Origin of the sequence: Pseudoalteromonas sp. 78C3, assembly GCF_002836695.1 — a bacterium.
Lineage (GTDB): Bacteria > Pseudomonadota > Gammaproteobacteria > Enterobacterales > Alteromonadaceae > Pseudoalteromonas > Pseudoalteromonas arctica.
This window is the reverse complement of the sequence record NZ_PJAV01000171.1, coordinates 1-57,671: the sequence shown is the minus strand read 5'-3', so window position 1 is coordinate 57,671 and position 57,671 is coordinate 1. Positions and strand designations below refer to the sequence as shown.

The following is a 57,671-nucleotide window of genomic DNA, read 5'->3' as shown; positions in this document are numbered from 1 at the left end:
TAATTTGTGTATTAATAGAATTGATACTATTAAAACCTTGTGATTTTAAGAAGCTAATAATTTTTCCTATTCTTGAATCTACTTTTTTGTCATAAGACAACATTATTAATTGCGCTAAAGAGCGATAATACATATGTTGAAATTCATTATTTTCTGGATCTTGCTTTAAAGCCTCATTTATATTTTCATTCGCAAAGCGAGCTTTTAAATAGGCCATTTTTTTATCAGGTAAATAGCTTAGTAAATAGCCTTGTTGCATATATATATTTGCTGACATATAAAAAAGACTCGCGTCATCAGGGTAGTGATTAGCCACCTTTTTGACCACAGCAACTGCATTGTCCAATATATACACTGCAGTGTTGAAGTTACCAAGCATACCTTCAGTTTTTGCAAGCCAACTAAGGGTATCTGCTTTATCACGCAATAAGTTTTTATTGTTGGGCTTTAGCACAAGCGCTTCGTTTTTAAGAGTAAGTGATTCGGTAAAGCTCTGTTTTGCCGCTTTATAATTAAATTGTTTTAAATACAAAGATCCCAGCGAATTATGTGAATACGACAACTCCATAATGGAATTAAAATCATTCGCTGCTAATGAATACATGGTTTCGCTATACATATGGTACTTTTTAAATAATGGCTCAGTGGCAGCGTAATCACTTTTATCATAATGAAGCTGGCCTAACCAAAAGGCATTGGCACCCGCAAGCGTTAGTAATTCTATATTGTTAGGCTGTATTTTTAATAATGCCTCAAGGCGGGTGCGGGCGTTTTCAAAGGCGGTAAAGGCTTCATCGGTTTTACCCCGTGAATAAGCTACTTCACCCATTGCTTCGAGGGTTTGTGCGTACTGGAAACGGTTGTTAAATTGTGCTTTATCATCGCTAAAGCTAAAGAGTGAACCTGATTCGTCTGTTTGATTTGTAAAATATTCAAGTGCTTTATTACTAATACCATCAAGTAAGTCCATACGCTTTACGCTACGCAGTTTGTCGGCAAAGTCACCCACCATAAACCCCAGTAAGCTTTCGGCCTCAAGCTGTTTTTTTTGCGCATGTTGCTGGGCCTTAAAACTAGTAAAGCTCATTAATAACGCGGTGAATGTAAGTAAGCACAATAAAGCAACGGTCACTCGTTTTACTCTTATTTTTGCTTTTGTTTTTTTAATAGAGCTTTTGATAAGAGCGTGCTCGTTATCATCTAATTTAAACAGTTTGTCGTTAAGTAATAGCTGCGCTTCTTGTAGCGGTTTACCTGGCGCTAGGAGGTAGGCACTACTTTTACCTTCATCTATCCAATTTTGCGCTTGGTGTTGTAAGCGGCTTTTTATTGCTAAGGCATCTTTATGGTCATTAATCCATCGTTTTGCGCGCGGCCATTGACGTAATAATGCCTCGTGAGCAAGGCTAAAACAGGCTTCTTGATTTTGTAAATGCGATACAAATAAACGGCTATCGACCATGGCTTGCACAAGCTCTTTTTGGCTTGTGTTCGTTAATGTTTGCCAGCGGGCAGCGCGGCTCGTAATGGTTTTACCATCTGGATTTAAAGTGATCAGCTGTGATAATACGCTTTTTAGTTGCTGTTGTTGCTCGTTGCTGAGGTCAATAAATATATCTTCTGCTTTTTTGCCTATGGCTCCCTCAATACCCCCGAGTTTTGTGTAAACACTGTGCAGTAGCTCGTTATTATCACTGCGCTGTAAGTACAGCTCTTGCAATGTGTATTGCAGCATGGGCAGTGCGTCAGGGTTATTGGCTGTATCGGCGCACAATATTTCATCCAGTGGTGTTTGGGTTTGTGGGTCATTGGAGAACGTTAAATTAGCGGTTAGCGCTGGCAGGCGAATAATTTGTTGAAGCTCTTGGCGATTTGGCGGTGTTAAATCGTAGTGCGCGCCATGAGCTTTGCCTGCCATTAGACTTGGTTGTTCAACCACTAAAGGGTAAAAGTCGTTACGACACGCACTAAATACAATCACAGTTTTAGAGGTTGCTAAGCGCTCAATAACTGATAAAAAATGGCTGCGTGTTTCGCTACTAAATAAAGGAGAAGAAAGCAGTACTTCTAAGCGGTCAATAAATAAAAATAACTGTGGTGTTTTAAGTTGTGTAGAGGCTTTGCTAAGTGCAATTTGTATGGCGTTGATTACGCCATCGATTGCCAATTCTAGTTGCTCTGCCAGTGTTTGCGCGCTTAATCCTTCAAATACAGGAAGGCCATTTATATCCCAATCAAGCAATGCAGAAGCTAAATCTAAAAAAAGTCTATTTTTATGAACATCTGCAAAGTCGAGTTGGCTATAAGAAATAACCCCAATGCCGTTATAGCCTCGCTCATCTAGCAGTTTTGGTAAAATCCCAGCATTAACAAGCGAAGATTTACCCGTACCGCTAGGGCCAAGTATTAAGCAAAAAGCACGACCAAATTTAACTTGGCTCGATATTCTATTGAGTAACGTTTCTATAGATTGATTGCGGCCAAAAAATAGGTGTGTATCGCTTGGGTTGTAGGCGCTTAATCCTAAAAAAGGAGAGCCACCTTGCCATGTGTTTTCACTTTTTTTTATATCTTCAGCCAGAGGAAACTCAAGTTTTGCAATAACGCGGTAACCACGTTTGCGAATAGTTTCTATGTAGGTGGGTTCACTTGCTTTATCACCGAGGGCTTTTCGTAACTGGGTAATTGTTTTATGCAGCGGGTTATCGCCTACCTCAACATTTTTCCAGCATTGATCTAATAGCTCGTCAGTAGTAACAATTTCGCCTTTTTGGAAGCAAAGATGAACTAACACATCCATGGCTTTTGGTTCTAACTGTTTATTTTTTTCTGCACGCTGAAGAGTATTTGACTGGGGATTGACTTGCCAATCACCTAAATAAAAAGGGCTGCGATTCATAATGGCTCATTATTGTTATTATGTAATTAAAGCGAGTGATTAGCCGACTTTTTTAACCAAGTCTTTATATTACAGATAAAATAACAAACAGATAAGGAGTTTTTACGCAGTAAAAGAAGTTTATTGATGTGGGTAATTCAATATTGAATTACCCACTGGATTTTATGACTATATATCGCTTTTATTTATAGTAATGACGCGTTGAGGGAATGGGATTTCAATATCAGCGTTATTAATTGCTTTATAAACACCGCCATTAATAGCCAGCTTGGTTTCGATAATTTTAGTAGTAGGTACCCAATATCGGTAGCTTATTGTAACACCGCTATCGGCAAAGCGTTCAATACCCACTTGTGATAACGGATTTTGTGCGACTAATTCGTGTGCTTTAAGTACGTCTTCAATAAGGCTAATCGCGTTATCAGAGCAAGCACTATAGGCTATATCTATTTCACCTTTGACCAATGAGTAACTAAATGAGTTATGAAGTATTTCACCTACTATGTGCTTATTTGGAATGGTGATTTCTACTTTTTCTTCATTGATTAAAATAGTGTAGCCAAGCTCAATTGTTTTAACTTGGCCGCTTACATTTTTAACTTCAATAGTATCACCAACAACAAAAGGTCGAGTGGCTATAATGGCAAGGCCCGCACCATAGTTAGAGAGCATTCCTTGCAGCGCTAAACCAGCACCTAAAGATGCAGCACCAATGGCTGCTACAAATGGCGTAACGCTGATACCTATTTTGCCAAGTGCAATAATTATAACCATTACAATTAGCAGTACTTTTACCACGCTACTGACAAAGTTAGTGAGCGTAATGTCAACGTTATGACGGGTCATTAAGGCTGCTACAAATTTGGCAAGCTTTTGTGCTATCCACAAACCAATGAGGACGATAAAAATAGCGCCAACAATTTGCATACTGTAGGTAACCATATACTCAGTAAGCATGGTGTAATATTTTTCAAACTGTTCGATTTCAGAACTGATCATAAAGCGCTCTATGTTAGGGCTATGTTGTATTTTTTCAACTATAGCAAAATGTTGACTAAAAATGGATATAACAGCGGCACTATAATCGCTGTTAATAAAGCACTTAGCGCCATTGCAACTGAGGAGTAAGCGCCTACTTTTGGATGCTCAGCAATAGCAGCAGCAGTCCCAATTGCATGACAAGCTGTGCCCATTGCAACACCTTGAGATTCGTGATTAAAAATATTAATGAGTTTAAAAAGCATAAAGCCAAATAAAGCGCCTAGTAAACCAATAAAAATAACTAAAGCCGCAGCAAGAGAGCTAATTCCCCCTAATGAATCAGTGACAATTAAAGATATTGGGGTTGTGACACTGAGTGCGGCAACAGATGCACTTAGCTGCGCAGGCGCATTAAATAATATGCTTAGCAAAAATGCCACAACGGTTGCGTTAACAATACCTAAGCTACATGTTGCGACTATGAGTAATAGGTTTTTTCGTACGTGTGTAAACTGCTGATATAAAGGAAGTGCTAAAGCTACAATCGCGGGCTCTAATAACCAGCTTAGTAATTTGCTGTGCGAGGCAAATTGCGTATAAGGCAGATTTAGGTTAATTAGTAATAAAGCGATAATACTAATACTTAAAAATACGGGGTTAGTGAGCGATTTAAATACGCTGTTTTTTATACTTTGGTTTACGGCCCTTAGTGCTAAAAACAATACAATAATAAAAGGAATACTTAGCCACCATAAATTAGGCTGTAGCTCTGAAATAGCGGAAAAAGTAAAATCAGTCATTATTTTCTCTTCCCTTAAAGTTCGCAATTACACTGCTAACAAGCAACAAGGTAGTTATAGGGACTAGCACCACAACTGAGGCTAAAAATGCCCAGTGCGATTTTATAAGGCCGAGATGTTCAATAAATCCCACACCCGCAGGAATGAAAAAGATAGGCATAATATTTAAAATAGGGGAGGCGCATGGTTTTACATGTTGCTCTTTTACAATACCCGATAAGAGTAAAACTAATAAAATAACCATAGCAAGTAACGGTGCAGGAAAGCTTCCACCAATAAAGTGCATAATGAGTTTAGCGCAGGCTAAACAGAGTAAAATAATAGCGCTACTGAGCAGATATTTCATCAAAGTGGCTCACAGAAAAGATAAGAGCTTAACTTTAACAAATCAAACTCTTTTATGCATTGTGCAATAGTCTACCAGTGCTTTGTATTTGCGTAGGTTGTATCTGCTTTTCCTTTTGCTTTAGCAATTGCTTTTTTAGTGTTTGGGTTTAGCAATAAGCGAATTTGGCTGAAGGTTTCTTTAGCGAGTATTTTTCGTTGGTTTGGTTTATAGCTAAGTTGTGTAACACGTTTAATAGCAGCAAGCGTATCGGGTGAGCGCTCAAGTAATGTATTGAGCATGTTTTGCGTGGCTTGCTGAGTATCATCGGTAAGCTGAGTAACCAAACCTAGCTCATTTGCTTGGTGTGCTGTGATTGGGTTTGCGTGGCTCGCAAGCCAAAGTGCTTGGTCACGCTTAACTAAACCGCTCATCATTACATTCGCTCCCATATCGGGGCACAATCCCCAACGCGCTTCCATAATGGCAAGTTTGGCATCAATATGAACAACCCTGTAATCTGCCCCCAAAGCTATTTGCAAACCACCCCCTAAACAGTTGCCATCAATTTGTGCAATAACGGGCACACTCAGTGACTGCCAGCCTAATACTACTTTTTGCGCTAAATTTTGATTGCCAGGTAACCATTTAAGCAATAATTTCACTATGTTCATTGGTGTAGCCATTACTGCAGATATATCAAGGCCTGCACAAAAATGCTCGCCATCGCCTTTGATTACCACAGCACGAATACTGCGATCTCTTTTTATATTTTTAATGACTTTGTTTAGCTCTACAAACATTTCAAAGCTTAATGCATTTTGTTTTTTTGCTCTGCTAAGCGTGACGGTTGCAATGCCATTTTGTTTTTCTAGTTTTATCATTACACACTCCTCTGACCTGTTGCTTGAGCTTATGTTGTTATAGGAATTAAGTAAAGTGACGGTATTTTTTAAATAAATGGAATTTATTGCTAAAGCCGTAGTCTTAAAGGATTGGTTTTAGATGAGAAAAAGCTAAACAATTCGAACCTAAGATAATAAAAATATTTTACGTTGTTATTTTAACTAAAATAATAAAAGTAATCTTTATATTCAATAGGTTAGGTAAGTTGTTATTTATCGTTTTAGTTGTATGATGAATAAAGCATGACTCGGTTACAAAAAAGTCAGTGTTTTACGCTTTTTTTTATCAAAATGATGATGAGATTTGATAATATAGCGCAACTTAAAAGCTTAAGGTTAAGCACATATGTCGGGTCCACGTTTATATACGGTAGAAGAAGCTACTCACCAAGCTTATGATATTTTTTTAGAGTTAGCGCCAAATAACTTGAGTGAAAAAGATGTTGAAGACTTTAATGAGTTTAGAGAAGACCTAGGCTTTATTGAAGAAGACGAGCCAGATGACCAGTGGCAAGACTTTGTAGCCCTTGAAATAGAGCCAGAGCACTTTATTCAGGTGTTGGTTGGTTTAGAATTTGAAAATGATGATGTTTTGTTTGCTAAAATTTTGATTAGTCGTGATAAAGATGCTCCGTTTTGTCATATTTTATGGAAAGAAACTGAATAAGCAATACTGCTTATTTTTATAATTGTGTGCAGAGAGAGTATTGTGCGTAAGTATTTATTTTTAATTTTTTTAATAATTAGCTGCCCAAGTTGGGCCGTTGATCCATTTGAAGATTTTCATGAATATGGCAAGCTCTCTGATGAAGAAATTCATGAGTTACACAAAGGTGACATGTTCTACGGTGATACTGAATTTGGCTTTATTCTAAGTAAAGGTAACACCAATTCGACCAGTTTTAAGCTCAAAGGTAATTTATACCAAGACTTTGAAAAGTGGCGTAACCAATTTAAAATAGACTCTCTTTATAAGCGTGATGAGAACGATGAAAGCGGTGGCACTGATGTTACAGCTAATCGTGTTTTTGTATCAGCGCAAGGTAACTATAAAGTAGGTGTTAAAAACTCCTCATTTTTTATTTACGGTGATTACGAAGAAGATGAGTTTAGTGGACTTGATTTTAAAAGTACGGTGGCGACAGGCTATGGTGCGCGTGTATATCAAGGCTCTAAAAACAAAGTAGATATTGATATAGGACCTGGCTTATACCGTTCAGTAGCCGATGAAGATTCGGATGTGAGCGAAGATGAAATTAATAAAACTGGTTATTTAGTACGTGTTGCAATGCAGTGGGAACGTTTGGTTTCTAAGCGTACTCGTTTTAATCAAGATGTGAGTATAGAGCAGTCGCTTTCAGGTCTTAATTCTCGCTTAAAATCGGAAACCGCACTGATAAGCCAAGTGATTGGTGCGGTATCACTCAAATTTACCTACATGTATCGTTATAATTCAAAACCCGAAGATGATAAACTCAAGTTTGACTCAGAGCTGAGTGCTACATTGGTATACAGCTTTTAAGTATTTATTTAATTTAGAGAATATTATGTATCAGCATAAACAGTATGCGGTGTTTATCTTTTTTGTATTAGCGTGGATAGGCGGTTTTGTAGCGCTTGCATGGAACTTGTTAGGCGCTGATGGTCCTTTAATGATATTTGCTGGGATTTTAGTGCTGGTGGGCTTTTTGTTCCATGGTCTAACAGTAAAAGTAGATGATAAAAAAATTAGCTGGGCGTTTGGCCCAGGCGTTGCAGGGCAAAGCATTGAGCTTGGCGAAGTAGTAGAAGCTAAGGCAGTTCAAAACTCTTACAGACACGGTATTGGTATGCGAATTACTCACGATGGTTGGGTGTATACAGTATCTGGCTTTAGTGCAATACAGCTAACGCTTAAAGATGGCACTTTGTATCGAGTTGGCACAAACGATCAAAAAGGTTTACTAGCCGCTCTAAAAGAAAAGAATGTATCAATCGCGCTGCCTAGTAAGGCAAAAACTGAAACGGTTAAGCGCAACAATATGATATAAAAAAAGCGCCCTAGGCGCTTTTTTTCTTGGTTTAACAGTATATTAGTGGTCGTGACCACATCCACCTTCACCATGTACATGACCATGAGTGAGTTCTTCTTCGGTTGCATCACGTACTTCTAGTATCTCTACATCAAAGTTAAGTGTTATGCCTGCAAGTGGGTTATTACCATCTACAATAACTTCTTCATCTTGGATATCGATGATCATTACTGATTGGTCACCATCATCTGTTGATGCACGAAATTGCATGCCGACTTCAATTTCCATACCTTCAAACATCGACTTAGGTACAGCTTGCATTAGGTTATCGTGGCGTTCGCCATAACCTTCATCAGGTTCAACTTTTACGCTAAGTGTGTCGCCTGGTTGCTTGCCTTGCAAAGCATTTTCTAGGCCTGAAATTAAGTAGCCTGTGCCAATGATAAAGTGTAGTGGCTCACCACCGAACGAATTATCAATGCTATTGCCATCATTATCCATTACCGAATAATGCATTTTTACCACTTTGTTTGCCGCAACGATCATAGTCATTCCTATTTATTCATCTTCAAGAGAGTAGGGTAGAGGCAGAATGCTTAGCTCCACCTGAGGTGTGTGTTTTGCACGAAGTACCTGAGTTACATCAGTATCGTTTGGCAACACAACGAGGCCTGTTAATTTATTTGTTTGTTCATTAAAACTTTGTGCAATTAGTTTACCCGCACGGCGCCAATTTTCGCCTAATTGGGTTTCTAAATCGGGCTCTGAAAGTATCCCTTCGCTTTGACCTGAGACTATATACATTGCACGCTTATTTTTACCTAGGTACTTCATGCGAGCCACAGTTTCTTGACCGGTATAACACCCTTTTTTAAAGCTTATACCGCCAATAGCATGTAGGTTTACCATTTGAGGAACATACTCGCCAATTGCATCTGCACTTAACTGAGGTTCACCTGCAAGCATAGATGCTTGTTGCCAAGGAGCTTCGTTATCAAGTGTAGATACGTCATCAGGCATACTAAACTGGCTATCGACCATTAATAAAACACGGTTATCAGCTAATTTTAGTGCTTTACCGCTTTCAAAGTCACACGCGCTCGCATCACCTTCAAAGTTAATATCAAGTTGTGCGAGTACACCCGATAAATCATCACCAATGAGACCAATTAATCGCTTTGAACATGCACTAATGTCAACTTTTGCAAATACGGCATACTTTTTTAGCTCAGCTAACGATTTTTCTACTTCGTTTTCGCTGCCTGTAAGGTAGTAGCTGTCTTGATAAGTAAATAATTTAAATACGCCCCAAAGTTTACCTTTAGCGCTGCAATGGCCAGCCCACAAATAATTACTGCTGGTTAATTTATTTAGATCTTGAGTGATTTGCCCGTGTAAATAAGATAATTTATCAGCACCGCAGAGGCTAATAAGTTGATGAGATAACGGACATGCATAAACGCTCGACATAAAAACCTTCTTTGCAATATAAATGAAGTGACATAATAACGCAGTTGTTACGTATGGTACAGACAAGCGCTTATTCGTGCGGGTTTATTCTTTAATGAGAGATTAATAGCTGCTAAATAGGCTTGTGTTTGTTAAACTCGAGTCAATTAAGTATGAGGTTTAAAATGGTTGAAATTCATAGTAAAGCACGTATTCGTTGGGCTTGCCGTCGTGGCATGTTAGAGCTTGATGTTTTGTTTATGCCGTTTGTTGAAGAAGCATACGACTCTTTAAGCGCAGAGCAACAGGCTATTTTTCAGCGTTTGCTAACAGAAGAAGACCCTGACTTATTTGCATGGTTTATGGGTCATCAAGAATGTAAAGATGAGCAGTTAAACGGTATGGTTTCGCTGATCTTAGACCGAGTTCGTGTATAGGTTTACAGTTACTAATAATAACGCTGACCACAAACCTATTGTGGTCTTTTTTTGCATGCTCATTTTAATATTATGTTTATTTTTAGATTCGCTACTAGCTATGCTTTTTTGTTTGATAATTAATATATTAGCTGGCTTTTTAGTGTGGCAAAAAGTGTTGGCAATTCATCCAAATCACGGCGTTATAATACTAGAACCCAAGCTATTTAGGTTTGAGGGTGAGGGTTTGAAAATTCAGGGTGAAATTAGTAAAAAAAGCCGTTTTTATGGCAATAATATATGGCTACATATTAAAGGTTTTAGTAACAACCATTGGCTTATAATTTCAGCCAATGGTGTTAATGAACAAAGCTATGCGCGTCTAAAACGTGCTACTTTAAGCGCGATTAATTGCGTTTTGGAGTCAAAATAGTCGGTGTTGGATTTTCATTTTGTTCAGGGTAATCAATAGTATAATGCAGGCCTCTGCTTTCTTTTCGTTCCATTGCACTTCTAATAATGAGTTCTGACACTTGTACTAAGTTACGAAGCTCAAGCAAGTTATTACTTACTCTAAAGTTTGCATAATAATCGTGTATTTCTTGCTGCAGCAACTCAACCCTATGCAGTGCACGTTCTAAGCGTTTAGTAGAGCGTACAATACCTACATAATCCCACATAAATAAACGTAGTTCATGCCAGTTATGGGTAATAACAATTTCTTCATCAGAGTTACTAACACGGCTTTCATCCCAATGAGGTAGAGCCATTGGCTCTGGTGCATGTTCAATTTTACTTAAAATATCTTTAGCTGCAGCGTGGGCAAATACAATACATTCTAATAATGAATTACTTGCCATACGGTTTGCACCATGTAGGCCTGTGTAAGCGACTTCGCCAACAGCATACAAGTTATCGAGATCTGTTTTACCGTTAAAGTCGGTCATTACGCCACCACAAGTGTAATGCGCAGCAGGTACAACTGGGATTGCTTCTTTTGTTATATCAAGCCCTACACTTAGGCATTTTGCGTAAATAGTAGGAAAGTGCTCAATAATAAAGTCTTTATCTTTGTGGCTAATATCTAAATAAACACAATTAGCACCTAAACGCTTCATTTCAAAATCGATTGCGCGTGCCACTATATCGCGTGGAGCAAGTTCTTCACGACTGTCAAAATCTTTCATAAAACGAGTGCCATCAGGTCGTTTTAAATAAGCCCCTTCACCGCGCATAGCTTCTGTAATTAAAAAGTTTTGTAGCTCTGGATGATAAAGGCTCGTTGGATGAAATTGATTAAATTCCATATTGGCAACTTTACAGCCTGCGCGCCATGCCATTGCAATGCCATCACCACTTGATACATCTGGATTAGATGTATACAAATACACTTTGCTTGCGCCACCAGTAGCAAGAGCAACAAATTTAGCTGAAATGGTTTCTACCTTTTTAGCTTTTTTGTTCCACACATACATACCTTCAATGTGTGAGCCTGTTTTTCCGGCGCTTTTATCTGTGATTAAATCAATAGCATTGTATTGCTCTAAGAGCGTTATATTCTTATGAATTTTAACTTGGCTAATAAGCGTGGTTTGCACAGCTTTGCCAGTAGCATCGGCTGCATGCAAAATACGACGATGGCTGTGACCGCCTTCACGTGTTAAATGAAAACGCTCTTTTCCTTTGCTATCAAACTCCATATCAAAGGGAACACCTTGGTCGATTAACCACTGTAGGCAATCGTGAGCATTGCTGGCAGTATAATGAACAGCGTCTCTGTCGCATAAACCGCCGCCCGCATCGAGTGTATCTTCAACATGAGATTCTATGCTGTCGTTTTGTTTATCAAATACAGCTGCTATACCACCTTGAGCATATAAAGTAGAACCTTCTGTAAGCGCTCCTTTACTGATCACGGTAACGTTACAATAATTAGCTAGAGATAATGCAAGTGATAAGCCTGCTGCGCCGCTACCTATAATAGCGACATCTGCAATGTGATGTTTATTTTGGTTCATGTCAGAGGTACTTTGCGGTTACAATGCTCGTATAGAGCAATATTTGTTTTTAATATCTGTAGTTGTACCATATTTGTCATACTACTACGTAGTGATTTTAAAGGCTTAGCGCCGTTATTTATCATCTATTTTATAAAAAAATAATATTAAGCAGAACTTTTTATTCATAAAGAGGTCAGAGTATTTGTGAACAATGACGACAATATGAATAACAAGCAAAAATCAGACATAGGAGTACCGGCTCGAATGAGCGAGCAGGAATTAGATTTAGTGCTAGTAAAAAGGGTCCAGCAAGGAGATAAAAACGCCTTCAACCTATTAGTAAAGAAGTATCAAAACAAAATTGCAGGTTTGATCTCACGTTATGTATCAAACCAAGGCGATATTGCTGATGTAGCACAAGAGGCTTTTATTAAAGCTTACCGTGCACTTCCTAACTTTAGAGGTGACAGCGCCTTTTACACGTGGTTATACCGTATTGCCGTTAATTGTGCTAAAAATTACTTAGTAGCCCAGGGGCGTAAGCCGCCAGCAAATGATATAGACGCTGAAGATGCCGAGTTTTATGATTGTGCAGATTCAATGCGATCTAATGCATCTCCTGAAAACCTACTTTTAAGCGAAGAAGTACGCGCTGTTATTTTTAATACGATTGATAGTTTGCCTGAAGATCTTAAAACCGCAATCACCCTTAGAGAAATCGAAGGGATGAGCTATGAAGAAATAGCAGTGGTAATGGATTGCCCGGTCGGGACTGTGCGTTCGCGTATATTTCGTGCCCGTGAAGCAATAGATAACAAATTAAACCCATTAATAGGCGAGTATTAGTATGACAAAAGCACACCTTAACAAGTTAGATAACGAAGCGTTATCGGCATTACTTGATGGCGAGCAACATCTGACTGATGCAAAAATTGCAGAGCAAGATGTAACTACGTTTGGCCGTTATGCGTTAATTGGTGATGCGATGCGTGCTCAAAAAAATAATAACGACATACATATTGATATTAGCGATCGCGTTGCATTAGCACTTGAAAGCGAGCCTGTTTATGCTGACTTTAGTCAGTCAAAAACACAGCCTCAAGCAATCACTGAGACGGTACAAGATAATAAAGTAGTGGCTTTTAATTGGCGCAAGCCAGTTGCTCAACTAGCAATTGCAGCCAGTGTGGCAATGTTTGCTATTGTGGGCGTTAATACGCTTCCTCAAAGTAACAACGAGCAACAAAGCGAAATTCCATTACTACAAACCACACCGCTGACAGGTATGGCGTCGCCAGTAAGTTACTCATCTGAGCCTGCGCTTGAAAATGCAGAGCAAGGTTTACGTGAATTACAGCAACAACGTATTGGTGCATTAGTTCTTGAGCATCAACGCCAAGCACGAGTTGCGAATTCTTTAGAAACAGCGCAAACTAATACCAAAGCGTCTGAGGAAAAAAACTAATTAAATGAAAGTAATCACTTTTGTTCTGTCGTTGGTAGTAAGCTTTAATGCATTTGCCAACGACACAAATCCTGCCAAAGATTTATTACTAAAAATGGCTAATGCCGTTCACACCCGTAATTTTGACGCTTCGTTTGTGGTTGTCAAAGGTAAAACAATGGAACCCTACCGATGGGTGCATGCTTTACAAGGTGATACAGAACTTGAGCATTTAAGTTTACTTAATGGTGCTGGGCTTGAAATGGTCCGTATTGACAACCAAGTTACTTATTTTGAACCTCAGTCAGAACCATACTCCCTAAAAACAGATTCAATAGCGGGTCCAATCCCTGAAGTGCTTTTTAAAGACATAGATCGCTTAAGCGCGCACTATGATTTTGTACTAGGCGGGAAAGGTCGTATTGCAGGGCGTGCTGCACAACTAGTTCGCATAGAATCTAAAGACGAGTATAAATATAATTATTGGATTTGGCTGGATATGGAATCGTCGTTATTACTAAAAGCCGCGTACGTTAACCATGAAGGTGAGGCCTTAGAGCAGTTACAGCTTACTCACATTAGTGTGACAGAGCAGCCAGCAGGTATGTTACTTGAAGTGCTCAATCGAAACTTTCCAACGCCTTTACCAAACGATGCACTTATAAACGAAGACAGTACAGCTACTAACTGGCAAATTAGTTGGTTACCGGATGGCTTTGAATTACTAAAATCAGACAGACATAAGCTCGATTTAAATAACGAATTAACAGACTATTACTTGTTCTCTGATGGTTTTGTTGAAATTTCGGTATTTATTCAGCGTCCATTACCGGGTAAGCGTTTAAGTGGTGCACTAACCTCTGGTGCAACGACAGTATATGTGCATAATGGCGGTAATTTTGATGTATCGGTTGTTGGTAATGTACCGAGTATGACCGCAAAAGCGATTGCTGAGTCAGTTACCCGCGCATTATAAACGATTCGTAAGGATTGTTATGATTGAACAAACCCTCACTGTTGTGGCCCTCGATGGCCACATTGCTCATTTAGAAGCACAACAAAAACAAGCTTGTGAAGGCTGCAATGGTCGTTGCGGCTCACAAGTGTTTGGTAAGCTGTTTGGCACTGCAAAAAAAACCTTCCCTTATAAATTTGAATCCTCTGTTGAAGTAGGACAAAAGGTAACCTTGTCACTTGATGATAGTCACGTCGTTAAGCATGCATTTGCGGTATACATGCTACCACTGCTTTTAACTCTGGTTTTTGCACTGATTGCAGCGCAATTATTTATGGCTTGTGAAGGTTGGCAAATTTTAGCTGCAGCTTTAGGTGGTGTTACTGGTTTCTTTATAGCTAAAACTCGCGTGAAATCGCTAAAGCACGATATAAAAGTTATAAAAATTCACCCAATTAGTATCCCTTTAACTCAAATAGATGGTGATTGACGCCAATTAAATGTAAAATTGCCGTTTTATACCAAAGTAACTTGGAAATACAGGGAATAGTGGTTTTTTAAATTATTTTATCTAGCTGAATTATGTAAGTTAAATAAATTTAACTTATTGTTATTCAATAAATAAAATGGTTTTAATCAATATTAAAAAGCATTCGTGATGTTTGTAATTTACAAACTGAGCTTATGGCATCCTACAGCAAGTATTTTCAAGTCACTTAGGTATTCATATTTAGTCCATTAAAATAGAAGTATAGAATCCAGTTTATGAAGCATATCCGTAATTTTTCGATCATCGCCCATATTGACCATGGTAAATCGACCCTTTCAGATCGTTTGATCCAAGTTTGTGGCGGTTTAACCGACCGTGAAATGCAAAAACAAGTTTTGGATTCAATGGATATTGAGCGCGAACGTGGTATTACCATTAAAGCGCAAAGTGTAACGTTGAATTACAAAGCGAACGATGGCGAAACTTATCAACTTAATTTCATTGATACTCCAGGACACGTTGATTTTACATATGAAGTATCGCGTTCTTTAGCTGCATGTGAAGGTGCACTACTCGTTGTTGATGCAGGCCAAGGCGTTGAAGCACAAACATTAGCTAACTGTTACACCGCTATTGAAATGGAATTAGAAGTAATTCCAGTACTTAATAAAATCGATTTACCGCAAGCGGATCCTTTGCGCGTTGCAGAAGAAATTGAAGAAATTATTGGTATTGATGCCCTTGATGCAGTGCAATGTAGCGCTAAAACGGGTGTAGGTATTGCCGAAGTTCTTGAAATGATTGTTAGAGATGTTCCGCCGCCAGTAGGCGATACAGATGGACCTCTACAAGCACTTATTATCGATTCTTGGTTTGACCCATACCAAGGCGTTGTATCATTAGTGCGTATTAAGCACGGTGAATTACGCACTGGCGACAAAATAAAAATAATGTCGAATGAGCATATACATACTGCCGACCAAGTGGGTGTGTTTACACCTAAGCAAACTAACACCGGTATTTTAAGAACAGGTGAAGTAGGGTTTGTTATTGCTGGCATCAAAGAGATACATGGTGCGCCAGTAGGCGATACTATAACTCATCAAAAAAATGCGGCTCCACTTCGTTTACCTGGTTTTCAAAAAATTAAGCCTCAGGTTTATGCAGGTATGTTCCCAATTGCATCAGATGAGTATGAATCATTCCGTGATGCGCTTAATAAATTAAGCTTAAACGATGCGTCGTTATTCTTTGAACCAGAGAATTCAACTGCATTAGGTTTTGGTTTCCGCTGTGGCTTTTTAGGTATGCTACACATGGAAATCATTCAAGAGCGTTTAGAGCGTGAATACGATATTGATTTAATTACAACGGCACCTACGGTAATCTATGAGATAGTTACTAAAGAAGGTACATTCCAGATTGATAACCCGTCTGATTTACCTGCAGTAAACGATATTTTAGAAATACGTGAGCCGATTGTTGAAGCTAATATTTTGGTACCACAAGAATACTTAGGTAATGTTATTACTTTGTGTATTGAAAAACGCGGTAGCCAAACAAAAATGACCTATCACGGAAAGCAAGTAGCTGTTACGTACGAGCTACCTATGGCTGAAGTGGTAATGGACTTTTTTGATAAATTAAAATCAACAAGCCGTGGTTTTGCATCGCTTGATTATAACTTTAAACACTTTCAAACATCAGATATGGTGCGTGTTGATATTTTAATCAATAGTGAGCGTGTTGACGCACTTGCGATTATTGTTCACAGAGACGGTGCACAGTCTCGTGGTCGTCAATTAGCTGATGCATTAAAAGAGCTTATTCCTCGTCAAATGTTTGATATTGCGATTCAAGCAGCGATTGGACAACACGTTATTGCACGTACTACGGTAAAACAGTTACGTAAAAACGTAATTGCTAAGTGTTACGGTGGCGATGTGAGTCGTAAGAAAAAGCTACTTAAAAAGCAAAAAGATGGTAAAAAACGTATGAAGCAAGTAGGTAATGTAGAAGTGCCTCAAGAAGCGTTTTTAGCTATTTTAAAAGTTGGTAAATAAAAACAAAGGATTATAAATGGCTGGTTATTTTTCAGTTTTATTGGTGCTATTAACCTTAGGCTCAGGCTTAATATGGTTAATAGATCACTTAATGTATGCACCTAAAAGACAGGAGCGCTTAGCGATAGCGCAAACGTCTGCTGGAGCTCCGTTAGATGAAGAAACTGCGGCATTAATTGCACCAGAACCAGTACTAACAGAAACAGCAAAGTCGATTTTCCCGATGATTGCAGCAATTACTATTTTTAGATCATTTATTTTTGAACCGTTTCAAATTCCATCTGGTTCAATGATGCCTACACTGTTAGTGGGTGACTTTATTTTAGTACAAAAGTATTCATATGGAATAAAAGACCCAGTTTGGCGCACTCAGTTAGTTGATGTCGGTGAGCCTGAACGTGGTGATATTGTTGTTTTTAAATACCCTTTAGATGAAAGTGTTGACTATATTAAACGTACGATTGGTTTACCTGGCGATAAAATTGTTTATCGTGATAAACGTTTATATATTCAGCCAAACTGTAAAGAAGGCGAAACCCAACAGGGTGAGCTTTTATGTAATGAATTCAATAAAATTGATTTTAAACTAATTAATGATAACGAATTTAAACAAGGCCCAATGCCTCTAGCTCGTGTGAATGAAAATTTAACAACAGTTACGCATGATATATTAATCAACCCACAAGCGCCTGAAAGAAAAGGGCGTTACTATCAGCAACCGGGCACGCCTTCTGATGAATGGACTGTTCCTGCTGATCATTATTTTATGATGGGTGATAACCGCGACAACAGCCAAGATGGTCGCTTTTGGGGCTTTGTACCAAAAGAAAACTTGGTGGGTAAAGCTGTCTTTATATGGATGAGTTTTGAATTTGAGAATGGCCCTGATGATATTTTACCAGGATGGGTTCCAACTGGTGTTCGCTTTGAACGCCTAGGTAATATTCAGTAACGATGAAAAAAAATGTAACAGAATTATATAAAAAAATTGGCTATGAATTCGCTGATCAAGGTTTACTTGAACAAGCAATGACGCACCGCAGCCACAAAGGCCAACATAATGAGCGACTAGAATTTTTAGGCGACTCGATTTTAAGCTTTGTGATTGCCAATGCACTTTATGCCAAATTCCCTAAAGCGCGTGAAGGCGATTTAAGCCGCATGCGCTCAACACTTGTGCGTGGTCAAACACTTGCTGAGTTTGGTCTTGAATTTGGTCTAGGCGATTATTTACGCTTAGGGCCGGGCGAGCTTAAAAGTGGCGGCTTTCGTCGCGAGTCAACGCTTGCTGATGCAGTAGAAGCTATTATAGGCGCTGCATTTCTAGATTCAGGTATCGACAGTTGTGGCGATCTTATATTGGCGTGGTACCAATCACGTTTGGATGCTATTTCACCAGGGCTTAACCAGAAAGATCCTAAAACCCTGCTGCAAGAGTATTTACAAGCCCGTAAATTATCGTTACCGGGCTACACAGTGGTTGATACACAAGGCCAAGCACACAATCAAACATTCACGGTTGAATGTATTGTTGATGGAATGGATAGCATAATTTCTGTTGGTAGCTCGCGCCGTAAGGCCGAACAAAAAGCTGCCGAAAAAGCATTGAAGATACTTAAAAATGAACCTTGATACCTTAATACAGCCTCATGAACGTGATGTAGATACATTTTGTGGAATGGTGGCGATTGTCGGTCGACCAAACGTAGGTAAATCGACTTTGCTTAATGAAATCATTGAGCAAAAAGTGAGTATTACCTCACGTAAACCACAAACTACACGTCATCGTATTATGGGTATTCATACCGTAGATAAACACCAAGCGGTATACATAGATACACCGGGTCTACACGTTGAAGAAAAGCGTGCTATTAACCGTTTAATGAATCGAGCAGCGTCTAGTTCTATCGGCGATGTAGAGCTTATTATTTTTGTCGTTGAAGGCACTCATTGGAATGCAGATGACGATATGGTACTTAATAAAGTATCGCAAAGTGGTAAGCCTGTATTATTAGTTATTAATAAAATTGACCAAGTTAAAGACCGTGATCTTGTATTGCCTCATATGAAGTGGTTAAGTGACAAGTTTGATTTTGTTGGAATTATGCCAGTATCGGCAACGCAAGGTAAAAACGTTGATTTAATCAAAGCAGAGGTAACTAAACGCTTACCTCCTTGCGAATTTTACTTTCCTGAAGATTATGTAACTGACCGTTCAATGCGCTTTATGGCAGCTGAAGTTATTCGTGAAAAGCTAATGCGTTTTATGGGTGAAGAACTACCGTATTCTGTGACTGTTGAAATTGAGCAGTTTAAATGGCAAGACAACGGTATTTGGCACATCAATGGGTTAATTCTTGTTGAGCGCGAAACACAAAAACGCATGGTTATTGGTAATAAAGGCGAAAAGCTAAAAACCATTGGCCGTGAAGCTCGTAAAGACATAGAAGAAATGCTTGATAACAAAGTATTTTTAGAGCTTTGGGTTAAAGTTAAGTCGGGTTGGGCTGATGATGAACGTGCACTAAGAAGCTTAGGTTACAGTGAAGACTAAACCAAGCAGTAGCTTAGTGAATGGATAGCGACTTCTACACCGCGTATTTATTACATAGGCGTCCGTATAGTGACTCCCAGGTAATGTTAGATATGCTTGTAGAAGGCGTTGGTCAGTTAAGAATGCTGGCCCGAATTAGTGGTCGCCAGGCCACTAAACATAAAGCACAACTTCAGCCGTTCCAGGCACTCCTTGTTAATTACAGTGGCAAGTACGATTTAAAATATATCAATAAGTTTGAACTGCATGGTAACCCGCACTTTTTAAAAGGTGATGAGCTTTATTGTGGTTTTTATTTGAACGAACTGACTAACCGCATCGTTCCTGTTAATGAGCCAATTGAACAAGTATTTGAGCTATATAAATCCCACCTAGGAAACCTAAACAGCGGAGCCAATTTACAAGAAGTGCTTCGCTCGTACGAATTTCAATTATTGGAATTACTCGGTTATGGCGTGGATTTTAGTTTTGATGCCAGTGGTGAACCAATAGATGAAAAGCAGACGTATAGTTATTTCCCCGAACTTGGTTTTTTAGTACAAGAAGATACGCGTTCTGGATTTAGTGGCAAACAACTCAACGCCATAGCAAATCATGACTTTAGCCAAAGTGATGTGCTATATATGGCAAAGCAATTAAGTCGCTATTTATTAAAACCCTTATTAGGTAGTAAACCATTAAAAAGCCGTGAGCTATTTATGGCCTCTCAATAAACGTAATTTTACAGGTAAGAAAATGAAAGATATTCTTTTGGGTGTAAACGTAGATCATATTGCAACACTTCGTCAAGCGCGTGGAACAAGTTACCCAGATCCAGCGCATGCAGCCAGTGTAGCAGAGCATGCAGGCGCAGACGGTATTACGATTCACTTACGTGAAGACAGACGCCATATTCAAGATCGCGACGTTTATGTGATGGCTAAAACTATCCAAACTCGCATGAATCTTGAAACCGCTGTTACCGATGAAATGATACAGATAGCGCTTGAAGTAAAACCCGAGTACGTGTGTTTAGTACCTGAAAAGCGCGAAGAGTTAACCACCGAGGGCGGCTTAGATGTAGCGGGTAATATAGATAAAATTAAAGCCGCAACAAAAACGCTTACCGACGCGGGTATTAAAGTATCGCTATTTATTGATGCAGATAAAGCACAATTAGATGCAGCTAAAGAATGTGGTGCTCCTTATGTAGAAATACACACAGGCGCGTATGCTGATGCAACAAATGATACTGATTTACACAAAGAGTTAGAGCATATTCGTGAAGGTGTTAAATACGCAGCAAGCTTAGGTTTGATTGTTAACGCTGGCCATGGTCTTCATTACCATAACGTTAAACCCATTGCCGCGATGCCTGAGATTTATGAGCTAAATATTGGCCACGCTATTATTGCTCGTGCAGCGATAGATGGGCTCGATAAAGCCGTACGCGACATGAAACGATTAATGATTGAAGCAAGAATGTAATACGAATCTACATAAGTATTTAAAAAGCTTAATTAAAAAAACGCGGTTAATGCCGCGTTTTTTTGTATCTAAAATTCAAAGCTTATCTTTGTAGCTCAGTTACGCTTGCATCAGCAAGTAAGTTTTCAAGCTCGTCCTGTAACTCAAATAATTCAGGTTCAATATTCTCTAACAAGCATTTATTTTTAAGTGATGTTTCAATTGTTTCTGCGAGTGATTTAAGTTTTGGTACACCAGTGTAACAACATGCGCCATGAAACTTGTGGACAATACTTAGGACTTGCTGACAATCATTACTCTCTATCGCTTTAGCAAGCAATGTAAGAGTTTCAGGGACGCTTAGAAGTAGCATATTAAGCATCTCTAGCGCTAACTCGCTCTTTCCTCCAGCACGCTGCAGGGCTTGTGCCCAATCAATTCGACTACTTTGAAATGGAGCCGGGCTTTGTGGTGTATCTGTTTTAGCTTTATCGCGATTAACCGCGGTCTGTGGACTATGATCGCTAATAATTTGTTTAAGCATATCTTCATCAATAGGCTTAGTTAAATAGCCTTTAAAGCCATCTTTTAGTAGTTGCTCTTTTTCGCTTTGAAGGGCGTGTGCCGTTACAGCTATAATTGGTGTATCTTCATTAAGTGATGATTCTTGTATAAGCTTGCATGCGGTTATACCGTCCATAATTGGCATCTGGATATCCATAAAAATTATGTCGTATTTATGACTTTTACTTAAGCTGTATGCTTGTGAACCATTATGTGCCGTTTCTATTACTTCAATCTGCTCACTTAATAAAGTATGGAGAAGTTTTAAGTTGGCATCGTTATCATCAACAACCAATACTTTTAACGGCAGCAAAGCTTGATCGTTTTGTTCAATATTATGAGTAGGGTGGTCAAGCCTATAAGGTGCAGCAAGTACTTCACATAACTTACGGTGATTAAGTGGTTTACTTAAACACGCATCAGCACCGCTACCTATAAAGGCTTCTCGCATATTGTGCGATACAGTATTAAGCATTAAATATAAGTAATCAGTAGATTCACGCACGGCTTTTACATAGCTTTTTAGTTGCTGCATATCATCAACTGATGCCATATGGCCAATTAAGCAAACATCATATTTATGTTCAGTATTTTTTATAGCGTCTAAAAAGCTAGTCTCGTTAAAACATGCCGTTACGCTTGATTCCCACTGAGTCAATAACGAAAGTACAGCGTGATGTGTATGCTCGTGTGGCTCTAAATACAAAATACGCTTACCAATGAGCGATTTAGTCGGTAAGTCGTTAGTAAATACATGATTGGGCAAACTAAACACACTATTGAATGTAAAACAGGTACCGTTACCTGGTGCAGAGTTTAATGTTATGCGGCCATTCATCGCTTCAACAATATGCTTAGTAATAATGAGGCCAAGACCTGTACCACCAAACTTACGTGTAATGCTTGAGTCTGCTTGCCCAAATGGAGTAAATAAAGAGTCTTGCTTATCCATAGGTATACCCACGCCAGTATCTGTTACTGACACAAGTAAAGAAGTACGTTCGTCGTCGAGTAACCGATGGCTTATGTCGACCTTAATGGAGCCTTTTTCAGTAAATTTAATCGCATTACTTAATAGGTTTATCAGCACTTGTTTAAAGCGAGTGGGATCGCCCGTTAAGTCATCTGGTACTTGTTGGTTAATGTAAATGGATAGCTCTAATTGCTTATCGTGTGCGCTAGGAGCGAGTAGCGTCATCACTTCATTTACAGCATCACGAAGTTGAAACTGAATCGACTCAAGTTCCATTGCACCCGCTTCTAGTTTGGAGAAATCTAGAATGTCGCTAATAATAGTCATTAAACTATTTGCTGATAGCATAATAGTATCGAGATAATCTTTTTGATGCTTGTTTAGTGGTGTTTTATAAAGCTGGCGTGTAAATCCAATAACACCATTTAACGGAGTACGAAGTTCGTGACTCATTTTAGCTAAAAAGTCTGATTTTACGCGGTTAGCATCTTGCGCTTCTTTTTTTGCAAATGAGAGCTCTATATTTGAAGTTTCGTATTGCTCTAGTGTTTCGCGGTAGTCGCTAGTTGCTTGGTCAATATTTTTTTGCATTTCATCTTTTTGCATCACCATAGTGTGAGCAATGGTATTTAAGCCTTCTCGCAATAGCTCAAATTCACCTATCATGTTGTCGTTAAGGCCAGTACTTCTTTTACCTTCGACTAACTTGTCGGTTGCAAGTACTAACTTATTAAGCGGCGTCATAAACATGCGGCTTAACCTTAAAGCTAAAATTGCTGCAAATACCAATGATAAAATAATTACAATACCGCTAATTAATAAAGCACGTTGCTGCCCTATAACCGCTTGGTCTTTGTTTAGCTGTATAATAACGGTGCCCAGAGATGACTGAAAAGCAGATGGATCCCATTTAGAGTCGTGACTTGTATGGTTAATAATGGGCGTGAAGAATGTAACAAGCTCATCTGACTTTTGCACGTGGGTCGTTTTTAAATTTATGAGCGTCTTTTGATTAATTAACTTTTCAAATGAGCGGTGATAATTACTCGTCATTAATAGCGCATTATTTTTATCAAAAATTGCAATCGACTTAATTGTAGGGGAGTGCTTGTTATGTGTGTAGCTTATAAGGCGATTCAATAGCTGTTTGTTTTTTTCGAGCATGGGTTGCTCAAGCGCAATAGCAAGTGGCTCAGAAATAGTAGTACCTTGCTGATATAAAATTTCATCAAGCTCAATGTAACGATTTATTGTAAAATAGCCACCAAGTAGTAATCCTATGATCACCGTTGGGATCAGGGTCAGTGTTAAAACAGAATCGCGTAAGCCTAATTTGGTCATAATGGGAGCGTTTTATCGTTATTAGTATGATTTGAGTATATACGGTTCAACACGCATTCTAAAGCATCTAAATATAGGTGCTTCATAAATAAACTGAAGGTAATGCCTAATGGCGCAAATTTTTAAAGCGAAAAAGAAACCGCTTAAGCAACAAACATTAGAATTAAATATAACGGGAATGGATCATCAAGGGCGTGGCATTGCGAAGCATAATAATAAAGTATGTTTTGTAAGCGGTGCATTACCAAATGAAACAGTTAAAGCAATGCTCGTCGAAGATAAAGCTAAATACAGCAGTGCAAAAGTAATTAAAGTTATTAAAGCGAGTGAATCAAGAGTAGACGCTTTTTGTGAGCACTATAATCAGTGTGGTGGCTGCCAATTACAGCATTTAGAAGTAAGCCAACAAGTTGTAGAAAAACAAACTGCAGTTACTCAGCTATTTAGTAAGTTTGCTAAATTAAATACCTTAAACTGGCAAGCTCCATTATTAAGTAAGTCTGTGCATTACAGGCGCAGCGCCCGCATAGCCGTTATGTTTGATAAAGCAGCTAAAAAAATGCGTGTGGGTTATAGAGCAAGTGGTTCAAAAAATATTGTAAGTATTAATAAATGTGCAGTACTTGATGAAGTATTTGCGGATGTTTTTACACTTTTTGATGGTTTAATTAATCAACACAAAGCGCTGCACAGTATAAGCCATTTACAGTTATGCCAAAGTGATGAGAAAAACTTTGTTGTTATTCGTCACACTAAAGCAATTAACGATGATACAAAGGCTTTGGTTGAGCACATAACAAAAAGCCAACAGTTTGAAGTTGTATGGCAAAGCGAGAGCGATGTAATTGCGCATTCACACTTAGCCATGCCGTTTTATTACCTTAAAGAGTTTGATCTAAAATTTGAATTTGGTTTAGGTAATTTTATTCAGGTAAATTCGCAAGTTAACGAAGCTATGTTAAAGCAAGCTGCAAATTGGCTTGATTTAAAAGGTGATGAAAATTTATTGGATTTATTTTGTGGCATTGGTAATTTCTCATTAGTGCTGGCAAAACAAGCAAAATCTGTAATTGGCGTAGAAGGTGTGACTTCAGCGGTTGCAATGGCTGCTCAAAATGCGCAAACTAACTCTATTACCAATGCGCAGTTTCATTGCTTTGATTTAACGCAAAGCATACAGAGCGCCACATGGTTTAGTAAAAACTTAGATGTGCTTGTACTCGATCCTTCTAGGACTGGTGCAATGGCTGTATTAGAGCAATTATCTTTAAAGCAGTTTAAAACTATTTTATATGTCTCTTGTGACCCTGTTACTTTAGCCCGTGACAGCGCAATTATTTCACAAGCTGGCTTTGATCTTAATAAAATTGGGCTAATGAATATGTTTCCTCATACAGGGCATATTGAAACTATGGCGTTATTTCAACGGAGGTAGAACGCATTATGGTAGCTACACGACAATCACATCAACAAGATGAGACAACAGATTTTAGCACTCGGCTTTCATTTCTTGCCTTGTCTGAAGAAAAAACAGAGCTACTTACTAAAGCGCAAGCGCTCTGCGTAAAATGTGATAATGAAAGCAGGCAAACTACTGCAATCGAAATGGTTGAAATTTTAGCTGAGCTAAATCTCGACCCCGAATCGTTAGCTACTGCGTATTTAACCCCGTATTTTTTAAACGATTTAATATCACTAGAAACCATAGAAGAGCAGCTTGGTAGTAATATAGCCATGCTGTTAACTGGGGTTGCACAAATGGCCACTATTAGTACTTTATCGCATCAAGGTAAAGGAACTATGCAAGTTGATAATATTCGAAAAATGTTATTAACCATGGTTGAAGATGTGCGCGCCGTGGTCATTAAGCTTGCCGAGCAGGTATGTCATTTACGTAATGTAAAAAATGCGGATGAAGAAGACCGCGTCATTGCCGCTAAAGAAACGGCTGATATTTTTGCACCATTGGCAAACAGATTAGGAATAGGGCAATTAAAGTGGGAACTGGAAGATTTATCGTTTAGATATTTGCACCCAGGCACCTATAAAAGCATAGCCAAACAACTTGACGACAAACGTCTTACGCGCGAAGCCTATATGGAAGATATGGTTGAGCAAGTAAAAAACCGTTTAAGTGAAGCGGGCATAGAGGCCCAAGTTTATGGCCGCCCCAAGCACATTTACAGCATTTATAAAAAAATGCAGCAAAAAAACTACGAGTTTGATCAGCTTTTTGATATTCGTGCAATGCGTATCGTCGTTGAACGCCTACAAGATTGTTATGGAGCGCTGGGTATTGTGCACACCAATTGGCGTCATCTTAATAAAGAGTTTGACGACTATGTAGCAACCCCAAAACAAAACGGCTATCAGTCAATCCATACCGTAGTATTTGGGCCTGAAGGTAAAACAGTAGAAATACAAATTCGTACCAGCGATATGCATCAAGATGCTGAGTTGGGTGTGGCTGCACACTGGATGTACAAAGAAGGTGCATTACCGGGACGCGGCTCGGGTTATGAGCAAAAAATTAGCTGGTTGCGTAAGTTACTTCAATGGCAAGAAGAAGTGGTTGATGGTGGTGATTTAGCTGAAGAGCTTAAAAACCAAGTAGTAGAAGACCGCGTATACATATTTACCCCAAGCGGCGATATTATCGATTTACCACTTGGCGCTACACCGCTTGATTTTGCTTACTACATTCACTCAAATGTAGGGCATCGTTGTATTGGCGCAAAAATTTTCGGCAAAATAGTGCCGTTCACGCATCAACTTACAACCGGGGATCAGGTAGAAATACTGACCCAAAAACAACCAAATCCAAGTCGTGATTGGTTAAACCCGTCATTAGGATACATTAAGTCATCGCGCGCTAGAGCCAAAATTCATCACTGGTTTAAACAGCTCGACCGCGACAAAAACTTAAGTGCGGGGAAAGAAATTCTCGACAGTGAATTACAAAAGCTTAATTTAACATACAAAGATTTAGAGCCAGCCATCAAGCGTTTTAACTTTAAAGAACTTGATGACTTAATGGTTGCAATTGGTGCGGGTGATGTACGTCTCAATCAAATGCTTAACTTTGTAAGTGATCGGACAGAAGATGAACCGGTTATTCGTATTAAAGCGCCTAGCAAAGTAACCGGTGACAAAAACGGCATAGTGGTTGATGGCGTTGGTAGCTTAATGAGCCATGTAGCCAAATGCTGTCGTCCTGTCCCTGGCGATGAGATAATAGGTTATATAACGCAAGGTCGAGGAATAGGTGTTCATAAGGAAGACTGTGATTCGTTTAATAACTTAAAAAATCAGCATCCAGAGCGTGTTATTTCGGTAAGTTGGTCTGAAGATATCAACGGCTCGTACGCACTAAGTATTAAAATAGAAGCAACCGATCGTTCAGGGCTAATACGCGATATAAGCTCAGTACTTGCTAACGAAAAAGTAAATGTTTTAAACATGAACGTAAATACGGTTGAAGATAATCAGTTAGCTATATTTACGATGCAAATAGAAGTACATGACTTATCGGGTACTAACCGTGTTCTTTCTAAGTTACACCAAATTGAAGGTGTACACGATGCCAAGCGTGGTCATTAATCATGAATGATAATGCAGCGCTTACACAACTTCTTAGCATAATGAAAACACTGCGAGATCCCAAGGGCGGTTGCCCGTGGGATCTCAAACAAGATTTTAAATCTATTGTGCCGCATACACTAGAAGAAGCATACGAAGTTGCCGACTGTATTGAGTCAGGCAACTTAGATGAGCTTAAAGGTGAATTGGGTGATTTGTTATTTCAAATTATTTTTTATGCGCAGCTTGCACAAGAGCAAAATCTATTTGATTTTAATGATCTAGTAGAGCAATTAAACGATAAGCTTACCCGTCGTCACCCGCATGTGTTTGGTGAAAAAAAAGAGCTAACAGACGATCAATTATCGCAACAGTGGCAAGCAATCAAAGCACAAGAACGCAGTGCTAGAGCGCAAACAGAATCACCTTCTTTTTGGCAAGATATTCCTGCCAATATGCCAAGCTTAAGTAAAGCTAAAAAAATTCAACAACGCGTTGCCGCACTTGGTTTCGATTGGCCAACGTATCACGGTGCACTTGATAAAGTGAGCGAAGAAGTGCTTGAAGTAAAAGAAGCGATTGAGCAAGACCCGTTATCTGATCATACAGCGGAAGAACTCGGCGACTTACTTTTTGCCACTGTTAATGTTGTACGCCATGTTAAACGAGACCCCGAACAGCTGCTTCGTAGCGCTAATGATAAGTTTTCAGCGCGTTTTGAAAAGGTAAACGCCTATTTGCATGCGCAAGGTAAAAGCTTAGATACAGCAACCTTTGAAGAAATGGACAGTGCATGGGATGCGATTAAAAAAGTAAAATAGGCTTAATGTTAAATAGTGCACATTTTTTGTGCGCGCATTAGCTAATTTTAGCTGGATTGATAAGCAGTGTTTTGGTACAATTTCGCCCCGTCTTGATGATATACCCTTAGGCTCTTCTTTGGGTGTTATATTCCTTTTAATTCCTGATATTCTAGGGTTCGCATGAGTACAAAATTTATCTTCGTTACTGGCGGAGTTGTTTCTTCGTTGGGTAAAGGTATTGCCGCAGCTTCACTGGCCGCTATTTTAGAAGCCCGTGGTTTAAATGTTACCATTTTAAAGCTGGATCCTTACATCAACGTTGACCCAGGCACAATGAGCCCAATTCAACACGGTGAAGTTTACGTTACAGAAGACGGCGCAGAAACTGACCTTGATTTAGGTCACTACGAGCGTTTTATTCGTACCAAAATGACTAGTCGTAATAACTTCACACAAGGCCGTGTATATGAAGACGTATTACGTCGTGAGCGCCGTGGTGAATACCTAGGCGCTACTATTCAGGTTATTCCACATATCACTAACGATATTAAGCAACGTGTATACGACGGTGCTGAAGGTTATGATATTGCTATTGTAGAAATTGGCGGCACTGTAGGTGATATAGAATCACAACCGTTTATTGAAGCAATTCGTCAGATGGGAACTGAAATTGGCCGCGAACGCGCGCTATTTATTCACTTAACGTTAGTGCCATTTTTAGGCCCTGCAGGTGAAGTTAAAACAAAACCAACTCAGCACTCTGTTAAAGAGTTACGCTCAGTAGGTATTCAGCCAGATATTCTTATTTGTCGTTCAGACCGTAAACTACCTAATAATGAGCGTGCAAAAATCTCATTATTCACAAACGTAGAAGAAAAAGCGGTTATTTCATTACCTGACGTAGACAGCATTTATAAAATTCCAGCGCTATTAAAAACGCAAGAATTAGATAACTTCGTATGTCGTCGTTTTCACTTAGATCCACCAGAAGCTGATTTAGCTGAGTGGGAACAAGTACTTTATCAAGAGTCTAACCCAACGGGTGAAGTGACAATTGGTATGGTTGGTAAATACACTGAATTACCAGATGCGTACAAATCGGTTAACGAAGCATTAAAGCATGCGGGCCTTAAAAACCGTTTAACAATTAATATTCAATACGTAGATTCACAAGATTTAGAAAACAAAGGTGTTGAATTACTTTCACACTTAGATGCTATTTTAGTACCAGGTGGATTTGGCGGACGTGGTGTTGAGGGTAAAATCTTAGCGGCTAAATACGCACGTGAAAATAAAGTACCATACCTAGGTATTTGTTTAGGTATGCAAGTAGCATTAATTGAATATGCACGTAATGTTGCAGGCTTAACGGATGCAAACTCTACAGAGTTTAATGCAAATTCAGAAGCGCCAGTAGTTGGCTTAATTACTGAATGGCTAGATGCTGAAGGTAATGTTGAAACACGTAGCGAAAAATCTGATTTAGGTGGCACTATGCGTTTAGGCGCACAAAAATGTCATTTAACACCAGGTTCTAAAGTACGCGAAGTATATGGCAGCGACGAAATTGTTGAACGTCATCGTCATCGCTACGAAGTAAATAATAACTTTGTAGAAATACTTGAAAAAGCAGGCTTAAGCTTTACTGGTTTATCAGAAGATAAAAAACTGGTAGAAATTATCGAAAATAAAGATCACCCATGGTTTATTGCCGCGCAGTTCCACCCGGAATTCACGTCAACTCCACGTGATGGTCATCCGTTGTTTGAAGGGTTTGTAGCAGCCGCGCATATCCACCAAAAAGCGAATTCGTAATTTTAAAAGCCGTGCATATTGCACGGCTTTTTTGTTTTAAGGGCTGACTAAGCTATATAAAACGTAGTAAAGTTAGCTGAACTCACCATTTTGGGAATATAGAGGAATCAAGATGTCAGAAATCGTAAAAGTAATCGGTCGCGAAATTATGGACTCGCGTGGTAACCCAACTGTTGAAGCAGACGTACATTTAGCAGATGGCTCTTGGGGTCGTGCAGCAGCACCTTCAGGCGCATCTACTGGTACTCGTGAAGCATTAGAGTTACGCGACGGTGATAAATCACGTTACTTAGGTAAAGGTGTATTAAAAGCAGTTGGTTATATCAATAACGAAATTGCTGATGCTTTAAAAGGCCAAAGTGCATTAGATCAAAGCGCTGTAGATAAAGTGATGCTAGATTTAGACGGTACCGAAAATAAAGAAAAATTAGGTGCAAACGCAATCTTAGCTGTATCACTAGCAACCGCGAAAGCAGCTGCACAGTCTAAAAAAGTTGAGCTTTATGAACATATCGCTGACTTAAACGGCACGCCAGGTGTTTACTCTATGCCACTTCCAATGATGAACATCATCAATGGTGGTGAGCATGCAGATAACTCTGTAGATATTCAAGAATTCATGATCCAACCTGTTGGCGCTAAAAACTTCCGCGAAGGCCTACGCATGGGTGCTGAAGTATTCCATAGCCTTGCTAAAGTACTTAAAGCTGATGGTCATTCAACAGCGGTTGGCGATGAAGGTGGTTTTGCACCAAACCTTGCATCTAACGAAGCGGCTCTTGCTGCAATTAAAGTAGCTGTAGCAAACGCAGGTTACGAGCTAGGTAAAGATATTACTTTAGCGATGGATTGTGCTGCATCTGAGTTCTACGACAAAGAAGCAAACATCTACGACCTTAAGGGTGAAGGCAAAAAATTCACTTCTGAAGAATTTAACTTCTTCTTACAAGATCTTACTAATCAGTACCCAATCGTTTCTATTGAAGATGGTCTTGATGAGTCTGATTGGGATGGCTTTGCACATCAAACTAAACTAATGGGTGATAAAATCCAATTAGTAGGTGATGATTTATTTGTAACAAATACTAAGATTTTAAAACGTGGTATCGACAACGGTATTGCTAACTCAATCTTAATTAAGTTTAACCAAATCGGTTCTTTAACTGAAACTTTAGCTGCAATAAAAATGGCTAAAGATGCTGGTTTTACTGTTGTTATTTCTCACCGTTCTGGTGAAACTGAAGATTCAACAATTGCTGATTTAGCGGTTGGTACTGCTGCAGGTCAAATTAAAACAGGTTCATTGAGCCGTTCTGACCGTGTTGCAAAGTACAACCAATTGCTACGTATTGAAGAGCAATTAGGTGATAAAGCACCGTACAACGGTCTTAAAGAAGTTAAAGGTCAGTAATTCTATTTTATATAGAATCTAATTTTTAATTTTAGATGATAAAATCCTCGCACAAGCGGGGATTTTTTATGCCTGATACTTTTTCAAAGAGATGAGAATAAGTTGTAGGGTTAAGCTTGCTGGCGCGCGCACAGAGCGAAAGAGGGTGGCGGCAATAATATTAAAGGTTACTTAAGTTTTAATATTTTATAACACAGTTAAAGCTGAAACTGCTGCTTTAAAATATCACCTGTAAAACTGGTTTTTAAGTAAAAGCCACGGGGTAGGGTTTTAATTATTTGCCCATTTGGACCAATAGCATCAGTCACTATTTTGCTATGAGCTGCTTTAGGGCGTATTTGCATCGCATCGCCTAAATGGCCTGATATTTCGTCGACTCTACCTAGCGCAATTAGCTCCATTTGCTCTTCCCAGTCGCGCTGTAATAAAGCGTCCTGTTCAGGTGAGGGTTGCCACAAAAAGCCGCTGCCAATGGTTCTATCAAACGGGGCAATATCACGTTCGCTTAAAATTGGCAGCCATAAAACATGATTTAGTTTTTTACGTACAGAGCTGGTATGCCAAGTCATTCCTGTAACGTTCATTAAAGGTGTAACCGATACAAACGTAGTTTCCAGTGGCCTACCTTTATAGGAAATAGGGAGTGTTTTTAGCTCAATTCCTAAATCTTCAAAATCCGGAAGTGGTTTTGAGCCCGCAGTAGCACCTAGTACATATTCAATTAACTGACCAGTCCAACCTTTTTCGCGCAGTAAATCATCTGGCGTTTTAAAATTATACTTGTTAGCAAGCTGCCCTAGAGTTAATCCGGCAATATTATTAACGCGTTGCATTAAATCGTTTATTGAGTGTGGTTTTGTAGGTCGCATGTCATGCCAATTTTATTAAAATATGAATATTATAGAGGTTTAACAACTCACTAACTACGTTGAAATTACTTATGCGGAGAAACTGCATATGATAGTTTTTTGTTATTGAGCTACTTTTTATTGCGATTATAAATATCAATTCAACGTAATTAGTATTCTTAATTTCGGTTGTATAAATATCATAGCCATGATAGCAAATAGGCTAAGCCGTGGATATTACTAGAGTTGTGTGTTTTTTGCTCGCTTGTTGTTTGAGTTAATTTTGAACATATCGAAATTAAGCTGCTTTACTTTAAGTTACTGACTCAGTTGGTTTTTTTAATGTTGTACATTCAGTTTTGATTAAGCAATTTAAAAGTTGTAAGGATAAATACAACTATATGAACATGTTTATCCACAGAATCTGTGGAGAAGCCAAGTTTTTAGATCTAATATTGTGGATTTGTTTGCAAAATGAGCGTGTTTTACAAAAGTTATGCACAAACTGTGAGTAACTAGAGGAAAACAAGAACCGCAATAGCCTTGTTAAGTTATTTTCCAAATATTTACCCACTCTCCATAATTTATCAATGTACTAAAAGCTCAAACTTAGCTTACTAATCGGGTTGGGTATAATAGTATTTGCCGTATTGCGGCTAATGTGGAACAATCATTAAAAATCGACTTACAAATGAGGCACTAAGGTGATTGATGCCGAAGGTTTTCGTGCCAATGTCGGAATTGTGATTTGCAATAATCAGGGACAGGTTTTTTGGGCCAGACGTTATGGTCAACACTCTTGGCAATTTCCCCAAGGTGGTGTTGATGATGGCGAAACTGCAGAACAAACCATGTACCGTGAATTACACGAAGAAGTAGGGTTGCGACCAGAAGATGTAGAAATAGTCGCAAGCTCAAAACATTGGTTACGCTATAAATTACCCAAACGATTAATCCGCCGAGACTCTAGTCCGGTGTGTATTGGGCAAAAACAGAAATGGTTTTTACTAAAATTACGCTGTAAAGACGAAGATGTAAATTTACTTAAAACCCATCATCCTGAATTTGATGATTGGCGCTGGGTAAGTTATTGGTATCCTGTAAGACAGGTTGTATCGTTTAAACGGGATGTTTATCGACGTGTAATGAAAGAGTTTGCTCCTTTCGCCATGCCTTTTAATAAGAGAGAACAACATAAAGATCATTGGCGAAGTAAAAGGTAGTTAACTAGGTAACCTGAACTCTGGATAATAAATCTATCTCGAGCAGCTATTTTCAGCGCTAACTACGTTGAATTTACTTGCAATAGGCCAGCTATTGACGCGTAAGTTCGCCTTGTTTTCACTGAAAATCTCTGGCTAGAGAAAATAAAGTTAAATATCACCATGATTCAATATGTTAGTAAATCTCTTAACCAGAGTTCAGGTTAAGTATAAAATAAAGGAGCAGGACATGCTGGCTACACTGAGATCTATTGCGGAGTCTGTATCGCGACAAGCGAATTTAGACAGCGCATTAGTGTGCTTTGTGCAAATGGTTAAAGATGCCATGAAAACCCAGTGCTGCTCCATTTATTTTGCAGATTACAGCCAAGACAATTTTGTACTTATGGCAACCGAAGGGCTAAATCCCGATGCGGTAGGTAAGTTTAGAATTGGTTTTACCGAAGGTTTAGTTGGCCTAGTAGCGCAACGCGAAGAACCTATTAATATTGCATTTGCTAAATCGCATCCTCGTTTTAAGCTCTCCCCCGAAGTAAACGAAGAAGGCTACAACGCTTTTTTATCTGTACCCGTTGTTCATCAAAAAAAAGTACTGGGCGTTATTGTTGTCCAACAAAAAATGGCACGTGTATTTAGCCAAGACGAAGAGTCGTTTTTAATAACGCTTTCTGCTCAACTTGCATCACAGTTAGCGCATGCTGAAATTAAAGAAATACTACGCCAAGATGAGTCATCTCATCAAACGTCTGTTTTAAAAGGTGTATCGAGCGCGCCAGGAATAGGTATAGGACAAGCATTTGTTGTATTACCAAAACTTGATTTTAAATCTATTGAGCTTTTAAAAGACAGTGACGTCACTGAGCAGCGTCGTTTGTTTACTCAAGCTGTAGCTGCAACGCGCAAAGAATTTAATACCCTATCGATGACGCTAAGCGATTCTATTCCGCACGAAGCTCTTGCGGTATTTGATGTGTATCAACAACTGCTTGATGCTAAAAGTTTAGGGCATAATGTTGAAATGCAATTACAAGAAGGCTGGTGTGCTAAAAGCGCCCTAAAAATTGTAATAGAGCGTTTAATATCTCAATTTAATGCCATGCAAGACCCTTATATAAAAGAGCGTGCTGTTGACGTTAAAGACATTGGTCTTCGCGTATTACACCACCTTGTAAATACCGAGCACGCTGTTAAAAATTATCCGGCCAACACTATTTTAATTGCTAATACCTTAACACCCGCCATGCTTGCTGAAGTGCCAAAAGGTCACTTAACAGGCGTTGTAAGCGTAAATGGCTCTGCAAATAGCCATGCTTCTATATTAACGCGTGCGATGGGGATCCCTGCCATTTGGGGTATAGAGGATTTACCTCTACTGCAGTTTAATGGCAAACCGATGATTTTAGATGCATTTGCTGGGCGTTTATATATATCGCCTTCACAAATGCTGATGGACGAATACACAGAGTTACAGCATCAAGATAACCTACTAAATAACCGCTTTTTAGCTGAGCAAGACTCAGAATCAATTACGCTTGACGGTGAACATGTTAGCTTATTATTAAATGCAGGCCTTGAGCTTAATACCGAGCAAAGTAGCGCGCATATTTGTGACGGTGTGGGGCTTTATCGAACCGAAGCGTGGTTTATGCAAAAGGGTCAGTTTCCTTCGCAATCAGAGCAAGAAAATTGGTACCGAGAAGTACTAACTAGCTATCATCCTAATCCTGTGGTTATGCGTACATTGGATATTGGGGGCGATAAGGTACTTGATTACTTTAATATTACCGAAGAAAACCCATTTTTAGGTTGGCGTGGTATTCGTATAAGCCTTGATCATCCAGAGTTATTTTTAGATCAACTAAAAGCGATGCTTAAAGCAAATATTGGTTTGGGTAATTTAAAAATAATGCTCCCTATGATCAGTGGCACTGAAGAAGTTGATGAGTCACTTGCGTTATTTGAACAGGCTTATTTTGAGTTAAGTGAAAAATACCCAGAGCAAACCATAGAAAGACCCGACATAGGAATAATGCTGGAAGTACCTTCAAGTGTATTTATGCTTCCAGAGTGGTCAAAAAAAGTTGATTTTTGCTCAGTAGGCAGTAACGATTTAACACAGTATTTATTAGCAGTAGACAGGGCTAACGCACGTGTAGCCGAACTTTTTAACCCTTATCACCCAGGTGTACTAAGAGTACTAAATAAAGTGGCGCACGAATGTGAGCAATATGAACTGCCATTTAGTTTGTGTGGTGAACTAGGCGGCGATCCTGAAGGGGCTATTTTACTTATTGCCATGGGTTACAGACGCCTTAGTATGAATTTATCATCGCTTAATAAAGTGAAGTGGGTACTTAGGCGTTTAAATGTCAGTGACATGGAACAACTATTAAGTGAATGTTTAGCGCAATCCACAGCCAAACAAGTACTACGTTTAACGCGAAGCTTTATGCTAGAGCATAAATTAGGTGATTTGTTTTACACCCCCAAATAAGCTTGTACACCTAATTAATTGCAATACACAGATGCTATTAGTTTTATAATCCTTTAATATATAAACCTTAAAAGGGTATTTGAGATTACTATGTATGACTTAGGTTTGTTAGTCGCAAGCTGCGCACTACTAGGCTGTATTGTTGGGTTTTTAGCTGGGTTACTAGGCATTGGCGGCGGTTTAATTATCGTTCCAGTACTAAGCACTCTGCTACTCTCATTTAATGTAACGTCGACTGATCATGTATTAGTAATTGCTATTGCAACCTCACTCGCTTCTATTTTATTTACTTCAACGTCTTCAGCGCTGGCTCATCATAAAAATGATAACGTGCCTTGGGCAATCGCCCCGTGGGTTATGTCGGGTGTGGCTTTAGGTGCACTTATTAGTGGCTTTGCAGCAAGTTTAATCCCTGAACAAATATTACGTACAGTGTTTGCTATAAGTGTTGTATTTATTGCAGCAAGAATGGTGCTCTCCGCGCGTAATAAACCGATGTCAGAAAAACCGTTGCCGGCTGGTCCTATTTTAGGGGGCGTTTCTGCAATAATGGGCGGGTTATCAGGTTTAATAGGGATTGGCGGCGGAGCTTTAATAGTACCGATGCTTAATTATTTTTCGGTTGATATAAAAAAAGCAATTGGCTGCGCGGCAGCGTGCGGAATTGTTATTGCATTATTTGGCTCTATTGGTTACATCAGCGCAGGCTGGCATGTTACCGATTTAGAGCATGGTTTTGCCGGGTTTGTTTATTTACCTGCATTATTCGGGATTGTTATTACCTCGTGGTTTGTTGCGCCCATTGGCGCCAAAGCAACTCACTATTTACCTGTTAATACAATTAAGAAAGTTTTCGCGGTGCTGCTTGTAGTTATCGCAATTAAAATGGTTTTTAGCTAAAGGTTTATTTTTTATGGCACTTGAGTTTCCTCAAATTGATCCAATTATTTTTTCTGTTGGACCGCTAAGCGTACGTTGGTATGGCTTAATGTACTTAATAGGTTTTGCATTTGCGATGTGGTTTGCTAATCGTCAAGCGTCAAAGCCAAATTCGGGTTGGACTAAAGACCAAGTAAGCGATTTACTGTTTTACGGCATGTTAGGGGTAATACTAGGTGGGCGTATTGGCTACGTATTGTTTTACCAGTTTAGTTATTTTATAGAAAACCCACTGTATTTATTTAGGATAGATCAGGGCGGTATGTCGTTCCATGGTGGAACACTTGGCGTTATAACCGCCGTCGCAATTTTTTCGTGGACGCGTAAAAAGTCACTGCTTCAAGTAGGCGACTTTGTTGCACCACTTGTTCCTGTAGGGCTTTTAGCAGGGCGTATTGGTAACTTTATAAACGGTGAGTTATGGGGCCGAGTTACCGATGTGCCATGGGCAATGGTATTTCCAACGGGCGGTCCGCTTGCGCGTCACCCATCGCAGTTATACGAGGCATTTTTCGAAGGCTTAGTGCTGTTTTTAATCCTGCAATGGTTTATTAAAAAACCACGTCCAGCAGGCAGCGTAGCTGGTGTATTTTTATTAGGTTACGGCGTGTTTAGATTCTGTATTGAATATTTCCGCCAACCCGATGCACAACTAGGTTTATTTGCCGACTTTATTTCAATGGGACAAATATTGTCACTTCCTATGATAGTGGGTGGTTTAGGTTTATTAATTTGGGCATATAAGCAACCACAACACGTTAAAACAGCTAAGGCATAATAAGAAAAGCATGAAACAATATTTAAAATTATGTCAGCGTATTGTTGACGAAGGTCAGTGGGTCGAAAACAAACGTACAGGTACGCGTTGTTTAACCGTTATTAATGCCGATTTAGAATACGATGTGGCTAATAATAAGTTTCCAATGATCACGACGCGCAAAAGTTACTACAAAGCAGCGATTGCTGAGTTACTAGGATATTTACGCGGTTACGACAGCGCTGAGCAGTTTCGTGAGATTGGCTGTAAAACATGGGATGCCAACGCGAACGATAACAACGCATGGCTTAATAACCCTAACCGTAAAGGTGAGGATGACATGGGGCGTGTTTATGGCGTACAAGGCCGTGGTTGGCAACGTCCAGATGGCTCAACGCTTGATCAGCTTTCCAAAGTTATTGATAACTTAAAAAATGGCATTGATGACCGTGGTGAAATAATCACGTTTTATAATCCAGGTGAGTTTGAGCTTGGTTGTTTGCGCCCGTGTATGCATACGCACACTTTTTCACTACTTGGCGATACGCTATACTTAACGTCATACCAGCGAAGCTGTGATGTACCGCTTTTATTACCCTATAATAGAAATGCACAGTATGAGAATGAGGAATTGAAAGATTCCTTTTTTTTATACTATAGTAAATGGAATTCGATACATTAGTTATTCGCATATTACGCTATGGATATTGTGATTTAGGGTGAAATAAGTATTAAATGAGATTTAAAATAGTAGAAGGAGAGCAAATTGATTTAAAGGAATCAGAAGCAGTGATGTCGCTTCCTAAGCATGACCGTCCAAATGAAGAAGTAACAGTAACTGGAGTTGCTGTATTTAACTCAAAACATCAAGTTCTTCCACATATCTCTAATTGGTTGTCAGAAGCATTACGACATGGAAAAACGCCATTAACAACAATATCAACTTACGCAAAAAACCTTTCGTATTTATTTGATTACTTGAACGAGCAAAGTACATTTAAGTATCAGGAGCTCGACAATGCAATACTAGATATTCAAGAGTATAATTTTAATGAATATTTTGCTTATTTAAGTCAAATAAAACGTCTCGCTTCAACGACTATCAGTAACAGAGACGCTACTTTCCAATCCTTCTTTAATGACTATCTTTGTAAGGCTCGAAATAACGGTAAAGCACTTCGTGATGATAATCCATATGATGATGGTTTAATTTATGGGTCTTCAAAGTCTAAGTTAGTTGAAATGTGTAGTTTAGATGAATTAGCTGCACTGATGATGTGCACAAGTCACGAGCGAGAAAAAGTTTTACTGCAATTCATGTATGACACTGGTCTTAGGCGTTCCGAAATCCCTAGAGTTAAAAAAGAACACATTGATACTGCGTTATCTACTGACAAGCAAATGTATATATTAGATGCTCAAACTATTGCAATTCCTTCTGAGTACAAACAAGTATTTGTTGCGGGTTCAAAAGGAAAAAAGCGTCAAATTAATGAAAGATATACACTTACAAGCATTCACACTTTAGCTAGATTGCGACGATATTTTTCAACGCCTGAATATAGGATCAGAGCTAAAAAGTTTGGCTTAGATGCACCCGCATTTCTAAATTCTCATGGTGCACCATACAATTCGGGATCGGTAAGTAAATTTTTAAGCCGTGTATCTGAACGTGCGTTAAAAAAGGGGCTGATAAAGAGAGCGATTCATCCACATATGTTGAGACACGGTTTCGCTGGTTCTGTATTAAGATCTCCGGATTTAGGCGATCATGCTGTTGATAAACTAGTATTGCTTCAGATATGTCTTGGACACGCATATTTGAAAACAACTCAAATCTATACTCAATTACCTTATGAAACCTACGGTAAAATTGCTGGCAATAACGGTGAAATATTAACTCGTTCTCATTTGATGGAGCAGTTGAATGCCCAGACGAAGACTAAAAGGAAGTAGTTATTAATTATGCAAGATCCAAAAGTTAAAATTTTAGAGAATTTCGTAAACGAAATAGATAAAAACCGCGATAAAGTTTGGGGTGTTCCAGTATCTCATATTTCAAAAAAAAATGGATATCTAGCATCCGCATCTTATGCTGAGTTAAGTCGAAATCTTGGTTTATCCCAACAGGGGATCAATTTTGATTTATATAAAGTTAGCGGATACAGTCCTCACCTCGAGAAATTGAATAATATTCTTAAAGAAGAAGGTGTAATCTTAAAAGGTCATATAGCGTCAGCACTGGAAGTCCGCAGAACAACGAAACATTGGTGGAATAACCTAACTACAGATGAAAAGCTTAACGTTAAAACTTTCGGAAATGCAATTCGCTTTAAGGCGTATATTAAGAATTGGCGCGGAGGTAAAGGATACGAAATTGTTAAAGATTGTGGTAAAGAGTTGAACGCTGAACTTTTACAGTTAGGTGGGCTTGATAGCAATTACTTTGCTGTAAAAGACAGAGGTACTCTTCGTGATCAAGAATATAGAAACAAACAACATCAGGCAGTTCAACGCTGGGACGATCTAGCCAAAAAATCACTCAATTCATATAGAGAATTCGTTAATGTTGATAGTTCTGATGAACCATTCGTACAATTAAAACAGTTAGCTGCACTAGTAAGAAAAGGAGCAGCGTCAGTTTCTAGTAAAAATAAACCAAAGGAAGCATTTGTTCATTTATGTAGATTTTTGGAACAAAATAATATTGATCCTAAATCTACCCTACAAGATATTTTAAGTGAGTTTTTGTTAGTTAGATTCCATCAAGACTATGTTATCCCTAAAATGCATAACGGAAATATTGCTCCTAGCAATGCCCCTACAATCATTAGTTCGGTTCGGAAGATGTTGAAACGAGCAACTAAACTAAAAGAGATCAGTTTTCACAGTTTTCATGACGTGGAAGTAAAAACTTTAGGTCGTGTTACAGACACTTATAAGCCTTATTTAAAAAGCGAGCGTCAGGCTGTTACACGCGCTATTCAAACCTCTATTGATGACACAATGGCTTTATTTGAACCATACCAAAAGTCAGGAGTTGGTGAGTATTCTTTAGGCGACAATGGTTTCATTAAACCGGGTTTTTCTAATATTGAAAATGCAAGATACTTGTTTGAAAATCATTTAAATTGCATACCAACTTCTTTTAATGGTGCTCAAACTCTAGAAGAAAAGGGGTTCTTAAAAATAATAGAGAAGCTAGACATGGGGTTGCACGAAGTGTATAGAAGTTGGGGTGTACCTTCCATTATAGATGCAGACACTATTGCTCCTTTCGTCTATAGACTTGCGCAAATTACAGGAATGAATGCAGACCCATTGTTTGATATTTATGTTGATGATTTTGTGATTTCACACGAAACAACGCAAAAGCCATGTTTGAGATATTGGAAAGAAAGAAGCTCTGGAGGTAAACAACTCCATCTTGATCTTTTTGAAGCTAAGCTTCAGTGGTTATCAAAAAAGCAAAGCGAAGAAGTAAAGGAAGTATTCGAGAACGTCATTAGAATTACTGAGAGCATCCGCAAAGATGCTCCGGAACATGTTAAAGATAAGTTGTTTATGTATAAGAGTACAGGTCAAACAACTCACGGTGAAATTAAATCTTTTTCCGATTTAAAAGGAAAAACCACCTCTATTTATTCTAACTTCGTAGCAAAACATGATTTAAAGTCTGAAAGTGGTGAGCCACTGGTATTCACTACTAGTCGATTTAGACCAACATTCGTTAGTGAATTATTGGAAGCAGGTGTCAGTATTAGAGAAATCCAATTAATGCTGGGCCATTCAAACATTGAAACAACTATGAATTATTTGGACAAGTTAGACTTTAATCGCATAGCTAGAGAAAAGTTAACTGATGCAATTAGCAAAATTCATAATCGTATTTTTGTTAAAGCTGATGATGAAGCTTCTAATAAATTTTTAGACAATCCGGATAAAGTAATTTTTACAACCCCACTTGGGGGCTGCTCAAATATATTCTCGCCACCAGATTTTGTTAAGAAAGTGTCAGGATTTAAGAAGGGAAGCCCTTGCTCTCAATACAATAAATGCCTGTCATGTGAAAATGTAATGATAACTGTCGATAAGCTACCTATGCTTTTTGCAATGAAGAGAGATTACATGCTCTTGATGCAAAGAAATCGAATTATGGATACTCCTCATGGTTATGTAATTGAAGAAAACTTATGTCTGTTAGATGAGATTATTAATCCTAAGAAGTCTGACTTTGATGCAGAAGTTCTGTTTAGAGCGGAGAAACTCGCACAATTTGAAGAAACAGCAGTCATTGATGGAGTAACAGTATAATGGAAAATTACAACATCGACGCAAGCGTGTCATTAGTTAAAAGCTTCGCTCAAAATAAAACTGTTTTGATTCCAATTATTGAACAATTCAATGAACTTAAAAATGATATGGAATTGCCAGCAACCGTCAGTTGGTTGCCTAGTTTGTTAAATTTACAAGTCACAAAGAAAAGTCAGTTTCATGAGAATGTCTGGGACTATAACGAGGACTACCTTAATCCTCCTAAATCAGTTCAGGGGGCTAAGCTTCGAATTAACTTTAATGATTATCCCTGCATTCCTAATTTTGTTATGACAGAGATCAAGTGCCTTCTTCACATGTGCGTCTTAACTCCTATGGCCTTTAAGAAAACGAAGGTCAAGAAAGAAGACCGAATTTCAACTAGACCAAATACAGTGATAGCTCATTTCGAGGCTGGCTTAAGGTATATCGATAAAGTCTTTCAAGACTTAAGCTCTTTAGGCCAAGAATTCATAAATGAGCGTTTTCAAAGTCTGACTGATGTTTTGGATAACGACTTTAGAACAACTGCAAAATGTTTCGAGTATGTTGCAGGCAATGAATTGAGAAAGTTTCTCTATTATTTGACTCATCCATATACTAAAAATATATTAGGTTCTTGCATTGAAGTTGATTTTGAGTCAATGGAGTGGCCTGAACATAAACAAAAACAGAGAGAAGCTAAGCGATATTTTGCAAACGAAGATTTTGAAAAATTGGCTCTTCATTCCACTTTTACAGTGATTGATTTTTTAACTCGATTATCTAAGGATGTTGAAGATAAAACCGCGTTAAAACATTTTAATGCTTTCAATAAGAGGCGCGATTTAAACTTTAATTTTAATGAAAGCACTCTTAATGATTATATTTTATTAAGATTATGGTCTAAAGGTTACTCTCAAGGCTTCATTGCTTCTAAATGTCATGTCCCTAGAGAATTTTGTGATCCCTTTGGTAACTTATATCCGCACAGAGAAGTCCGAAATATTATGAATGGTAAGCATAATATTCGGCACTTCGATCATGTTAGGAACTATATTAACCAAGTCTATTACTCTTCGGCAATTATAACTGCTCTGTTGACTGGTATGAGACCTGAAGAGTTGAGTGAAATCAGAATTAGTAGTTGTTTGGTTGTGCATGAGGGCTATGACGTTTTAGTTTCAAATGTTAAAAAAAATGATTTTGAGAACTTAAAATTATTTGATGATAAATGGGTTGCGATAGCGATCATTAAAGATGCTATCAAAGCAGCTTCAATGATTTCACCCTTAAAAAATAACGACTTCCTATTTAGTAACGTGAATACAGTTTCACCAACAAAAGCTGCAACCAACATGAGCTCATCGGGAATTAAGCACTTTATTGATAACTACTTAAATGTTGTTTTAGGAAAAGAACGAACTAAGTCAATTAAATTCAATTCTTATATGTTTCGACATTCTTTAGCATATCAACTACACCGAATAGAGCTTGGGTTGCCGTTTATTTCTTTTCAATTGAAACACGTAGTTGATAGGGTTGGCAAGTACACAAGTTTTGGAAGTTCAAGTGGCACGACATTGGGCTATGGTGAAATAGCTGAAAATATAATTGCTAATAAGTCGATGAATAAATCAATTAGACGTGATGCTGAAGTTGAGCGAATTAAAACGGTTATGGACCCCGATGGGGTTTATGTTGGCCCCAACGCTAAAGAACACAAAGTCAGATTAAATAAGGTTTTTCAAGGTTATATGGAAGTAGGGTATACCAAGGATGAAATTTTTGACGCTATGGCCGATCAAGGAATGGCAGTTATTAATGTTGGAACCGGATTTTGTTTTGGTGGAATGGAAGACTATGACGAAAGTATCCCTTGTATTGGCTCCCTTAGGTGCAACCCAATAAGATGTAAAAATGCCATAGTTGGAAAAGCAAATATCCCTAAATGGAAAGAGGTTTACGCGTCTAATACCGCCTTACTTGGTAAAGATGGATACGAAGATAGAAAGAGCCAGCTTCTCGAAGCTATAGAAGAAGCTAAACAGGTTTTAATTTATCTCGGAGAGGCTGTAGATTGATGAGCACACAAGCCTATGATGAGAAAAATCAGCTCGATTATGATGAGTACACTCGTAGATTAAATAATGCCCTCGATGAAATAAGTAAAAACACTAAATTGAAGGCTACGATCAGTGAAGTTGCTCGACTGTCGGGGGTAGGTAGAAATACAGTTGCTGATAGAGAGTTTCCAAAAGAAAGACTTAAGGAAATAAAAGATCAAAGGAAACGAAAGACCCTCGACGATAAAAAACAAAAACGAACTGAACTGGAAATTATTACAGAAGAACGTGATAAAATAGCAACAGAAGTTGTTCTTTGGTTTTCTAAATACTCAATAGCTAAAAGGGACAGTGATTCCTATGAAATACAGTTAAAACGAGCATTAGAGTCAGGCGAATTTTACAAGCGAGAATTCGATAGACAGAAAAATCTAATAAATGCTCTAGAAGCTAAAAATGAACAACTTAATGAATTAATAAGAGACTTAAATAAATGAAATCATACTTAGATTTACTCAAAGATGTACTGGAAAGTGGCACGCAAAAAGGTGACAGAACTGGTACTGGAACAACTTCTGTTTTTGGCCGCCAAATTAGACATGATCTTTCAAAAGGTTTTCCGCTACTAACTACCAAGAAACTCCACTTTAAAAGTATAGCGAATGAACTAATTTGGTTTTTGAATGGTGACACAAACAATAATTGGTTAAATGAAAATGGCGTGAAAATTTGGGATGAGTGGGCCTTAGAAGATGGTTCATTAGGACCAATCTATGGTGCACAGTGGACAGCTTGGCCTACAAAAGAAGGTGGTACAATAAATCAAATTGACTACGTAATTGATACGCTTAAAAACAATCCAAATAGTCGAAGAATACTATTTCACGGGTGGAATGTTGAATATTTACCAGATGAGACTGTCAGCCCACACGAAAATGTACAGAACGGAAAGATGGCGCTTCCACCTTGCCATTTATTATATCAATTCTATGTAGCTAACGGAAAGCTCTCAGGTCAGCTTTATATCAGAAGTTCAGACATATTTTTAGGTCTTCCATATAATATTGCTAGTCTATCATTGCTCGTACATATGCTCTGCCAACAATGTGATCTTGAACCAGGTGAAGTGATTGTAAGCTTTGGTGACTTACATGCCTATTCTAATCACATGGAGCAAATTCAAGAGCAAATGTCTCGTGAGGCTAAACCTCTACCCGAACTTAAGATAATTAGAAAACCTGACTCTATTTATGATTATAAGTTTGAAGACTTTGAAATCGTCGGTTATGACGCACATCCAAATATTAAAGCGCCTGTGGCTATTTAATGTCTTAATTTTGGTAAATCATCATGGACAAAATTTTGAGTTTACTTTTGTCCATGAACATAAATCTAATATCAGCCTTATCTTCAGCTCTTAAGCAAGGTGAACAAATATTAATACTGATGCCTTCTTACCTAACAATGACGGTGGTCAATTAAAAGTTTTGCTAAATAAGGCTTAGATAAGATTACGTTTTTTTCTGGACAACATAAAAGCAATTTTTTTTGTTAAACCCTTTTGTTTTATCTAAGTGGCATGGAGCTCCTTACTTTCCCACAAAATAATGTGATGTTTTCGATATATAGCGATAGTTGTCAAAGCTAGTAATTTTAATTGGTGGTGACGAATTAGGTAGCTGCGCTTTCTCCATGCTTGGGTCCCCAAGTTATTGACCACTACACAAGGGCTTATTTAATTTCTCAAGTTATCTTTGTTAGTAGCTTTCTAGCGAAAGCTGGGAAGTCCACACATCCTCTAACGCTCAAATATACGATTTAACTTTAAAGTTTCTAAATGAACAATCTATTCAATTGCTCTAACTTCGCATGCGCTTCATCTGAAATATCAAAGAGTAATAATTCATCCAACCCTTCAGGTTTGATAGGTCTGTGGTTAAAATCACCATTCAGGATTAGGTTATTTGCAACTTTAGCCAAAGGTGTTTTTGAATTATTTTTGAGGTTTGTTTCAGCCGTTTTTTCATTATTAATTAATCTATCTAAATTAATATTAAACAAATCACCTTCCTCTGCTAAAACTTTAGGTGGGCTATCTAGTGGTTCGAGCACAATACTTTTTTCATTCTCAATTTCAATATCAAAAATTTTAACTTTGCCTAATTCACCAGGAACGTCCTCTGCAACACGTAATGCAAAATCAATTAAGTTAGGCTCAGCTGGCATAAACATAAATGCATCTTGGTTACCTGAATCAGTCATACGCAGAATACGCCCTAATATTTGCCTAAAATACAGTTCTGTACGGTAATTTGTTAAGTTACAGCATACTTGTAACCGAGGAATATTAGTGCCTTCACTCACCATTCCAACACTAATTAGCCACTCACTATCGCTTTGCCTAAATTGCTTTATGATTTTGTCGGGCTCACTTTCGCTGCTAGTAACAATAATCGCATTACTGTTGAACTTGCTACGCATTATCGTATTGATTACATGAGCATGTGAGATTGATGAAGCCACAATTAACCCTCCAGCCCTAGGGTTAATACTTCTAATCTCATTTAGTTTATTAGTAGCTCTAAGGAGCAAATTTTCAATAACTAATTCGTTAGTAACAAGCTCAGAGTATGAAATAACTTTTGCCTTAAGCAATTCAAAAAAATTAGTAAAGGTCGTTGTTTCTTCGGATTTTGTTAAAGTAATTTTATTATTATCTAACGCAATTATTTGCGGCACTCGGCATACTTTATCTGATATAGCTTCTTTTAACCCGTACACATAATCACAGTTTATTTGGCCAGACTCATTACAGTAATTTGATAATGCTATTGGCAAGGAATCAGATCGCCAAGGCGTACCAGTCAGCGAGAGTGTAAATGCAGCCTTTTCTTTAATTAAATTGAGGATAGGGCTTCCCCAGGAGTTAGCATCTTCAATTGAAGAGCCCGCACAGTGGTGTATTTCATCAAATATTACAAAAACTCTATATTGCTCAAATAATTGCCATACATTTTCATTTAATGTGTTTAGCGCTTGATATGTGTATGAATCACCAAGCGCACCAATCGAACCATCAAATCGAGCATTAAATTGCTGAGATAACTCATCGGCAAAATCAGCAGAAACAACAGACGAAGGAGAAAAACAGAGTATGATATCTACAAGCTTTTCATCATATAATCTTTTTGCTAATACCGAGGCCATCACGGTTTTTCCGGCCCCAGGTGTAGCTAATGTTAAAAAGTGCTTAACGGTGCTTTTGTACTTTGCTAGCGCTATTTTTATACATTTTTGTTGCCAATTACGTAGCCGCATCTAGATTGCCTTGTTCAGTTATATTTTCTAAAAGTATATTCAAAGCAGCAATTCGGCCTTTTAAATTTTGTTGTCGTTCTTGGGCAATTAAATATTGCCGTTTAAATAGCGTTTGATGTTGTGGATGTTTATTCCAAAGATTTATATAAGTTTCGAGCGTGCCTATACACTGCAATAATGCGTTATTGCATTCACTTAGTTCCTTTTGGCAATCGGCTTTAAAGTTACTCACATTTGGCACAGAGGATTGAGTAGGGATAATTTTACTTGGCTCAAAATAACGTGTTTTTGTGTAAGTCGTTATCTTTCTATTTAAAGATGTCGATGAATGTAACCAACCTTTGCATACAAGTTTATTAAGCTGTGCGTAAACAAGCTTTCTAATTTTTACAGGGTCAAGTGTTTGATCTTGATGTAGAGCTATGTACGCAGTTCTAACTTCTACTACAGTAAAGCGATCAATATTACGCTTGCATATAATGGTTTTAATTAAGGGATCTAGCTTCATTGACAACTTAAACAAATTTAATTGATAGAAAGGTTCATTTATTGATATATATGTAAATAAGTTTCATTATATGTCATGGGTTGGCAGGCTGCAATATGGGATTATTTACACTTTGCCTGTGGATATTAGCAATGCAGCCCATACAAACGCTGATTGGTATGAATATAAAATTAGCGCGAACAAAATGCTCAATACCTCAAGCTGAGCTAGCTAATAAACTCGGTATTGAGGCAAGCTACTTAAGCCGTATTGAAAAAGGCCGAGTGCCTGTTTCTTGTGAGCGAATTTATCAAATAATTAAAATACTAAACTGTGGACTAGAAGAGATTTTCCCAGACCCATCAGAAGTAGATATACAGCTAAGCAAAAATAAGTAATTGCAGTATTAATCAAAGCTTTTCATTTAATCGCTTAATGACGGAATTTAAGCAATAAATACAAACGGAATAAAAACCAACATGACTCAAATTACTCTCCAACAATTAGAATCTTTCCTATGGGAAACTGCCGATATTTTACGTGGCAACATGGATGCTTCAGAATTTAAAGATTACATATTCGGGATGATGTTTTTAAAACGTCTTTCAGACTCGTTTGATGAAGCACAAGAAACCGTAATCCAGCATTATTTATCCACCGGTAAAACAGAGGCACAAGCAAAAGAGCTATCGCAAGATGAAGACGAATACGACAGCACCTTTTATATCCCTGAAAACGCGCGTTGGAGCGTTTTAAAGGACTTAAAGCACGACATAGGTGCAATGCTTAATAAAGCGACAGAAGCCATTGAGGAGCACAACAGCTCGCTTGAAGGCGTGTTAGTAAGCATCGATTTTAATATAAAAAACAAACTGTCTGATGCCAAACTACGTGACTTGCTCTCTCACTTTAGTAAACACCGCTTGCGTAACAGTGATTTTGAACGTCCTGATTTATTAGGTACGGCTTACGAGTACTTAATTAAAATGTTTGCTGATTCGTCTGGCAAAAAAGGGGGCGAGTTTTATACCCCAAGCGAGGTGGTACAGCTGCTTGTATCACTACTAGAGCCCAAAGCAGGTATGCGTGTATACGACCCTACCGCAGGCTCCGGAGGTATGTTGGTGCAAACACGTAATTACTTAGCGTCTCACGGTCAAAACCCATCTAACTTATCGCTTGCTGGGCAAGAGATGAACCTAAATACGTGGGCTATTTGTAAAATGAATATGTTTTTACATGGCGTATTTAGTGCCGACATTCGTAAAGGCGACACCTTACGAGATCCACAGCATACCGAGCATGGTCAACTCATGACCTTCGACCGCGTTATTGCAAACCCGCCATTTAGTTTAAAAAAATGGGGTAAAGAAGAGTGCGATAACGACGGCTACGGGCGCTTTCCATATGGTACACCACCAAAAGACGCAGGAGACTTAGCGTTTGTACAACACATGATTGCCTCATTAAACGATGAAGGCATGGCCGGCATAGTCATGCCACATGGTGTTTTATTCCGTGGTTCAAGTGAAAAGGCAGTTCGCCAAGGCATATTAGAAGACGACTTACTAGAAGCCGTTGTAGGACTACCTTCAGGCTTATTTTACGGCACGGGTATACCTGCCTGTTTATTAATTATTAATAAAAACAAAACCGCGATACGTAAAAACAAAGTGTTATTTATTAACTCAGAACTTGAGTTTGAAGAAGGTAAAAACCAAAACAAGCTACGCCCACAAGATATTGAAAAAATTATCGCTACATTTCATGATTATCAAGATATAAAACGTTACGCCAAAGTAGTCAATATTAGCGAGATTAAAGAAAACGACTTTAACTTAAACATTAGGCGCTACGCAGATACCTCACCACCACCCGAAATTTTTGACGTGCGTGCAATATTGCACGGCGGTATTCCTGTACGCGAAGTTGAAAGTGAATACATTCGAGAAGAAATACTGCAAGATTTTGACGTTACAACGGTATTCGATAAACGCGATGAAAACTACTTTGTATTTAAAGCACAGTTTACTTCTAAAGAGCAAATTAGATCTTTTCTTGCAGAGAATATTATTGATGAAGTTGAAGCAGCTGTTATTACACAACTAGAACGTTGGTGGGATAAATATCAAATATCGTTACATGAGCTTGATGAGCAAGTGACCAGTGCTGAAGTTGAAATGAAAGGCTACCTAAAGGAATTAGGTTATGAGTAATAAGATACCTGTTGATTGGGTCGAAGAAACGCTGGGAACATTTATTTCAAACTCTATGGCTGGAGAGTGGGGTAATGAAGCCGTCGGTGATAAGAATGATATACCAATTCTAAGAGCTACGAATTTTAGTGAAAGTGGGGCTATCGATTATACAAAGTTAGCTTTTCGTAATGTTGATGAGAAAAAAATACAGCAAAAACTACTACAGCGCGGGGATATTGTACTTGAAAAGTCAGGTGGAAGTCCGACTCAACCCGTTGGCAGGGTGATATATTTTAATAGTACAAAACCTTTCTTATATTCAAATTTTACCCAAAAGCTAATTCCATCTGAAAAATGCGATAGTAAATACCTATTTTATAAATTTTATTTTGAGTATCAGAACAAAACAGTTTTGAAATTTCAACAGCAAACAACAGGGATTATTAATTTTCAACTGAAAGAATACCTGTTGTATAAAACGACTTTCCCTCCACTTTATGAACAACAAAAAATAGCCAAAATCCTCACTTCTGTTGATGAAGTGATTGAAAAAACACATGCGCAAATCGATAAATTAAAAGATCTCAAAACAGGCATGATGCAAGAGTTGCTAACCAACGGCATCGGCCACACTGAATTTAAAGACTCATCCGTTGGCAGAATCCCTGCTGATTGGGAGGTTGTTACTTTTTCTTATGTTCTCAAAAAAATAGATTCAGGTTGGAGTCCCAGCTGCACTGAAGTGCCTCCCGCGATCGGTAAATGGGGAGTCTTGAAGGTTAGTTCTGTAACAAGGGGGGAGTTTTTAGAAATCCAATCAAAGGAGCTACCACCACTATTAGAGCCAAAACACCATATCCAAGTAAATAAAGGAGATATTTTACTTACAAGGGCTAACGGTGTGGCTGATTTAGTTGGAAAGTGCGTCATGGTTCGTGAAGAGCCAAAAAGAAAGCTGATGATGTCAGATAAGCTACTTAGGCTAATACCTAATGAAAATATTGATTCAGAATTCTTATTACATTCATTTAATTCAGAAAGAAATAGAAAGCAAATTGAACTAAGTTGGGGTGGCTCAAGCGGCCAAAAAAATATTAGTCAAGTTGATATTAAGTCTTATAAGTTAGCATTACCAACACTTAAAGAGCAAAAAAGTATTTCTAAAAACATTACTAATATTGAGCGTTCTATTTTTATAAAAAATAAAAAAATGGATAGTTTAAAAAACTTAAAAAAAGCCCTAATGCAAGATTTACTCACCGGCAAAGTACGCGTCAAAGTAGATAGTGAATAGTAAAAAGTAGTCAAGGACGACAAGCAATGAACACCACTGATACCAAGCAACTAAAAGATAATGGCACTTCGTTGGATCAATTTCACGAAGATTTGAAAAGTACTGCTGATGAAAATAATAAAGTTAAATTTATAGAGCAGGTTTCACCCTCTTTTTACTTACCCCCTTTAAGTGAGTTTTATACGCTGATTGGCTTTATAAAAAATAAAAAGCAGTTGTTTGAATTTTTTGAAACTACATATAAAACACCATTAAAATTATCTCAGAGCAGTCGGTATGACTTATTTAATAAAGGCGTTGGCTTAAGAAGCATTGGCAAAATAGTTCACTGGATTAAATTAATTCCTTTTCCATTAGCTAAATTATTAAATAGAAGATTATTAGTTAAAGCGAGGCGTAGTGATAGAGCAGGCTCTAATGCTGGAGAGTGGTATTCTGCGCTGAATGGATTTAAATGTAGCTCATTTTACTATAGCGATATTAATAAAAATGAATTCGATTTATTGTTTAACTTTATAGAGCACCGTTGCAATATCGAAGTAAGCTTTTTGTTGGATATTAAAAAAGAGGTTAAAGCGGGTAAATTAAAATCGCTTGATATGGAAGCTGCATGGAAAACTCAATATCCTTTATGGGAACACAATCCATATATACCTAAAGGCACCATCGAAGATATGGGTAAATTAGCATTGCTACATTCCCAAAAAAAGAGCTTAAGCGAAAAACAAAAACTTACTTTTTTTGAAGGCTATTTTTACTTAATTTTTGATTTTTACTTAGAAGCAATAACCCACTATGAGGTAGGTTGCAGGATTGCTTATGGTTCGAGTAAAGAGAAAATTGAAAATCAACTCGGCATGATTACAAATGCAATAAACGCTTATGCTACTGATGAAACAATTAATACGTGTTTTTCAGGTATGTTAAAGGAGCTTAAGGAGGCTGTATCTGAACTTGTGGGTGATACAGGCTATAGACAGCTTGCAAGCTTTATTGAAATAGAAGAAGCAGCTCCGCATCAATCCGCCGAATCATTAGAGAACAGGCAATACAACCAGTTTAAAGATTGGCGAAAAGGTATTAATTTACCGAGTGATAAAAAGTTAACCGTATTTTTAGACAATTTAGATACATACGCGAATGCATCTAGTGGCTACCTCACCTTTGATATGTGCAAAATAGTAATGGCTGTTGATAAACTTATTGCTGAAAAACTAGCTCAAACAAAAAATGAAACCGCCACTCAAGAAGAGATAGAAATAATAATTAAAAAAGTGCTTTCTAATATTCCTAGTTATTACAGAGCTAATTTAAAGGCTGGGCTTGAAATGCAACAGCCAGTAATGAATTTTAAAAATTAAATTACTAGCTGTTGGTGTGGCTAACTTAGTAAAGACTAAATAATTTATTCATCATCTAATTGTTCTTCCCAGTCATCTGGGCGTTCGTCTTCACCACGACTTTGCCAATAGGCATCGTTTTCAGGGTTAAGTTGGTCAGCGCGGTTATCAATATCATGTTGAGACATAATTATATTACTCCGTTATTTTTGTTTTTTGCTGCCGCTCTTTGTGCCTTTGCTGCAAAGCTGCCTTTTTCAACTTTACCATCATTCGCTTTTGCTTCTTGGCGTTGAATTCTGCGGGCTGCGTCAGTTGTCATTGGGGTTTTGTTGGTGCTCATGTGCACACTCCTTATATAGTTAATGATTATTAACAGAAGCCTCTGTTAACGAGGTGCATTATGCATTGAAGAATAAGCCCTGGGATGGGGGGGAAACCGTCCAAAATCATTTTTTATTAAAACAACTATTAATTTTTATAAGTATCTTTAATATAAGGGAATATTAGCTATATCGAATTTTATAAGTATCTATAAAAAGTAAACGCACTGGGAAAAGTATGAATCAGGATGAATTAAACAAGGTAGAGCTTCCGGCAATAGCGCAGTTACAGCAACTGGGCTGGAAGTATATTAATGGATTAAACCTTTCTCCAGAAGCGGGGGTTAGGCCTTATAACCGTGATGTTGTGCTTGTAGGGCAACTAAACGCGGCCATTAAGCGCATTAATCCTTGGATAAGCGATGAGAACTTAAAAAAAGTATCGCGTGAAGTTACTCACCCTCTTTTTGCTGGTTTAATGGAATACAACCACGCCTTTTACAAAACGTTAGTTAACTACCAATCAGTAGAGCAAGATTTAGGTAAAGGCCGTAAAGGACAAACCGTTAAAATTATTGATTTTGACAATATAAATAACAACGAGTTTATTTGTACTAATCAGTTCAAGGTTGAAGGTGTTAACCAAAATATAATCCCTGATATTGTGTGTTTTGTTAATGGTATTCCACTTGCAGTTATTGAGTGTAAATCACCTTATATAACAAGCCCTATGAGCGATGGGATTAACCAGTTAAGACGTTATGCTAATTTACGCCACCCCAACGATGACGAAGGCGCTGAAAAGTTATTTTGGTATAACCAACTTATGGTATCTACCTGTAGAGACCAAGCTAAAGTAGGCACTATTAGCTCAAGCTCTCAGCACTATGGTGACTGGAAAGACGCTTACCCGTTTACAGATAAAGAACTTATTGTAGAAAATGGCACTGAAGGTGTTACTGCACAACAGCGTTTATTAGCCGGCATGTTTAACCGAGAAGGTTTTTTAGACCTATTACAAAACTTTGTTATTTACGAAACCGTTGACGGCCGTTTAATTAAAAAAGTAGCACGTTATCAGCAATACAGAGCCGTAAATAAAGTAATTGAACGCCTTAAAAATGGCGAAACCCGTAGAGATAAATCGGGCGTTGTTTGGCATACACAAGGCTCTGGTAAGTCACTTACAATGGTTATGCTTGCAGTTAAAATGCGAAGAGATGCAGAGCTACAGCAATACAAGCTTGTATTTGTAACTGACCGTACTCAACTAGACGAGCAGCTTTCATCTACGTTCAGGGACGCACAAGGTGAAACGGTTTATAACGCATCGACTGTTGCTAAATTAAGAGAGCTTTTGAAAAAAGATTCATCTGATTTAGTAACTGCAATGGTACAAAAATTTCAGGAAGCTGAAAAAGAAGCTGCTAACGGCGACCCCGATAAAACATTTACAGATTTAAACACCAGCGAAAAAATTATAGTACTTGCCGATGAAGCACACCGCACGCAGTTTGGTGGGCTAGCAATGGTAATTAATGCTGCTTTGCCTAAGGCGCCTAAAATTGGCTTTACGGGAACCCCCCTGCTTAAAACTCAAAAAATGGGGCAAGCGTTTGGTGGGTATATTGACCAATACAAAATTAATGAAGCGGTTGAAGATGGCGCTACAGTAAGAATACTTTATGAAGGTAGAGAGGTAATTACTGATGTGTCGGGTAAGTCTCTCGATAAACTTTTTGAAGAGTACTTTGGTGATTATACTAAAGAAGAACAACGCGAAATTAAGAAGAAATATGGTGTTGAGCGAGCTGTACGTGAAGCCCCTGCACGTATTCGATGGGTATGTATAGATTTACTAAAACATTACCGCGAGCACATTCAGCCCGATGGTTTTAAAGCCATGATAGTAACCGGTAGCCGCCATGCTGCTGCACTTTATAAAAAAACGTTAGATGAGTTAGGTGCTCCACCATCTGAAGTGATTATTTCAGGCGATCATAATGATGAAACTTACATATCGCAGTACACCGATAAAGTTAAACAAAAAAAAGCGATTGATAACTTCCCTAAGCCATTGAGTGAAAACCCGACTGCATTTTTAATTGTTAAAGACATGCTATTAACGGGCTTTGACGCGCCAATAGCACAAGTAATGTATATAGACCGCAAACTACAAGACCATACTTTAATGCAGGCTATAGCCCGCGTTAACAGAACATATAAAGGTAAAACCTGTGGCTTTGTGGTTGACTACTATGGGCTTTCGCAGCATTTAACTGATGCGCTGGATATGTTTACCAGCGATGATGTAGACGGTACTTTTCAGTCATTAAAAGATGAAATTCCTAAACTAAAAGCGGCCCATACTGTTGCTATGAGCTTTTTTAAAGGTGTACTTGTAAATGGCAAGGCTAGCACTGACGTTGATGACTATGTGCTGGTTTTAAAAGACGAAGCAATAAGATCGCAATTTGAAATGGCGTTTAAGCGTTTTGCTAAACAGATGAACGTTATTTTACCCGATAAGGCAGCGTCGCCTTTTATTAAAGATTTAACCTTTTTAGGTAAAGTACTAAATGCAGCAAGAGTACGCTACCGTGAGGAAGGGCTTGATTTATCGGGCGTTGGCGAAAAGGTGAGACAACTAGTTGATGAGCACATTATCAGCACGGGAGTTGACCCTAAAATCCCTCCTGTGGATTTATTAGCAGCCAACTTTAAAGATAAACTTAAAGAGGTTAAATCAACCGAATCAAAAGCCTCTGAAGTTGAAAGTGCCATTAAGCACCATATTACCGTTAACCTTGAAGAAGACCCTGAATACTATAAATCACTAAGCTTGAGGCTGAGAGATATTATTGTGAAGAATGCAGGCAACTGGGAACACCAGTTAGAGCTGCTACTTGATATGGTTGATAACATTGAGAGTGAGCACAAAAAAGCAGCCCAAGATATTGGTTTATCAGAAACCGAATACGCCTTTTATAATATTTTAACCGCTGAAGTATCGCAGGTAGCTGAAAATAAAGGCGGCTATGTTATTGATGAAACAGTAATGGAAGAAGTAAAAGCGACTACGCAAACATTGGTTAATACTTTTGATGAAGCGACTCAAATTGTTGATTTTTTCAATAAGCAGGATGAAGTAAAACGAATGAAAAAAGAGATTAAACGCGCCATTATCGACCAATCATTCGGTGAACCTAGTTTGGTTAAAGTAGTACAGGAGCGCTTTATGGAACTTGGTAAAACCAAGTTTGATAAGCGTTAATTTATGACTAAGTCTTTAGCAGAAGAAAGCACACAAGAGTACTTAGAAAGTAATGGGTTTACCGCCCTTATAAAACGTACCAATCGCACTAAAACAGCTTCTATAACTGTTGAAAGCGGTGAAGTATGCGTTGTGGTGCCCCATGCTTTAGACAATGAAAGAATAATTAAGCTACTCAAAGATAAAAGGCAGTGGATAAAAGAAAAAATAGCCCTTCATTATGAAGCTCAGCCTAAGAGCAATAAAGAGTTTGTTTCTGGCGAGTGTTTTTCATATCTTGGCCGCAATTATCGCTTAAAAGTAAATCAAGGGTATTATAAACCGGCAAAATTGATTAATGGCCGCTTTAGTGTGACCTTATTTGCTGGTGCTAATAACGCAGAGTTAATTAAAGAGTCATTACTTGCTTGGTACGAAAAGCACGCTGAGAGTAAGTTTAACGAAAAAGTAAAACGTTACGCCGATATAATGAATGTTAAATATAACTCGGTAGGTATTAAGAATTATAAAAGCCGCTGGGGTAGCTGTACTGCTGAAGGTGATATTACCTTTAACTGGAAAGTAATAATGGCTCCTAACCGCATTGTGGACTACGTAGTGGTGCATGAACTTTGCCATTTAATATACCATGACCATTCTCCAAAGTTTTGGCGAGAAGTAGAGCGCTTTATGCCTGATTATTTAGAGTGTAAAGAATGGTTAAAGCACAATGGAGCCAGGTTAGAACTCTAAGGTGGTTTACTTAGTTCCTAATATAAAAAATTTTATACGCTGTAAGTACTTAATTTAAATATACAAAGAGATATAGTAACTATGAAACACAAACCAGAGGGCTGGGTAGTTTTAATATATCAATCAGCTGACGATGTAACGCGGTATGCCATTTTTTGCTCTTGGAAGGGTAATGATATTTGGAGAGTAAGCTCTGGCTCTAAGGCTTTACCTGATTTATCACCATGCGGAAAATACTGGATTTGGCCTCAAAAATCAGGCTCAATCTATGAACTGCCAATTGATGGGGAAAATGGTTACACATTTTATACCGGCGCAGTTTTAGATAACTTATTAGCAAATGGGTATAGCGACGGAACGAAAGTTAAGCGTATCGCTTTGAATGATATTTTGAATGTAGGCTAAGCCTGAGTTAGTACACAAGATTTTGTAATAGATTTATATTATCAACGTTAGCTTTTAGTGCATTCATTTATTAGCTTTTAGTGCATTCATTTATTAGCTTTTACCTGTGCTTACTTAAAGTTTTTAAATATGTGACGTTATGCAAAGCCCATTATCTTCAAAAGTAAAAAAATAGACTGAAGAATCCGTATTGAATCCAACTCAAATGACTAATGTACTAAACATAATACCTACTATTAAAAATAATTTTTTATACATAAACTTCAAGTAAATATATTAAGTCAAAACCATTGCTCTTCACTTTGGGTATCACATTAGTGAACGTGTGCTCTTGGCACTGAGCTCAACTTCGGCAAAGTGCGAGAAACAGGCGGTAGCTCAAGCACGTTTTTGGACATAAATGAGTTAGAGCCGAAGGACGGCTCTGTGCCATAAGCCGACCTTGAGACACATAA

Annotated in this window: 50 protein-coding genes and 1 pseudogene (1 of these 51 running past the window's edge); 37 read left to right on the top strand and 14 right to left on the bottom strand. The window is 38.2% G+C overall.

The window, feature by feature from the left end; translation table 11 throughout:
• From CXF76_RS18020 to CXF76_RS18000, 5 genes are all read right to left on the bottom strand, one after another.
• Window positions 1–2,899, bottom strand: the 5' portion of a protein-coding gene (locus CXF76_RS18020; protein ID WP_024609016.1) for an nSTAND1 domain-containing NTPase. The gene continues 356 nt to the left of window position 1, outside the view; only the first 2,899 of its 3,255 coding nucleotides appear in the window; it begins with the start codon at window positions 2,897–2,899; its stop codon lies beyond the left edge, outside the window.
• A gap of 168 nt (window positions 2,900–3,067) precedes the next feature.
• Window positions 3,068–3,898, bottom strand: coding sequence for a mechanosensitive ion channel family protein (locus CXF76_RS18015; protein ID WP_008167991.1), 831 nt, complete (start codon window positions 3,896–3,898; stop codon window positions 3,068–3,070).
• 38 nt (window positions 3,899–3,936) lie between these two features.
• Window positions 3,937–4,680: an LrgB family protein gene (locus tag CXF76_RS18010; RefSeq protein ID WP_024592978.1), complete on the bottom strand. Its 744-nt coding sequence runs from the start codon at window positions 4,678–4,680 to the stop codon at window positions 3,937–3,939.
• Entirely contained in the window at window positions 4,673–5,026 is a 354-nt protein-coding gene (locus tag CXF76_RS18005) for a CidA/LrgA family protein (protein ID WP_024609017.1), read from the bottom strand. Before CXF76_RS18005 ends, CXF76_RS18010 begins: the two co-directional genes overlap by 8 nt.
• 71 nt (window positions 5,027–5,097) lie before the next feature.
• Window positions 5,098–5,889: a crotonase/enoyl-CoA hydratase family protein gene (locus CXF76_RS18000; RefSeq protein WP_024609018.1), complete on the bottom strand. Its 792-nt coding sequence runs from the start codon at window positions 5,887–5,889 to the stop codon at window positions 5,098–5,100.
• A gap of 367 nt (window positions 5,890–6,256) precedes the next feature.
• Here CXF76_RS18000 and CXF76_RS17995 point away from each other — a divergent pair, with 367 nt between their 5' ends.
• Genes CXF76_RS17995 through CXF76_RS17985 form a run of 3 tightly spaced genes read left to right on the top strand, consistent with a single transcriptional unit; the run spans window position 6,257 to window position 7,940 of the window.
• The gene (locus tag CXF76_RS17995; protein ID WP_007581697.1) at window positions 6,257–6,577 is read left to right on the top strand and encodes an HI1450 family dsDNA-mimic protein; all 321 of its coding nucleotides are present in this window, start codon (window positions 6,257–6,259) and stop codon (window positions 6,575–6,577) included.
• Between the two features lie 42 nt (window positions 6,578–6,619).
• Window positions 6,620–7,432: a DUF481 domain-containing protein gene (locus CXF76_RS17990; RefSeq protein WP_010553209.1), complete on the top strand. Its 813-nt coding sequence runs from the start codon at window positions 6,620–6,622 to the stop codon at window positions 7,430–7,432.
• Window positions 7,433–7,457: 25 nt separating this feature from the next.
• Window positions 7,458–7,940 (top strand): hypothetical protein, encoded by a 483-nt coding sequence (locus CXF76_RS17985; protein WP_008168001.1) that lies wholly within the window; start codon window positions 7,458–7,460, stop codon window positions 7,938–7,940.
• A gap of 42 nt (window positions 7,941–7,982) precedes the next feature.
• Here CXF76_RS17985 and CXF76_RS17980 read toward each other — a convergent pair whose 3' ends face one another.
• Together CXF76_RS17980 and ygfZ are read right to left on the bottom strand one after the other, a co-directional pair.
• Window positions 7,983–8,468 (bottom strand): FKBP-type peptidyl-prolyl cis-trans isomerase, encoded by a 486-nt coding sequence (locus tag CXF76_RS17980; protein ID WP_007581704.1) that lies wholly within the window; start codon window positions 8,466–8,468, stop codon window positions 7,983–7,985.
• Between the two features lie 12 nt (window positions 8,469–8,480).
• Window positions 8,481–9,392, bottom strand: coding sequence for a CAF17-like 4Fe-4S cluster assembly/insertion protein YgfZ (ygfZ, locus tag CXF76_RS17975; protein WP_024609020.1), 912 nt, complete (start codon window positions 9,390–9,392; stop codon window positions 8,481–8,483).
• A gap of 164 nt (window positions 9,393–9,556) precedes the next feature.
• Between ygfZ and CXF76_RS17970 the strand changes: the two genes are divergently transcribed.
• The gene (locus tag CXF76_RS17970; RefSeq protein ID WP_007581709.1) at window positions 9,557–9,808 is read left to right on the top strand and encodes an FAD assembly factor SdhE; all 252 of its coding nucleotides are present in this window, start codon (window positions 9,557–9,559) and stop codon (window positions 9,806–9,808) included.
• A 55-nt stretch (window positions 9,809–9,863) separates the two neighbouring features.
• Window positions 9,864–10,220, top strand: a complete 357-nt coding sequence (locus CXF76_RS20825) for a hypothetical protein (protein ID WP_024609021.1) — start codon at window positions 9,864–9,866, stop codon at window positions 10,218–10,220.
• Here CXF76_RS20825 and nadB read toward each other — a convergent pair.
• A complete protein-coding gene (gene nadB / locus CXF76_RS17960; RefSeq protein ID WP_007581714.1) occupies window positions 10,195–11,805 on the bottom strand; it encodes an L-aspartate oxidase in 1,611 nt (536 codons plus the stop codon). The genes CXF76_RS20825 and nadB overlap by 26 nt on opposite strands.
• 246 nt (window positions 11,806–12,051) lie before the next feature.
• Here nadB and rpoE point away from each other — a divergent pair, with 246 nt between their 5' ends.
• From rpoE to pdxJ, 10 genes are all read left to right on the top strand, one after another.
• Entirely contained in the window at window positions 12,052–12,633 is a 582-nt protein-coding gene (gene rpoE / locus CXF76_RS17955) for an RNA polymerase sigma factor RpoE (RefSeq protein ID WP_101164296.1), read from the top strand.
• 1 nt (window position 12,634) lies between these two features.
• Window positions 12,635–13,252 (top strand): sigma-E factor negative regulatory protein, encoded by a 618-nt coding sequence (locus tag CXF76_RS17950; RefSeq protein WP_007581717.1) that lies wholly within the window; start codon window positions 12,635–12,637, stop codon window positions 13,250–13,252.
• A 4-nt stretch (window positions 13,253–13,256) separates the two neighbouring features.
• A complete protein-coding gene (locus CXF76_RS17945) occupies window positions 13,257–14,207 on the top strand; it encodes a MucB/RseB C-terminal domain-containing protein (protein WP_007581719.1) in 951 nt (316 codons plus the stop codon).
• 19 nt (window positions 14,208–14,226) lie between these two features.
• The gene (locus CXF76_RS17940; RefSeq protein ID WP_101164295.1) at window positions 14,227–14,676 is read left to right on the top strand and encodes a SoxR reducing system RseC family protein; all 450 of its coding nucleotides are present in this window, start codon (window positions 14,227–14,229) and stop codon (window positions 14,674–14,676) included.
• 275 nt (window positions 14,677–14,951) lie between these two features.
• Entirely contained in the window at window positions 14,952–16,739 is a 1,788-nt protein-coding gene (lepA, locus tag CXF76_RS17935; RefSeq protein WP_007581724.1) for a translation elongation factor 4, read from the top strand.
• 16 nt (window positions 16,740–16,755) lie between these two features.
• Window positions 16,756–17,691, top strand: coding sequence for a signal peptidase I (gene lepB, locus CXF76_RS17930; protein WP_024589998.1), 936 nt, complete (start codon window positions 16,756–16,758; stop codon window positions 17,689–17,691).
• A 2-nt stretch (window positions 17,692–17,693) separates the two neighbouring features.
• Window positions 17,694–18,371, top strand: a complete 678-nt coding sequence (gene rnc / locus CXF76_RS17925) for a ribonuclease III (protein WP_007581728.1) — start codon at window positions 17,694–17,696, stop codon at window positions 18,369–18,371.
• Entirely contained in the window at window positions 18,361–19,293 is a 933-nt protein-coding gene (era, locus tag CXF76_RS17920; RefSeq protein WP_007581730.1) for a GTPase Era, read from the top strand. The genes rnc and era overlap by 11 nt, the downstream gene beginning before the upstream one ends.
• A 20-nt stretch (window positions 19,294–19,313) precedes the next feature.
• Window positions 19,314–20,006, top strand: a complete 693-nt coding sequence (recO, locus tag CXF76_RS17915) for a DNA repair protein RecO (RefSeq protein ID WP_007581733.1) — start codon at window positions 19,314–19,316, stop codon at window positions 20,004–20,006.
• A 22-nt stretch (window positions 20,007–20,028) separates the two neighbouring features.
• Entirely contained in the window at window positions 20,029–20,760 is a 732-nt protein-coding gene (pdxJ, locus tag CXF76_RS17910; RefSeq protein ID WP_007581734.1) for a pyridoxine 5'-phosphate synthase, read from the top strand.
• 82 nt (window positions 20,761–20,842) lie between these two features.
• On the opposite strand, the gene barA is transcribed toward pdxJ, so the two are convergent.
• Window positions 20,843–23,617, bottom strand: a complete 2,775-nt coding sequence (gene barA / locus CXF76_RS17905; protein WP_101164294.1) for a two-component sensor histidine kinase BarA — start codon at window positions 23,615–23,617, stop codon at window positions 20,843–20,845.
• Window positions 23,618–23,726: 109 nt separating this feature from the next.
• Here barA and rlmD point away from each other — a divergent pair, with 109 nt between their 5' ends.
• From rlmD to eno, 5 genes are all read left to right on the top strand, one after another.
• A complete protein-coding gene (rlmD, locus tag CXF76_RS17900; RefSeq protein WP_101164293.1) occupies window positions 23,727–25,052 on the top strand; it encodes a 23S rRNA (uracil(1939)-C(5))-methyltransferase RlmD in 1,326 nt (441 codons plus the stop codon).
• Window positions 25,053–25,060: 8 nt separating this feature from the next.
• The gene (gene relA / locus CXF76_RS17895; protein WP_007583109.1) at window positions 25,061–27,217 is read left to right on the top strand and encodes a GTP diphosphokinase; all 2,157 of its coding nucleotides are present in this window, start codon (window positions 25,061–25,063) and stop codon (window positions 27,215–27,217) included.
• A 2-nt stretch (window positions 27,218–27,219) separates the two neighbouring features.
• Entirely contained in the window at window positions 27,220–28,017 is a 798-nt protein-coding gene (gene mazG / locus CXF76_RS17890) for a nucleoside triphosphate pyrophosphohydrolase (protein WP_101164292.1), read from the top strand.
• 162 nt (window positions 28,018–28,179) lie between these two features.
• Window positions 28,180–29,814 carry a CTP synthase gene (locus CXF76_RS17885; RefSeq protein ID WP_010553216.1) on the top strand — a complete coding sequence of 545 codons (1,635 nt, stop codon included), beginning with the start codon at window positions 28,180–28,182 and terminating at the stop codon, window positions 29,812–29,814.
• Window positions 29,815–29,926: 112 nt separating this feature from the next.
• Window positions 29,927–31,225, top strand: a complete 1,299-nt coding sequence (eno, locus tag CXF76_RS17880; RefSeq protein ID WP_024589994.1) for a phosphopyruvate hydratase — start codon at window positions 29,927–29,929, stop codon at window positions 31,223–31,225.
• A 197-nt stretch (window positions 31,226–31,422) separates the two neighbouring features.
• Here the strand turns inward: eno and mutH are convergent, their stop codons facing one another.
• On the bottom strand, window positions 31,423–32,094 hold the full coding sequence (gene mutH, locus CXF76_RS17875; RefSeq protein ID WP_024589993.1) for a DNA mismatch repair endonuclease MutH: 672 nt from the start codon (window positions 32,092–32,094) through the stop codon (window positions 31,423–31,425).
• Window positions 32,095–32,777: 683 nt separating this feature from the next.
• Here mutH and rppH point away from each other — a divergent pair.
• The 10 genes and pseudogenes from rppH to CXF76_RS17825 all read left to right on the top strand — a co-directional run bounded on the left by rppH (window position 32,778) and on the right by CXF76_RS17825 (window position 45,172).
• Window positions 32,778–33,296 carry an RNA pyrophosphohydrolase gene (gene rppH / locus CXF76_RS17870; protein ID WP_002958704.1) on the top strand — a complete coding sequence of 173 codons (519 nt, stop codon included), beginning with the start codon at window positions 32,778–32,780 and terminating at the stop codon, window positions 33,294–33,296.
• A gap of 229 nt (window positions 33,297–33,525) precedes the next feature.
• Complete coding sequence (ptsP, locus tag CXF76_RS17865) at window positions 33,526–35,790, top strand: phosphoenolpyruvate--protein phosphotransferase (protein ID WP_007583118.1); 2,265 nt, start codon at window positions 33,526–33,528, stop codon at window positions 35,788–35,790.
• A gap of 90 nt (window positions 35,791–35,880) precedes the next feature.
• Complete coding sequence (locus CXF76_RS17860; protein ID WP_101164291.1) at window positions 35,881–36,690, top strand: sulfite exporter TauE/SafE family protein; 810 nt, start codon at window positions 35,881–35,883, stop codon at window positions 36,688–36,690.
• Window positions 36,691–36,703: 13 nt separating this feature from the next.
• The gene (lgt, locus tag CXF76_RS17855; protein WP_007583122.1) at window positions 36,704–37,507 is read left to right on the top strand and encodes a prolipoprotein diacylglyceryl transferase; all 804 of its coding nucleotides are present in this window, start codon (window positions 36,704–36,706) and stop codon (window positions 37,505–37,507) included.
• Window positions 37,508–37,517: 10 nt separating this feature from the next.
• Window positions 37,518–38,093, top strand: a pseudogene (locus CXF76_RS17850) (thymidylate synthase); the annotation flags it as partial.
• A 128-nt stretch (window positions 38,094–38,221) separates the two neighbouring features.
• Window positions 38,222–39,442 carry a tyrosine-type recombinase/integrase gene (locus CXF76_RS17845; RefSeq protein ID WP_101164290.1) on the top strand — a complete coding sequence of 407 codons (1,221 nt, stop codon included), beginning with the start codon at window positions 38,222–38,224 and terminating at the stop codon, window positions 39,440–39,442.
• Window positions 39,443–39,451: 9 nt separating this feature from the next.
• Window positions 39,452–41,800 (top strand): site-specific integrase, encoded by a 2,349-nt coding sequence (locus CXF76_RS17840; RefSeq protein ID WP_101164289.1) that lies wholly within the window; start codon window positions 39,452–39,454, stop codon window positions 41,798–41,800.
• On the top strand, window positions 41,800–43,863 hold the full coding sequence (locus CXF76_RS17835; protein WP_101164288.1) for a tyrosine-type recombinase/integrase: 2,064 nt from the start codon (window positions 41,800–41,802) through the stop codon (window positions 43,861–43,863). Before CXF76_RS17840 ends, CXF76_RS17835 begins: the two co-directional genes overlap by 1 nt.
• Window positions 43,863–44,342, top strand: coding sequence for a hypothetical protein (locus tag CXF76_RS17830; RefSeq protein ID WP_101164287.1), 480 nt, complete (start codon window positions 43,863–43,865; stop codon window positions 44,340–44,342). The genes CXF76_RS17835 and CXF76_RS17830 overlap by 1 nt, the downstream gene beginning before the upstream one ends.
• Window positions 44,339–45,172, top strand: coding sequence for a thymidylate synthase (locus CXF76_RS17825; RefSeq protein WP_101164286.1), 834 nt, complete (start codon window positions 44,339–44,341; stop codon window positions 45,170–45,172). Before CXF76_RS17830 ends, CXF76_RS17825 begins: the two co-directional genes overlap by 4 nt.
• A 506-nt stretch (window positions 45,173–45,678) precedes the next feature.
• Here the strand turns inward: CXF76_RS17825 and CXF76_RS17820 are convergent.
• Window positions 45,679–47,163 carry a DEAD/DEAH box helicase gene (locus CXF76_RS17820; protein ID WP_101164285.1) on the bottom strand — a complete coding sequence of 495 codons (1,485 nt, stop codon included), beginning with the start codon at window positions 47,161–47,163 and terminating at the stop codon, window positions 45,679–45,681.
• Window positions 47,150–47,671 carry a hypothetical protein gene (locus CXF76_RS17815; protein ID WP_101164284.1) on the bottom strand — a complete coding sequence of 174 codons (522 nt, stop codon included), beginning with the start codon at window positions 47,669–47,671 and terminating at the stop codon, window positions 47,150–47,152. The genes CXF76_RS17820 and CXF76_RS17815 overlap by 14 nt, the downstream gene beginning before the upstream one ends.
• Window positions 47,672–47,766: 95 nt before the next feature.
• Between CXF76_RS17815 and CXF76_RS17810 the strand changes: the two genes are divergently transcribed.
• From CXF76_RS17810 to CXF76_RS17795, 4 genes are all read left to right on the top strand, one after another.
• Window positions 47,767–48,048, top strand: a complete 282-nt coding sequence (locus tag CXF76_RS17810; protein WP_232785133.1) for a helix-turn-helix domain-containing protein — start codon at window positions 47,767–47,769, stop codon at window positions 48,046–48,048.
• Between the two features lie 81 nt (window positions 48,049–48,129).
• On the top strand, window positions 48,130–49,866 hold the full coding sequence (locus CXF76_RS17805) for a type I restriction-modification system subunit M (protein ID WP_101164283.1): 1,737 nt from the start codon (window positions 48,130–48,132) through the stop codon (window positions 49,864–49,866).
• Window positions 49,859–51,142, top strand: a complete 1,284-nt coding sequence (locus CXF76_RS17800; protein ID WP_101164282.1) for a restriction endonuclease subunit S — start codon at window positions 49,859–49,861, stop codon at window positions 51,140–51,142. Before CXF76_RS17805 ends, CXF76_RS17800 begins: the two co-directional genes overlap by 8 nt.
• Window positions 51,143–51,168: 26 nt before the next feature.
• A complete protein-coding gene (locus tag CXF76_RS17795) occupies window positions 51,169–52,503 on the top strand; it encodes a hypothetical protein (RefSeq protein ID WP_101164281.1) in 1,335 nt (444 codons plus the stop codon).
• 44 nt (window positions 52,504–52,547) lie between these two features.
• Here CXF76_RS17795 and CXF76_RS20870 read toward each other — a convergent pair whose 3' ends face one another.
• Complete coding sequence (locus CXF76_RS20870) at window positions 52,548–52,670, bottom strand: hypothetical protein (protein WP_269801305.1); 123 nt, start codon at window positions 52,668–52,670, stop codon at window positions 52,548–52,550.
• A 2-nt stretch (window positions 52,671–52,672) separates the two neighbouring features.
• The gene (locus CXF76_RS20665) at window positions 52,673–52,825 is read right to left on the bottom strand and encodes a hypothetical protein (RefSeq protein WP_157823357.1); all 153 of its coding nucleotides are present in this window, start codon (window positions 52,823–52,825) and stop codon (window positions 52,673–52,675) included.
• A gap of 218 nt (window positions 52,826–53,043) precedes the next feature.
• Here CXF76_RS20665 and CXF76_RS17790 point away from each other — a divergent pair, with 218 nt between their 5' ends.
• From CXF76_RS17790 to CXF76_RS17780, 3 genes are all read left to right on the top strand, one after another.
• A complete protein-coding gene (locus tag CXF76_RS17790) occupies window positions 53,044–56,079 on the top strand; it encodes a type I restriction endonuclease subunit R (protein ID WP_101164280.1) in 3,036 nt (1,011 codons plus the stop codon).
• Window positions 56,080–56,082: 3 nt separating this feature from the next.
• On the top strand, window positions 56,083–56,811 hold the full coding sequence (locus CXF76_RS17785) for a M48 family metallopeptidase (protein WP_101164279.1): 729 nt from the start codon (window positions 56,083–56,085) through the stop codon (window positions 56,809–56,811).
• 81 nt (window positions 56,812–56,892) lie between these two features.
• On the top strand, window positions 56,893–57,216 hold the full coding sequence (locus CXF76_RS17780) for a hypothetical protein (protein WP_055015339.1): 324 nt from the start codon (window positions 56,893–56,895) through the stop codon (window positions 57,214–57,216).
• Window positions 57,217–57,671: the final 455 nt, after the last annotated feature.

Coding starts and splice junctions, on each gene's coding strand:
- CXF76_RS18010 (WP_024592978.1), bottom strand. CDS start 4,680: ATGACTGATTTTACTTTTTCCGCTATTTCAGAGCTACAGCCTAATTTA.
- lepA (WP_007581724.1), top strand. CDS start 14,952: ATGAAGCATATCCGTAATTTTTCGATCATCGCCCATATTGACCATGGT.
- rlmD (WP_101164293.1), top strand. CDS start 23,727: ATGGCGCAAATTTTTAAAGCGAAAAAGAAACCGCTTAAGCAACAAACA.
- CXF76_RS17790 (WP_101164280.1), top strand. CDS start 53,044: ATGAATCAGGATGAATTAAACAAGGTAGAGCTTCCGGCAATAGCGCAG.
- CXF76_RS18005 (WP_024609017.1), bottom strand. CDS start 5,026: ATGAAATATCTGCTCAGTAGCGCTATTATTTTACTCTGTTTAGCCTGC.
- CXF76_RS17825 (WP_101164286.1), top strand. CDS start 44,339: ATGAAATCATACTTAGATTTACTCAAAGATGTACTGGAAAGTGGCACG.
- recO (WP_007581733.1), top strand. CDS start 19,314: ATGGATAGCGACTTCTACACCGCGTATTTATTACATAGGCGTCCGTAT.
- rpoE (WP_101164296.1), top strand. CDS start 12,052: ATGAGCGAGCAGGAATTAGATTTAGTGCTAGTAAAAAGGGTCCAGCAA.
- CXF76_RS17980 (WP_007581704.1), bottom strand. CDS start 8,468: ATGATCGTTGCGGCAAACAAAGTGGTAAAAATGCATTATTCGGTAATG.
- ptsP (WP_007583118.1), top strand. CDS start 33,526: ATGCTGGCTACACTGAGATCTATTGCGGAGTCTGTATCGCGACAAGCG.
- ygfZ (WP_024609020.1), bottom strand. CDS start 9,392: ATGTCGAGCGTTTATGCATGTCCGTTATCTCATCAACTTATTAGCCTC.
- CXF76_RS17950 (WP_007581717.1), top strand. CDS start 12,635: ATGACAAAAGCACACCTTAACAAGTTAGATAACGAAGCGTTATCGGCA.
- mazG (WP_101164292.1), top strand. CDS start 27,220: ATGAATGATAATGCAGCGCTTACACAACTTCTTAGCATAATGAAAACA.
- CXF76_RS17845 (WP_101164290.1), top strand. CDS start 38,222: ATGAGATTTAAAATAGTAGAAGGAGAGCAAATTGATTTAAAGGAATCA.
- CXF76_RS17985 (WP_008168001.1), top strand. CDS start 7,458: ATGTATCAGCATAAACAGTATGCGGTGTTTATCTTTTTTGTATTAGCG.
- CXF76_RS17810 (WP_232785133.1), top strand. CDS start 47,767: ATGGGATTATTTACACTTTGCCTGTGGATATTAGCAATGCAGCCCATA.
- CXF76_RS17835 (WP_101164288.1), top strand. CDS start 41,800: ATGGAAAATTACAACATCGACGCAAGCGTGTCATTAGTTAAAAGCTTC.
- CXF76_RS17820 (WP_101164285.1), bottom strand. CDS start 47,163: ATGCGGCTACGTAATTGGCAACAAAAATGTATAAAAATAGCGCTAGCA.
- CXF76_RS17780 (WP_055015339.1), top strand. CDS start 56,893: ATGAAACACAAACCAGAGGGCTGGGTAGTTTTAATATATCAATCAGCT.
- lgt (WP_007583122.1), top strand. CDS start 36,704: ATGGCACTTGAGTTTCCTCAAATTGATCCAATTATTTTTTCTGTTGGA.
- CXF76_RS17995 (WP_007581697.1), top strand. CDS start 6,257: ATGTCGGGTCCACGTTTATATACGGTAGAAGAAGCTACTCACCAAGCT.
- lepB (WP_024589998.1), top strand. CDS start 16,756: ATGGCTGGTTATTTTTCAGTTTTATTGGTGCTATTAACCTTAGGCTCA.
- rnc (WP_007581728.1), top strand. CDS start 17,694: ATGAAAAAAAATGTAACAGAATTATATAAAAAAATTGGCTATGAATTC.
- nadB (WP_007581714.1), bottom strand. CDS start 11,805: ATGAACCAAAATAAACATCACATTGCAGATGTCGCTATTATAGGTAGC.
- eno (WP_024589994.1), top strand. CDS start 29,927: ATGTCAGAAATCGTAAAAGTAATCGGTCGCGAAATTATGGACTCGCGT.
- CXF76_RS17945 (WP_007581719.1), top strand. CDS start 13,257: ATGAAAGTAATCACTTTTGTTCTGTCGTTGGTAGTAAGCTTTAATGCA.
- CXF76_RS17840 (WP_101164289.1), top strand. CDS start 39,452: ATGCAAGATCCAAAAGTTAAAATTTTAGAGAATTTCGTAAACGAAATA.
- CXF76_RS20870 (WP_269801305.1), bottom strand. CDS start 52,670: ATGTCTCAACATGATATTGATAACCGCGCTGACCAACTTAACCCTGAA.
- CXF76_RS17805 (WP_101164283.1), top strand. CDS start 48,130: ATGACTCAAATTACTCTCCAACAATTAGAATCTTTCCTATGGGAAACT.
- mutH (WP_024589993.1), bottom strand. CDS start 32,094: ATGCGACCTACAAAACCACACTCAATAAACGATTTAATGCAACGCGTT.
- CXF76_RS20665 (WP_157823357.1), bottom strand. CDS start 52,825: ATGAGCACCAACAAAACCCCAATGACAACTGACGCAGCCCGCAGAATT.
- CXF76_RS17860 (WP_101164291.1), top strand. CDS start 35,881: ATGTATGACTTAGGTTTGTTAGTCGCAAGCTGCGCACTACTAGGCTGT.
- CXF76_RS17830 (WP_101164287.1), top strand. CDS start 43,863: ATGAGCACACAAGCCTATGATGAGAAAAATCAGCTCGATTATGATGAG.
- CXF76_RS17940 (WP_101164295.1), top strand. CDS start 14,227: ATGATTGAACAAACCCTCACTGTTGTGGCCCTCGATGGCCACATTGCT.
- pdxJ (WP_007581734.1), top strand. CDS start 20,029: ATGAAAGATATTCTTTTGGGTGTAAACGTAGATCATATTGCAACACTT.
- CXF76_RS17795 (WP_101164281.1), top strand. CDS start 51,169: ATGAACACCACTGATACCAAGCAACTAAAAGATAATGGCACTTCGTTG.
- barA (WP_101164294.1), bottom strand. CDS start 23,617: ATGACCAAATTAGGCTTACGCGATTCTGTTTTAACACTGACCCTGATC.
- CXF76_RS17785 (WP_101164279.1), top strand. CDS start 56,083: ATGACTAAGTCTTTAGCAGAAGAAAGCACACAAGAGTACTTAGAAAGT.
- era (WP_007581730.1), top strand. CDS start 18,361: ATGAACCTTGATACCTTAATACAGCCTCATGAACGTGATGTAGATACA.
- relA (WP_007583109.1), top strand. CDS start 25,061: ATGGTAGCTACACGACAATCACATCAACAAGATGAGACAACAGATTTT.
- CXF76_RS17885 (WP_010553216.1), top strand. CDS start 28,180: ATGAGTACAAAATTTATCTTCGTTACTGGCGGAGTTGTTTCTTCGTTG.
- CXF76_RS17815 (WP_101164284.1), bottom strand. CDS start 47,671: ATGAAGCTAGATCCCTTAATTAAAACCATTATATGCAAGCGTAATATT.
- CXF76_RS18000 (WP_024609018.1), bottom strand. CDS start 5,889: ATGATAAAACTAGAAAAACAAAATGGCATTGCAACCGTCACGCTTAGC.
- CXF76_RS18015 (WP_008167991.1), bottom strand. CDS start 3,898: ATGATCAGTTCTGAAATCGAACAGTTTGAAAAATATTACACCATGCTT.
- CXF76_RS17800 (WP_101164282.1), top strand. CDS start 49,859: ATGAGTAATAAGATACCTGTTGATTGGGTCGAAGAAACGCTGGGAACA.
- CXF76_RS20825 (WP_024609021.1), top strand. CDS start 9,864: ATGCTCATTTTAATATTATGTTTATTTTTAGATTCGCTACTAGCTATG.
- CXF76_RS17970 (WP_007581709.1), top strand. CDS start 9,557: ATGGTTGAAATTCATAGTAAAGCACGTATTCGTTGGGCTTGCCGTCGT.